Here is a 57,153-nt window from a genome sequence, read left to right as displayed (position 1 = left end):
CAGGCGGATGTGATCACGCTCGACGGCCGGCAGGGGGAGTTCGTGTTGAACGTAAAACCTGGCGGGCAATTGCAGGGGCAGGTGATGATCGAGTTCACCCCCGATCCGCTTATTTTCCCGGATTTTACCCCTGATTACGAACAAACGGCGGCGCTGCTGCAAAAATATGCCTATCTCTATCCCGGCCTGAAAGTGATTGCTGCGGACCACCGGGAAGATCATCGCCGCAATGTATTCTGTTATCCGCAGGGTATCAGCCGGCTGCTGGATACGGCGATTGCCCAGCATCCGCATGCGAGCCCGTTCTTCCGGCTCGACCTGAAGGCGGCCATACGGGATTATGCCTACCAGGTGAGCTTTTGCTATCAACCCCTGTGGTTAACCACTTCGTATGTACGTTCTTTCGCCAATCACTACGAGTTGTTCCTCGGCGGATCGCTGATAGAAGGGGTGCAGGATGGGATTATTATGGCGATTAAGGAAGCGGCCAGGATCACCAAAACAAAGATCCGTATCAGCAAAAAGAAGCTCCTGGAAAGCATGATCCTTATTGCGGCCGTACGGGGGAAGGGATTGGAATTTGTGGGGCCTGGAAAGTGGCGGTTGGAGGCAGGTACGGTAAAGAATGATATTAAGAAATTCGTCTTTGCCGAGGTGGCGAGGTATCTCGCTATTAACCCGGATGAGCGTAACCGGGTGATATTGAATTTTGCTTATGAGTTTGAATAGAAAAACCGGGTTTACCCTGCTGTAGCAGAGAACCCGGTCAGCAATATTTCATTTCGTTTTTTATTCGAGGATACCGGCAGGTATTTTGCCATCGATTTCACCGAAGGATAATCCCAGGAGTTTTGCTACTACGGGCGCTACGTCCATCACATTCATCTCTCTTACTGTTACACCTTTTTTCAGGCCGGGGCCGAAGGCCACGAATCCTGTTTGAATTTCCCTGAAGTCAGGATAATACCCATGTGCGCCGCCTTTACCGGCTTTCACCAGTTCGCCTTTAGCCGTACCGGAGATGTTCACCCCGTCGCTGGCTGCGAGTGCAAGGGCTGCATTCGGATCTGCGCCTACCTGTGCCAGTTGTTTTTGATCGATGATTTTAAACAGTGCCTGTTGGTTAGCCGGCAAAGCTTTGAGCAGGGCGATTACTTGTTGCAGGGTGGCGGCGTCGTTTTTATCTTTCAGATGCAGGAAGGCAGCGCCGCCGCTGGTGTGGAACTGCGCTTTCCAGTCGCCGGTAGAGGGGTTATTCATCAGTCCATTTTTCGCCAGCAGGATATTGGGCGAAAACACCTGTTTCACGTTTACGAAGCCATGATCGCCGGTGACGATGATGACGGTGCTATCGTATATGCCTGCCCGTTTGAGGGATTCGATGACGGTGCCCAGCGCTCTGTCGGCCCCGGCTACGGCTTTACGCACCAGCAGCCCGTCGCGGCCTTCCTCGTGTTCATAATGATCAGCGCAGGGGAGGTGCAGGGTGGTGAACGCCGGCTTATACGTCCGGATGAGGTAAGCGCCGATGCGGGCAACGTTTTCGTCCATGATCAGCTCCCCGTTTTCCATGGTGATGTCGGCAGCGGCGAGGGCGCCGGTGGCGTTGTCCTGCACTTCTTTCCAGAGGCCGGCCGGCGTACAGGCGGCCGCTGTCACCTCGCGGCGGTCTTTACTTTTCCCGGTGGGCCAGATGTCCGGCAGGTTATAATCTACCGGCGCTCCAACGGTTACCGGCCAGATAACGTTGGCGGAAGTTTTACCGGCTTTGCGCACCAGGTCGTACAGGGTAGGCGTTTTAATGGCTTCGTAGTGCCAGTACCAGCGGCCGGTAGCGCCGGCAGGCTCGAACGGGGCATTGTAGTACACGCCGTGTTTGGCCGGTGCAACGCCGGTTATAATGGAAGTATGATCCGGGTAGGTAACACTGGGGAAGATACAATTTACGCCGTCGGCAGCCACGCCGTTCTCTTTCAGGTGGCGGAGGTTGAACATGCCCCAGGAGGCGTCTGTATAAAATTCAGGGCGGAAACCGTCGATGGTGATCAGCACCACATGCGATGCCTTTTGCGCGTAAGTACTAACGCCGGCGGCCAGCAGCGCGCCCAGCAGCAACATCTTCTTCATTTTTTTGGGCGCAAAGATACCGGGTAGCGAAAAGAACATATGTTAACTTATCATTAACCTACTGTAAACATTCTCCAAAAAAAGAAAAGCCTGATTATTACTTTTGTGCTTCTATTCAAAATAAAGGCGTCAGTGAATAAAAAATACTACATCATAGATTTCGACAGCACCTTTACCCAGGTGGAGGCGCTGGACGAACTGGCCCGCATTTCATTGCAGGACCACCCGGATCGCGAACTGATTTACAGGAAGATTGAAGACCTCACGAACCAGGCCATGGAAGGGAAGTTATCGTTCAGGGAAAGCCTGGCAGGAAGGGTGAAGCTCCTGGAAGCCAACAAAACGCACCTGAAGCAGCTCGTGAAACATTTGAAAACGCTGGTCTCTCCGTCTTTCGCAAGAAATAAAAACTTTTTTAAACACCATGCGGACGATGTGCTGATCGTATCAGGCGGGTTTAAAGAATTCATCACACCGGTAGTATTGCCTTATCATATCCGTAAAGAAAATATTTACGCCAATACCTTTGTTTTTGATGAAGCAGGAAAAATCATCGGCTACGATGAAGCCAACCCGCTGTCCTTCGAAGGCGGCAAAGTGAAGCTGCTGAAGGAGTTGCAGCTGCAGGGGGAAATTCACGGGATTGGGGACGGTTATTCCGATTTCCAGCTCAAGGAGTTTGGAATGATCAAAAAGTTCTACGCGTTTACAGAGAATATTTCCCGAAAATCGGTAGTAGAGAAGGCGGACCATGTGACGCCGAGCCTCGATGAATTCCTCTACATCAACAACCTGCCCGCTGCTATTTCTTATCCAAAAAACAGGATTCATTGCGTGGTAACTGCGCAGGTGCCGGAGCAGGTGATCAAACAGCTGAAGAAGGAAGGATATACGGTGAAGCAGGTGGAGAAGGCTGATGCAGAGAACGTAGCGAAGGCGCGCATCCTCGTTGCCGGCGGAAAGGAAAAGATCGGAGAAGAGGTACTCGAAGCCGCTTCCAAACTGAAGCTGATCGCCTATATGGGCAAGGCGTCCAAAGCGTTGCCGGTGGCCGCCTGCACGCAAAAAGGAGTGATCGTGTTTGACGATTTCAAGAAGCCGGCATCCGTACTGAAACGCATCACCGGTTTTATCAATAACGGGGATTCCTTCAAGAGCCTGAATTTCCCGAATATCCAGCTGCCGGCGGTATCCAACGTGCATCGCTGCATTCATATCCATAAGAATGTGCCCGGCGTAATGGCCAGCATCAACCAGGTGTTTGCCGATCACAAGATCAACATTGTATCGCAGTACCTGATGACCAACGATCATATCGGGTATGTGATAGCGGATATACGTTCGGATTATGATAAGGTGCTGCTGAAGGCTTTGAAGAAAGTGGACAATACAATCAGCTTCAGGGTGCTGTATTAAGATAAAAAAAAATGGAGACCAACGGTCTCCATTTTTATAGTTCCACAGGGTAGAATTGGTGGGCAGGATAGGATTCGAACCTATGAAGTCGTAGACAGCGGATTTACAGTCCGCCCCATTTGGCCACTCTGGAACCTGCCCTTATGAGAGAAAAAAAAGGAACGGACCTGATGTCCATTCCTTGAAAAAGTTTTGCGGACCAGACGGGACTCGAACCCGCGACCTCCGCCGTGACAGGGCGGCATTCTAACCAACTGAACTACTGATCCTCACTACTGGCGGCCTTTTGAGCCGTTTTTGTTCCCCGTTTGGGGTTGCAAATATAGCAACAATAATTTCATTCCACCAAAATTATTTTTAAAAAAAGAAAATAATTGCATTTTTACATTCGCAACCCGTTTTAAAACCTTACCTATGAATGCCGCGCTGGTCGTGATTTTGCTGCTCCTTGCCAATGTTGTCTTTTCCTTTAAGGGATTCCGGAATAAGTATTTCTTTCACAAATATCAATTTGTTGTGGAGAAGGTATTGCTGCAACGTCAGTACTGGCGCGTGATTACAGCAGGCTTTCTGCATGTGGGCTGGGGCCACCTGGTAGTGAATATGCTGTCGTTTTATTTTTTTGCTGCGGACCTGGTGTATGTCGTTCCAGCATGGCAGCTGTTTCTCATCTACTTTGCCAGCTTAACCGGCGGTCAGCTGTTCGCTTTGTTTATCCACCGCCATCACGGGGATTACAGCGCGGTAGGGGCCAGTGGCGCCGTGGCAGGCGTGGTGTTTGCGGCCATTGCCTATACGCCTGATATGTATGTGAATATACTCGGTATCCTGTCCTTACCGGGATGGTTATACGCTATCGGGTATATTTTTATTTCCATCTACGGCATCCGTTCGCAGTCGGATAATATCGGCCATGAAGCGCACCTGGCGGGCGCTGTCACAGGGCTGCTGGTGATGATAGCCTTACATCCGGCGATATTGCAGGTCCACTACCTGTACATTGCTGCGATACTGTTGCCCTGTATCTTTTTCATCTATATTGTACTTACCAGACCTTACATCCTCCTCATCCGCAACAACTTCTTCCGGCAACATCAACCATACCGCAGTATTGATGACCAGTACCGTATTGATAAAGCCCGGCGGGAGAAGCAGGTGGATGCCATCCTGGAGAAAATTCAGCGCAAGGGAATGATCAGCCTGACCAGCGAAGAGCGCAGGACATTGGAAGAATATTCCAATAAGCTCTAGGGGTAAGCGAAAATCCGTATTTTGCAGTAGCCCAAACGTTTAGAACATGGATCAGCTGCAAGAGAAATTACGGGTTTTCGTATGGCCGTACCTGATAGTCGCCATTTCCTACTTACTTATATACACGGCCTGCCACTGGCTGTTTTTCATCAGGTTTGAATTATTTGAGGTAGACCAGGATGTGCTGGAATACTGGGCGCCTATGGGTTTGGCCTGGATTCCTATCCTTATCTTTTTCAGGGAGCGTTTGTTGAAATTACAGCTGCGAAATCCTGAGAATAAGGTATTCCTGATCCAATTGTTTCTCTGGCTGGCCATGAGCGCGCCTACCGTACTGGCCCAGTCCTATATGACCGCTGCCACCGGCAGGCTGACCAGCCTGAAAGTGATATCAGACATTACGAAAGTACCCCCTGCGAAATATTATCATCTCACCCAATCCTATATAGACAAAGTAAATGCAGGGGTGGTAAATGATGCGGAAGTTGCCGGCAGAATGAATGCAGACTTTAAGATGTACCTGTATGTAGTGCTGCCTGTTTACGACCAACCTGCGGATACTGCCAGCCACCGGACCGTGGCCTGGTATGCGCTCAAATACAGCAAGACGATCAGCAACAAATTAAGCCCGGAAGAGAAGCAGCAGGAGTTCAGGCAGTTTGCAGGCGAAAGCCAGCGGCAGTTTGATCGCCTGGATGTGCACCACTTCAGCTACCTGGAAAAGGTGCCCAACGGCCAGGATAAAGAGGCATGGCTGGCCGCCATTGATGAAAACAAAGCGTTTGCGGGCAGCGGAAAAATATTGTTGCAACCCCGCTTTGGCGATTTTGCGCAGCATACTCCTTCCATTATCTGGACGGTACTGACTTTCCTGCTTGGGTTGATAGCCTGGGTGGCCATTGTCGTGTACACGAAAATAAAACCGGATGAAAGCGCTTATGGTAATGATTGGCATCGCCCGCGCCGGGGCGGCGGCGCAACTGATCCTGCGGAAGGCCGGACAAGGCCGGTACGCCCTTCCCAGCCTTCTTTCCTGAAGCCCCATAAAGGCTATTATATTACGCCGGCACTGATGTATATCAACATCGGGGTGTACCTGGCGATGGTGGCGGCCGGACTAGGCGCGATGGCCTTCCGGGCGGATGACCTCCTGCGCTGGGGCGCCAATTACAGGCCTTTCACCGTAAACGGGGAGTGGTGGCGCTTACTTACCAGCACCTTCCTGCATGGGGGCCTGGTACACATGGCTTCCAATATGTTTGGACTTGCGTTTGCCGGGGCTTTCCTGGAACCGCTCCTCGGCGGTAAACGCCTGCTTATAGCCTACCTGGTCTCCGGGATAGTAGCCAGCGCCGCCAGTATAGCCTGGCATCCGGATACGGTGAGTGTGGGTGCTTCCGGGGCTATCTTCGGCCTGTTCGGCATGTGCGTGGTATTCCTGGCAAAGGCCTATAAAAATGAATACGCCAAACGGCAGCTCTATAATATCCTCATCCTGATCGGGTATAACCTGCTGTGGGGCCTCAGCGGAGGGATTGATAACGCGGCGCATATCGGAGGGCTCGTCAGCGGCATGCTGGTAGGCCTGGTGCTGCACCCCGGCGCAAAGAAGAGGATACTGAAAATACAGCAGGGGATACCGCCTGACCAGGAAAATCTTGATTAATTACAAAAAATTCCCATATTTGAGGTCTGAAAAGCCTTATTTTGTAATAAACCAAACCTCCTATGAAAATTAAGTTGTCCATATTTATCCTGCTGATGGCAGCCGGCAGCGCTTATGCGCAAGCTCCCGCCTGCGATTGTGCTGCTGAATTTAAGTACATCAGGCAAAAAGTGGAAACCAATTATTCCGGATTCAACGATAAAGTAAAATTATACGGCAGTAAATCGTACGACAGCCTGGTGAACAGCCTGGAGCAGCTGGCTCCGGAAGCGGTAAGGCCTACCTACTGCCTGTTTCTTGTCAAACAATATATCGATTGGTTCCATGATGGTCACCTGATCCTGGACCGGCCTGCGGATAACAGCCGTCATGCGTTGCCGGCCATTGCGCGCGCCCGCGCAGCCCGCAAGGAAGTAGAGCCTGTGCCCCTCAGCGGCTGGACCATCACCCGCCTGAAGACCTCCACCGGCCCGGAAGGCATTTTCTGGAATGAAGAAGGTACTCTGCGCATTGCCGTTACGGAATCGAAAAATAAATTCAGGGATTACGTAGCGCAGGTATTGTTATCGAACGACAACAAGTGGCGCAAAGGGGATATTGTGATGGAGCTGAAGTACGATACGGTGAACTATGTGTTTAACGGTTTCGAATATACGGACATGGGACTGCTGAAAAACATCAGTCTTGTTACCAATAGTAATTCCTTTGGTAAATGGATCCGGGAAAGCGTGGGCAAGCCTGCTGCACAGCAAGCGGAGGCCGCACCGCCAGCCACCTTCGCTAAAAAGCTTTCCGATAAAACTTATTACCTGCGCATGGCATCTTTTGAGCAGGATCAGCTGCGTGCGATCGACAGTGTTATGAAAGCGCATCAGCAGGCCCTGGCCGCGCATCCCAACCTCATCATTGACGTGCGTGGCAACGGCGGCGGCAGCGATGCGGCATTTGCGCCGGTAAGCCCTTTACTGTACACGGATTCTATTCGTATAACCGGCGCCGATGTATGGGCGACGGAAGACAATATCAACAGCTGGAAAGAACTCCTGGATGCCAACATGCCGGCAGATACGAAGGCCGCCCTGCAAAAAGTAGTAGATACGATGAGCGCCAACAAAGGCAGGATGGTAGCCATTTCCAGGGATACCTGGAAAAAAGTGCCGGTGAATGAACCTACTCCCAAAAAAGTAGTGGTACTGATGGACGGCGGTTGCGCCAGCACTACGGAAGAATTTTTGCTGCAGGCGAAGCAAAGTAAGAAAACCACGCTGATGGGCGTGCCCAGCGCCGGGATTGCGGATTACGCTAATGTGCGGGTAGCGAAATTCAGGACGCTGCCATTTGTAGTGGGATATCCTACGAGCAGGAACCGGCGGATCGATAAGGGACAGGGCGTGGATAACACGGGCGTGAAGCCGGCCGTGGTACTGAAGGATTCGAAGGACTGGGTTGCCTATGCACAGCAGTACCTGGAATCAGCCAGCATAAAATAATGCAATTTGTTTCCTGAACGCATCAATATAAAAAAATCCGCCTTAGAGCGGATTTTTTGCTTTATAGGCATCCATTGCCAGCCGGCCATGGTGATCTGCAATCCTGGTAGTTTCCGGCAGGCGGTAGAGCCGCGCCATTTCCAGCACGATGGCTGTGGCGGTATCCAGCGATACCATATGCCCTACCGATACAAATACCGGGTTGATATTATCCTGCGTGCGTAAGGCGTTGCCAATCTGCTGCTGATCGTCTTCTGACAGCAGGGGCGATATGCTGCCCCTCCTTGCGCCGGGTTCTTCAAAATGGCCATACAGCCTTGTTTTTCCACACCCGATGGCAGGAACGTTCAGGGTAACGCCCAGGTGCGAAGCCAGGCCAAAGCGGCGGGGATGCGCGGCCCCGTGGCCATCGCAGATGATGACATCCGGGTGCAGGTTCAGTTTTTCCCAGGCTGCCAGTAAAGGCGGCATCTCCCTGAAGGAGAACAGGCCCGGTATATAGGGGAAAGTGACCTCCATGACATGCGTGGCTACTGCGGCCACTTCCAGCGTATCATAGTGTAAAACGGCGATAGCGCCTGCAATCAGGTTGGAATCTTTATCGTATTCCACATCTGCGCCTGCGATGTAGCGGATTGGCTGTGGGAGCCGGTTTTCAGTGATGACTTGCTGTCTTAATTTCTCCTGCTCAGCGACGGCTTCAGGTTCAGTTAGCATGGTGGTGGTCTTTTCGCTAATATCGGCAATATTTATTTATTTTTTGTCGGAATTACCCTCTCTATTGTCGCGCTCCGCCACTCCGGAAATTGGGTAAACGCCGTAAGTTTGCATCGTAAGTACAAAACATATCAACATTCAAAAAAATTACATCGTATGAACACCGCAGAAAAAACCGTTCTTACTGTTCAAAGCACCGTTAACGCCCCTGTATCCAAAGTTTGGGAACTTTACAACACCCCTGAGCATGTAGTGAAATGGAACAACGCATCGGAGGATTGGCACACGCCCCATGCGGAAAATGATCTTCGTGTAGGCGGACAGTTTAAATACACGATGGCCGCAAAAGATGGCAGCTTCTCCTTTGATTTCGGCGGCGAGTACACTAAAGTGGATAAGGAAAAAGAAATCGGATATGTGTTGGGCGATGGCCGTAAAGTGCAGGTGACTTTTGTGCCGGCTGGCAACGGCACTACCGTTACTACGCAGTTTGAAGCGGAAGGGCAAAACCCGGTTGAGATGCAGCAGACCGGCTGGCAGGCTATCCTGGATAACTTCAAAAAATATGCGGAAGCGAATTAATCGTTTCCAAAAAGTTCCGGAAGCGCGAAGCATAGTATGCATCGCGCTTCCGGCATAATGATTTATACGTTGGTAAGGCCCAGCGCTTTAAATGTTTGCGGCCCTACGACGCCATCTGCATCCAGCCCGTTCTTTTGCTGGAATTGCTTCACCGCCGCGAGGGTGGTCGCTTCAAACACGCCGCTGGCGGCAATCGCGGGCGAGGCGCCTTTTTTATTCAGGGCCTGCTGAATCAGCAATACTACTTCGCCGCTATCTCCTTTTCGTATATACGATCCCGTTGTAATCTTCGTTTCGCTCACCGGCGGCTTTGTAGCGGCTTCCTGCAGCAATCCCAGGAGCTGAGTGTCTACTTTTCCCGTTACTGCCAGCTTATTTTTCTGCTGGAATTTTTCGATGATGCCTTTGGTTTCCTCGCCGAAGATACCGTCTACAGTGATCTGGTATTTGAGGTCGAAGAGCAGTTTTTGCAGGGTGATCACATCGCTGCCGCGATCTCCTTTTTTGAGCAAATACACGGGCGCGGGGATATCTGGTTCCTTATCCAGCGCAAAAGGTTTTACAAAGGCTCTCACGGAGCTTTTATTGCGGGTGCGCAGCATTACGTTGCCGCCATCGCTATCGTTGCCGGTAGCGGTGTTGCCTTCCCAGGCCTGGAAGCTGGTCCGTTCGGCGTTCAGCCATTTTACGAAAATGCCGGTATGATTGCAGACGCCTTTGCCTGTCCAGTCGTACAGCACGATATCGCCTTCCTGCGGGGAAGTTACGAGGCGGTTATTTTTTTTCCAGTAGTTGTAGCCGGACTGGCAGCCCTGGAAGCCTTTGGGGCTGTCGATCGGTTCCAGCGGGTGGCCGGCTTTGTCGTACACATAGCTCACGAAAATGGCGCACCAGGCGTATCCGTCCAGTCCGTACCATTTGCCGTATTTGGTGCGGTTACTGCCGGGAGGCGTTTCAGTATTGCCCTTTTCAGCGGCAGCTACTGCGATGATCTTACTTCTTGACATAAGGATATATTTGAGGTTACAATAATTTTGGGGTCATGGGGGTCGAACAACGAAGGAAAGTTCCGGCTTTTTAGGGAAATTTCAAAACAGGTTCCTTCAGCTTACGCATAAATACGCATTTTTACAGTATGAAACTCCATATTTTCGGGGCCGCCGGTACAGGTGTAACTACGCTGGGAAAGGCGATGGCCCGCTATCTTGATGTACCTTATTTCGACAGTGATCTCTACTTCTGGCAGGCGACCGTACCGCCATTTTCGGAAAAGAGAGCGCCTGCAGAACGGAATGCGATGATATCCCGCGAGTTGCATGCAGCGCCCTCGTGGGTGTTGGGAGGTTCGGTGGTTGATTGGGGAGATGGGGTATTCCCGCCGTTTGACCTCATCGTTTTTTTATGGTTGCCGGCGGAGATCCGTATGCCGAGGCTGCGGCAGCGCGAATATGAGCGCTACGGCAGCCTGCTGGATACCGATGCGGCCATGAAAGAAAGGTTCGACGCCTTCCTTGCATGGGCCGCAGATTATGATCACAATACCGGCATTGCCAACAGGACGCTGGCTGCGCATGAGGCGTGGCTGGCAAAGCAAACTGCGCCTGTATTGCAGTTAAGGGAAGACCGCAGTACGGAGGAGAGAATGGAAGCGATCATGGATTGGTGGCGCGCCCATAAAAAGTAGGCGTTACCATTCCCGCAGCACTTCAATAAATCTTTCCAGTTCTTCTTCCACGTTGTAATAATGTGGCGATACCCGCATTACCCAGTCGATTCCTTTCTCCTGGAAGTCCAGTATGGCGGACTGTTTGGGCGTGGTGTGAATATTGATGCCCCGGTCCCTGAAAAATTGTTTCGCGCCTGTTTCCGAGCGGCCCTGTACCGCAAAGGTGACGATACTGCAGGGATGCGCTCCCCTGTCCATGAGTTGAACACCCGGCACGGTTGATAGCTCTTTCCGGAGGAAATGACAAAGCGTGTCGTTACGCATGGCAATGGCCGGCAGACCGATATCGTTAGCGTATTTCAAGGCCGTAGCGCTACCGATGACGGACATGTAATTCTTCTCCCATAACTCAAATCTTTTAGCATCCAGCCTTGGCTGGTAAGTAAAAGTGGAGGTCCAGTCGGCCCCGCGCATATCCGGCATTAACGGTTCCAGGCCTGCGTGCAGCGCTTTGTCGGACACGTAGAGCAATCCTGCCCCACGCGGGCCGCGTAAAAATTTCCGCATGGTGCCACTGATAAAATCCGCTTTGATAGCGAGTGCATCAACGGGCAGCTGGCCGAGCGACTGGCAGGCATCCAGCAGGAAGAGGGTATCCAGCCGGTGCGTGATTTCCCCGATGGCTGCGGCGGGCTGCACGAGCCCGGAGCTGGTGGGCACATGCGTAACGGAAACCAGTACGGGATGGTGTTGTTTGATTTTTTGCTCCAGGTCGTCCAGGTCAATCTCCCCGGAAGCGGTGTTCCGCACCAGTTCCAGCCGGATGCCAAAACGTTTCTGCAATGACAACAGGGTGATGAAGTTAGAAGGATAATCATTTTCGGAAAGCAGCACTACATCATCCTTTTTAAAGGGGATGGCGGAAAGCGCCAGGTTGTAAGCGTCCGTGGCGTTGGTGGTGTATGCGATGTTGCCGCTCCTGGTGTTGAGCAGGGTAGCGGCCTGATCATAGAATGCCGCAATGGCCGGCGCATATTTGTCCGCCGTTTCATAGCCGCCGAAGTCGGTTTCCTGTACAAGATAATCCTGCATGGCGTGCAAGACCTGCTGCGGGATCAGGGAAGCCCCGGCGTTATTGAGATGGATGACATTGCTGCATCCCGGCGTATCTTTTCTGAGTTGTTGGAGGTCCATAAATGCATAACTTAGGTTAAGAAACCAATTTCAATTTTGATACAATATACTTATGAAAAAGTTTATCCTCATCATAATGCTTGTTGTGTGCAGCGGCATGTTGCGTGCGCAAACAATTAAATCCGGCGATTATACGACCAAATACACCATCAGCAGCGATGGTACGATCAAGAACAGCAGTTATACAATGGTGGGGCGCATTACCGGCAATGGAACGGTGCAGAATGCGCATTACCAGACTATTGGTTATATCTCAGATGGCAGGATCCAGGATGGGAGCCATTCTACGGTGGGGTATGTGAAAAACGACGGTACTGTACAGAACAGCAGTTACACCACTATTGGCTACATCAAGGATGATGGCCGGGTGCAGAACAAGTCGTACAGTACCATCGGGCATGCTTCCGGTGTGAAGAAGGAGTGGGCGGCGCTGGTATTTTTCTTTTTTGATTTTTAACGGCCGGGTGTTTCTCTTCTGAGAATTTTGGTTACCAGGCGTTCCTCTTTTGTGGTTCCTGGTTAGCAGGCGCGTTTATCCTGTGAGCGCTGTTACCGGGATTTGCCTTTACCAGGCGTCCGCGATCAATTCCTTATTAAGCATGGCGCCGGCAACGCCGCCGCTGGCAATAGCGTTGGCGACGGACCTGCCCATGGTGGTAACATCCCCGCAGGCATATACGCCGGGAACGGAAGTCCGTTGCATCATATCTGTTTGCAGGACGCCCTGCTCTGTAATTTCCAGTCCCAGCTGCTGCGGAATTTCGCTTTGCTGCAGCATGGCAGGGCGGGCGTAGAGCGCGGTGATAGCGTGTTGGCTCCCGTCGGCAAGCAGTATTTTTTGCAGCCTACCTTGCTCATGCAGCACGGCTTTAACGGCAGTCGATATGACGGGTATGCTGTGCTGTTCAAGCTTTGCCAGCTGCTCTTCCGTAAAGTGGTGCGGGCCGTTGGAAAAGACGGTCAGCTGATTGGTCCAGTTGCTGATCATTTTTACAAATTCATACCCCATTTCTCCGCTGGCGATGATGCCGGTGGGTTGGTCTTTCACTTCGTACCCGTGGCAATAGGGGCAGTGCAGTATGCTGATGCCCCAGCAGTCGGCAAAGCCGGGGATATCCGGCATTTCATCTTTCCAGCCGGTGGCCAGCACCAGTTTTTTGCTTTTGTATTGCTGGTTATTTTTTGTGGAAACGTTAAACCCGTGGGGTGCGCGTTCCGCGTTGGTGGCTATATCTGTAACGAAGGTAACGGTGGGGTAGGCCAGTACCTGCGCTTTGGCTTTCCTGTTGATATCCGCCGGTACGGCTCCATCCAGTGTAATCATATTATGCGAATGCGGGGTGAACCGGTTAGCCGGCTGGCCGCCGTCGATCACGAGAATTGTCCGCCTGGATCTGGCCAGGGCCATGGCTGCCGAGAGGCCGGCGTAGCTGCCTCCGACGATAATAGCGTCATAGATAATGTCCTGCATGGCGTAAAGATTGCTTTCCGGCAAAAATAGTTAAATGCAACAATGTTGCAAAAAATTTTATTTCCGGTGTGCATCCTGGAAAAAAAGTCCAATACATACTGATTTTTGTCCATCCCGGGAACGGTGGGGGCATATTAGTTTTGCATCATCAAATTAAAACAAACTAAAAGTATGGGTAGCAACAACAAACTGGCATTTTTAATTTTTCGTATAGGCATTGGCGTATTTTTCGCGATTTTCGGAATAATGAAGGTATTTGGTGGTCCGCAGGTATGGGAATTTTTAGGCGGTACGATGAAGTTTGTCGGCATTTCGTTCTGGCCGGTGTTCTGGGGCTTGCTGGCTACGCTGGCGGAGCTGTTGGGCGGGCTGGCGCTGATCAGCGGTTTCTTCGTACGCCCGTTGGCGATAGCTTTATTATTCACGATGATTATGGCTACTATCCTGAAAATTGCGGGTAATGCGCCTTTTGCGGAAGTATCCTATCCATTGGTGATGGTACTGGTAACGCTGTTCTTTGCGATGAATAAAGGTAAATACAGCGAAGCGTAACGATACACAGGTTGTAGGTTTTAGAGGGGAGGGGGCCGGCGGCTCTCTCCCTTCTGCGTCTTTATTTTTGTAAGGACATTTCACGGAGGTATTGCAGCAGCACCTTTTCATCGGAGTGCAGGCCGTTGTTGCTGGGTTTGTTCCGTTGGGCTTTGAGTTTTTTCAGCCAGGGTTCGAGGGAGCCGTCTTCGTATTGGGTGAGCAGCATGGGATGGATATAGTATTTCTTGCAAACGGCGCGGGTATTCCCCAGTTTGTTGGCTACACTGTCTATTATTGTCACAATGTTTTTGCGGCAGGCGGTGATGGTTTCGAAGGGCTCCAGGTCGGCCAGGAGGTTAAACGCATGCACGGTGCCTGCCCAGGTGCGGAAGTCCTTACAGGTAAACTCCTGCTCTGCGCAGCACCCTTTGATATAATCGTTCACTTCCCCGGAATCGAGGTGGTGATGGCTTCCATCTTCTCCATAATATTGAAAAAGGCTTTGCCCGGGGATGTCCTGGACTTTTTTAAGGAGCCGGGCCAGGGTGGCATCTCTTAGTTCTATTTTATGTTCCACGCCTTTTTTTCCTTTGAAGCGAAAGAAAGCCTTGCCGCCCGTGATTTTCACGTGTTTGTTCCGCAGGGTGGTGAGTCCGTGCGAGCCGTAAAGCTTTTCGTAGCCGGTATTTCCGACCCGTATCAGCGTTTCTTCCATGACCATCAGCGCGATGGCGATTACTTTTTCCTTTGGCAGGCCGGTGCGGCGGAGGTCTTCCTCTACTTTTCTGCGGATGGCGGGGAGGTTTTCCCCGAATTGCTGCAGGCGGAAGTACTTGGTTTCGTTCCTGACCTCGGCCCAGGCGTTGTGGTAGCGGTATTGTTTCCGGCCTTTTGCATCGATGCCGGTGGCCTGCAGGTGGCCGTTGGGCCAGGTGCAGATCCAGACGTTTTCCCAGGCGGGAGGCAGCACCAGTTTACGGATACGCTCCAGGGTAGCCTCATCGGTAACGGGCCGGCCCTGCGGATCGAGGTAGCGGAAACTGTTGCCGCTGCGTACGCGGGTGATACCCGGCGCATCCGACTTCACATACCGGAGCTTTACCGACCTGGCTACCGCTACCGGATCCGAGAGTTGTTCTATGGTAATCATACCGGTAGGAATACAGAAAGAATGCCACTTGAAAATCCGCCTATCAAAAAGTTGAAGAAAATTTAAAATATGAGGAAAACAATTGCTATTTTAAGGGAAGGGTAGCCCTTATCAACCGAAAGATGTTAATAGTCCCTATTGCGAATTAATAACCTTCATATCCCAAATTCAAATTTTATGAAAAGAATATCCCGTTTGTTCTTACTATGCCTCTTCTCAGGCGCTGCTGCTTTATTCATTACTTCCTGTAGCAAAGAAGGTTCTGTTGGTCCTGCCGGCCCTCCGGGTGCGAATGGGCAAAACGGCGCTCCGGGCCCTGCCGGCCCTGCTGGTCCTAAAGGCGATACCGGTACTGCCAATGTAATCTACTCCAACTGGCTGGATGTGGATTTCCTGCCGGATACAGTTACTATTAACGGTAAGCTGGATACGCTGGGATATTTTGGCGGTATTGATGCCCCGAAACTTACCAAGTCCCTGTTGGCAACAGCGGACGTAAAGGTATATGTGAACCTGAGTTCAGCTGCTGATCCGGTTATCACGCCTTTGCCTTATGTAGATGAATACGGCGTTATTATCCGGTTTATTGCATATGACCAGGGCATACAGTTTTCCTCTAACGTGGATGCCGGAACGTATGTGCAGAATGGTGTGAAGACGTTGCAGTACCGGTATGTAATTATCCCTGGTGGGGTGCATGCGCGGACGGGGGTGGATTGGAATGATTATGCGCAGGTGAAGGCGTATTTGGGGTTGAAGGATTGATGATCCGTAGAGGCCCGGCTGTGGCGAACTGCCGGGTTCTTTGATAATTATACAAAAGCCATTGCAGGATACCAGCAGATAAATGAGCGGCGGGTATCCTGCAATGGCAGTTTAAGGTAATTACTGGTATTGCGCCGGTTCTTTTTCAAAACCGGCACCGGTAGAATAGTTTAGTTCAGGTATTTGAAAGACTGTGGCGCAACAAAAGATTTGTATTTTTTCTTAGGGTCGATAGGCTTTTTGTACAGCACCGGATTACTGATTTTAATCGCAAAAGCCGAAGACCTTCCTTCAAAGTAGCTATTGTAAAATTCTTTTTTAACGCCTGAAAATTCCTTCGTTTCCGACCATATAATTTCAGGGCTGTTATGCAGGATTTCCTCTATGGTAAATTCTCCTACAATTTTGCCCACCGGCATAGTGGAATAAACAACGATATTTTTTATGTCTTTGTTGATAAATATCGATTTGCGGTATTCGAATTTTTTTTCTCCGCTGAAGATCTTTTCGACGTATTCTGGTTTAATCGATAATAATATTTTCATTGACTTCTCCTTTTTGTAAGATGTTGTTGAATTGTGGATGGGTTAACTCAAAGAAACCCCAATATTGTCCGGCATCCAGCCCGATTTCGTTTATCAGGGTTGCTCTGTTAAGGCGCTTTGTTAACGCTGCATTATAAGTCATTTTAATGATATACAATGGCTTGTAACTTTTATACATGCCTTCCAGAATCTCTTTGCTAAAGATACTATGCGCCTGGCAGTACTTCAAATATTCCTCTATATCATTGAAGTTATTTCTGGTAAGTACTTCTTCAACAGTACAAATAGATGATGCCACAGATCTATAATAGGCTGCTCCCTGTTGATCCGATGTCCGGTAAATTACCAGTAAATCTCCGGGGGTTAGGATTTTAACGGATTCTATTGCGCACAAGTACACTTTATGAATGCTATTGGTATGTGAAATGTCCTGGATCAATTCATACTTTTCGCCAAATAGTTTTGAGTCCGGAAATAATTCTGTGTGATACTCTGGTTTTATTGCCAGCAGGAATTTCCTGGCCCGTGATACAGATATTAAAGGATAGTTCAGATAGATACTATTGGTAACAGCAGTCATATCTTTCAACAATACATCTTCAGTTCCGTTGGCAGTTGACTTTTCCGCCACCTTTCTAAAGCCATATTTGCTGAGCAATGAAATGAGATGTGCATGCTTGGGAAAAATTGTTACATATATCTCGCGGATACCTGTAACCACGGCATAGTCAAAAATCTTTTTGATAAATCGTTCACCCATTTTGGTGCCATGTGGGGTGATTTTAAAAGTGCCTACTTTCAGTCGTGTTTTCTCAGGCAGTGCAGGTGTAATGTCCGTCAATGCTGCATTTTCTTTCTTTAAATAAAGAAAGCCCTGTATGCGCCCTGCTGTATCATACGATGTATAGGCCTGGGCATCTCCGGTGGATTTCATCTCAAACCACTTGCTAAATTCAATATAATCAGCTTTTAGCGAATCGAAGAACGGATCATTGAGATCAATGTTTTTGAAGTACTCGAATTTCATAGCGTGTAAACAATGAATTAAGTGAGAAAATAATTGTCCATTGTCAGTTTCATGTGAAGAAGGAGGGAGATGGGAATTAACAATTCACATTTCACGTATTGCAATATAATAAAAATGGAAATGTTTGCAAATTCATCAGTGATTCCTGGTGAACAAAATTAGCTTTGGACCTCAAGACGACTGGCCAATAGGGTTTATAAAAATTCTTCAAAGAGTATAATCTCAGAAAATAATTCAGCACTGTCCGCAAAGATAAAGGAAGGAAGTTGACCAAATAAAAAAGCCCGCGCTCAGCGCAGGCTTCTTCGCGGACCGGACGGGACTCGAACCCGCGACCTCCGCCGTGACAGGGCGGCATTCTAACCAACTGAACTACCGATCCTTTCCGTTGGGGTTGCAAATATAGAACTAAAAATTTTAAATATCCAAATTAATTTTAACCCACCCTAAAAAAACAGACCCCGGTGAAAACCGGGGTCGTTATTTAACGCTATAATTTGTTGCCTTGCACAAATTGTCTGGCTATAATACATAGTAAGTTGGTCGTTCTGCTAAAATCTCTTCCTGCTGCTCTTCCTGCGTCTGCTCGTGCAGCATCTGCCGCAGGTCGCGCTCTATCGTCCTGGCAATCGTCGTCATCGGCGTATCCGTTGGCTTGCCCTCAAAGGGGTCCTGTAAACTGATACCCATGCGCTCAATCAGCAGGAAAGAGGAGGCAATCGCTATCACCAGCGGTATTTCCATAAACCCTAATGAATCAATCAGGGCAAACGGTAACAGCAGGATGAAAAACAATACCGTAAAATGCGTGTAAAGACTATAAGTAGCCGGGAATACCGTGTTCTTGATACGCTCGCACTTACCCATCGCGTCGCAAAGCCGGTTCAGCGTCGTGTCCAGCGCTACCTGCTGGTAACTGTTGATCCACTCGTTTTCCAGCGCCGTCTTGATATCCTTACCGTGTAAAAGCAACAGCGCAGCCGGCACATTATCATACTTCATCACATAGTTCAATTCCCGCCGCGTTACCAACCGCTCCAAACCCTTTAATGGATCGGTTTTGCGCAACGACTGGCCCAGACTATGACACCAGGCTGCCTGCCGCTTTATAAAACGTTCCCTGAAATGCTCTAATTCTTCTGATGGATAAGCCGTGGCCGTTAAAGTTAAAATCTGTCTGGACAGAGAACGTGAATCATTTACTATCGCGCCCCAGATGGATCGCGCTTCCCACCAGCGGTCGTAGGCCTGGTTGCTCCTGAACGCCAGCAGCAACGACAATACCGTGCCCAATACCATCGGCACCGCTATAGGAATACTTATATTCTTAAGATTGAATTGGTAGTAGAGGATGTTGATAAACATGCTGTAAACTGCTACCACCATTATCTCGTACTTAATTTTCCCGAATACATAACCAAATGGGATGTTCTTTCTTAGCAGCATAACACACTGTTTTAATTATTCAGATGCAAGCAACAGCGATGAAATAGTCGCCTTTACCACTACTTTCCTGCTTCCCGGTAAAGTGGCCGCCAGCTTCGGTAATTTAGCCTTGCTGATCAGCTTCGCGGGATTGTAACTACGTTTGCTCGGCGCTTTATATTCCAGGTCCGTAGGTTCCACAATCACGTCAATATTGTTCGCCAGGCAGAAGTTCTTAAATGCAACACCCGTATCCCCATGGAAAAATTCCACTTTCAACTGGTTAATACTGGAAGCATATTTATTGCGGATGATCTCGCAACCATCTTTGAAATCAGCCGTGATCAGCTCTACATGCCTGCTATTACGCGTAAAGGTCACCAGGTCAAAAATCGAGTCAGGCATACGTAACGCATGCACGAAAATCACATTCACCAGCTCGTCCGGGTACTGGGATACTACGTTGTGTACATAACCAAGAGAACGTATGGAAAAGTCAGTAGGAATAAGTACATTTTTCATAGCTGTTGTATTTATGATACAAAACTATGAGCGTACCATTAGAACGCGGTAAGAGGGCGGTTAAAAGGTGGTAAGAATGTGGTAAGAAAACGGTAAGAAACGGGGCGCTTACAGCGGTAACTCAACCCTGATCTCGGTTCCGACGTTTACCTGGCTCTGCACAATGATGTCCCCCTTGTGCATACGGATGATGTTCATCGCCAGCGGTAACCCTATGCCGTAACCCTTGAATTCACCGGTGTTGGATGCCCGGAAGAAGGGGGAAAATATATAAGGAATATCCTGCTGCGGAATGCCGATACCCTGGTCCTTTACAATGATGATCACCTTCTTGTCCGTCGCCGCAAGCGCGATGGACACCGGCTTGTTATTCGAATATTTGCAGGCATTCATCACAATATTACTCAACGCCAGCTCCAGCAACTGCTCGTTACCATTGACCGTCAGCTTTTCCTCCTCCTCCGGAAACAGGCTGTAGTCAATGTTTACCTGGCTGCCGGGGATTAATTTATCAATGGTGTCCTTAACGGTGAACAGCAGTTCATCCGTACGTACGGCCTGCCACTGGGGCTTCATGCCGTCAAAGCCTGTCTGCGCCAGGTGGAGCAGGCTCTTGGTGATATGCTCGAGCCTGCCAGCTTCCGTCAGGATGCTTTGCATCGCTTTCTTATAACTCTCAGGGCTCCTGTCCTTACTGAGGGCCAGCTCCGCCTCGCCGATGATGGCCGTGAGCGGAGTACTCAGCTCATGGGATGCATTGCTGACAAAGTTATTCTGCGTTTCAAAAGCAGTTTCCAGCCGGTCCAGCATATTGTTGAACGTGGCGGCCAGCTCGTTCAGCTCGTCGCCGCTGTTGTCCATATTCAGCCGCAGGTGCAGGTTCCGGGAGCTGATGCTCTTTACCTGGTTCATAATATGGCGTATAGGCTGTAACGTGAGGCGGCTAAAAAACACGCCCACCCCAAGCAGGATAACAGAGGAAATAATAAAACAGATCAACAGGAACTTTTGCAGCCAGGCCATATACTCCTGGCTGTATTGGTTGATCGCGCTTACAATCACCACGTACAGCCCCTGTTTGGACTTATACAACACCCCTTCATAAAACCGGTTGCCCTCCCGGTGGGTGGCCAGGTGCTGCGTCAGCACGGTGTTATAAAAGGAGGCAGGCAGGTCCAGGTCCGTATTCTTTTGCACAACGCCTGTACTGTCCACCTTCAGGAAATACTCTTTTTCAGCGGGCAGCTTTTCCAGGTGCTCCTCGCGGATCTCGTTATAAATAACGGCATCGGACTCATAATACGGAAGCGTGGCTTTCGCCGCCAGGTACGCGCGTATTTCCAGGCGCTTGTAGAAATCCTCAAAGGAATGCTGGTTGGCAAAATAGTACACCAGCCCGCCCATAATCACAATGGTGGAAATCGTAAGCCCTGCAAATGCAAGCAATATTTTATGGCGTATCTTCATCCAGGTTGTTGTCCTTTAGCATGTAACCCAGTCCGGTAACGGTTTGTATCAGTTCCGGCTGGCCGTTTTTATTCAATTTTTTCCGCAGGTAGTTGATGTACACATCCACTACTTTCGTATTCATATTAAAATCAATGCCCCATACCTGTTCCAGGATTTCCATGCGGGATAACACTTTGCGCGGATTGCGCAGCAGGTATTCCAGCAAACGGTATTCGGTGGCGGTTAACTGTATGTCGCTGCCGGCCCTGGTGGCGGCTTTCGTGTCGGTATTCAGCATCAGGTTGCCCATTTGCAGCACGGGCGTATTTACCACCGGCGCGGCAACCCCGCTCTTACGCCGCAGCAGGCTGCGGATGCGGGCTTCCAGCTCCTGCAGCTTGAAAGGTTTCACGAGGTAATCGTCCGCGCCGCTGTCCAGCCCCATCACAATGTTTTCCGTTGTGCCCAGTGCCGTCAGCATTAATATCGGGGTCGCAATTTCTTCCCTGCGGATCGCCTTGCACACTTCGATGCCGTTCAGCGCGGGCAACATCACGTCCAGGATGATCAGGGAAAAAATGGGGTTGTCCAAAGCCATGCGTAACCCGCTGGCGCCGTCAGGCGCCACGCTTACCTCGTACCCGGCTTCCGTGAGGCCGCGGGTAATAACAGATACTACAGCAGGTTCGTCTTCTATGAGTAATAATTTCATCTACAACAAATATAAGGCATCGGGCATTTACAGGTATCTATTATATCTATGTTATTTATTTTTTGTATAGAGAGATCTAATGCCACTTTCAGGTCGCCTGCCCGTCCCTGGAAAATTTTTATCCTTATCATTGTATCTTGCGCAACGTATTTTTCTTTATGCCCAAGCGTCTCCTTTACCTCCTGACTTTGTTAGTGCTGCTGGTTACCATCCTGTCGCAATGCGTTGGTACCAACCCCGATCCGCGCGGCCCTGCCTACGCGGGGGATGATGCCTGTAAAAGCTGCCACCGCCCGGAGTTTGAAAAGCACCGCGGCTCCGCGCATTTTTTTGCCAGCGCCCGGGCGGACGAGCATTCCGTACTCGGGAGTTTTATCGCGCCTGCCAACCAGTTTTCCTTTCCGGGAGGGGCAACTGTTCAAATGGTAAAGGAGGGCTCGCAGCTATATCAGCAGGCTTACCGCGATGGCAGACCGATGGAGAAAGCTAATTTTGCGGTGACGATGGGCCAGGGACGTAAGGCGCAGACATATCTTTCCTACAAAGAAAAAAAATACTACCAACTGCCGATATCCTATTTCACACAGGTGCACAGTTGGGCCAACAGCCCCGGCTTTCCGGCCACCCAGCCGTATTTTGGCCGTGTGGTACCGGCGGACTGCTTTTCCTGCCACAGCTCCTACGTGAAATATGAAACCGCCTTCGAAGGCATGCGGCAGGTGGAAACCTTCGCGGAAAATGAAGTGATGTACGGCATCAACTGCGAGCGTTGCCACGGCCCCGCCAGGGAACACGCGGATTTTCACACAAACCATCCGAAGGAAAAATCAGCGCAGCATATCGCGCGTATAGGGGCCCTCACCCGGCAGCAACAGGTGGATATGTGCGCCGTATGCCACGCCGGCCTCAAAACCCCGCAACGTTCCCTGTTTGCGTTCAGGCCGGGGGATAAGCTGTCCGACTTCATCATGGCCGATTACCTGGCCACCGGCAGCGAAAGGCATTCCAACGATGTACACGGCAACCAGTACCAGCTGCTGACGGCGAGTAAATGCTACCGGGCCTCCAACCAGCTGACCTGCAATACCTGCCACAACCCCCACGAGGATAACCGCAGCAACCTGCAGACTTACAATTACCAGTGCCTCAGCTGCCATCAGCCGGCCACCGCAAAATTCTGCACCAGCAAGGAAATGGCGCCGGAATTACTGCAGCAGCAATGCGTGAACTGCCATATGCCGGTGCAGCCTTCCCGGGTGATCACGCTGCTGCCGGACGGTAAACCGCAGCCGGTGGCGGATTCCCTCAGGTCGCACCTCATAAAGGTGTATCGCCAGGCTATTTCACCTGCCGGTACGCATACTTCCCCTTGATGTTTTTGTTGAGATAAGTACCCTTGCTGAAAGCCTGCTTCATTTCCTCATACACGTGCAGGGGTACATGCAGGTAGTCATATACCTTTCCGGAAACATAGATGACGCGCAGGGTCGCCGCTTCCGGCAAATAGCTGAAATGTGCCACTACGGTAGAAGGCATATCCTCCCCGCATCAATCATCGTACCTGAATAAATGCAGGGGCCGCTCGGGACCGTCGTGTTTATCCCCGTTAATGTCGCAACAGCACCCGTTTCCATTGCCGCCTTCCCCGTAACTTTACGACAAATAACAGCACCCATGGAAAAGAATAACATCACTACCATCGACGCTTATATTTCCACCTTCCCCGCAGCTACCCAAAAGCTGCTGAAACAATTGCGGCAGACCATCAAAAAAGCCGCTCCTGAAGCCACTGAAAAAATAGCCTATGGCATTCCTACCTTCGTGTACAATGGCAACCTCGTTCACTTCGGCGGCTACGACCGCCACATCAGCTTCTTCCCCACGCCGTCGGGGATCGAAAAGTTTGAAAAGGAATTACAGCAGTATGCTACCTCCAAAGGCACCATCCAGTTCCCGCTGGACGAGCCCCTGCCCCTGGAACTGGTAGCCCGCATCACGGCCTTCCGCGTGCAGGAAAATGCATCCAAAACGGCGAAAAAGAAAGCCGCTGCCGGTAACGGTTTCTTTATCCCGAAGCTCTCCAACCCCGCGCGGCGGGCATTGGAAAGCATCGGCGTTACCACCCCTCAAAAGCTCGCGAAGTATTCGGAAAAAGAGATCCTGGCGCTGCACGGCATGGGCAAGGCTTCCCTGCCGCTGATGCGGGAGGCGCTCCAGCAGCATGGCCTGCGTTTCAAAGCATGCTGATCTTAAATACTTGTTAAAATTGAAACAAACGCAGCCATCTTTTAGAAAGCGGTATAATAACTGATGAGGCTATACGTTTTTTGAGCTAGATTTGCTACCTGAAAAAAAATTAGCGCCTAGCAACGAGAGGAATTTTTAAAAAATCGTGCCTATCCAACATGAAGAAGAACATTATTACCGCCATAGCTTTACTGTTTACTTCCTGCGCCTTTGCCCAGAACAAGCCGGTGATCGGCGTTACATTCAAGGGTAACGACAGCGCCACTTACCAGTCCGCCATACAGAACACCGTGGAAGACGCCTTCCTGCGTACCAGGCGGTTCGACCTTGTAGAGCGCGGAGAAATGGAGAATGTGAAGAACCAGGCTTCTGAAAGCGCCAGCCTGACCGCCATGCGGGAGCTGAAAGCGCAGTACCTGCTGATCGGCAATGTGGTCAGCGTCATGGAAGACCAGAAGCAGTCCAAGGTACCCGTGCTGGGCACCACCGTTACGCCGCAGGCGGAAATCATTTTCAACGTGAAGGTACTGGATGTAAATACCGGCGACCTGGTGGCATCCGGCAACTTCAATAACATCGGGAAAGGGAAGAACGCCTTTAACGATGCCCTCCTGGGTACCCGCAACCGTTTGGATAAATTCATTAAGGATAACTTCAAACTGACGGCTACCATCGCTTCCATTGAAGAGAAAAATACTTACGGCGACGCATCCAGGGTATTGCTCACTGCCGGCCATGCAGTGGACCTCCGGGAAGGGGACGAGTTTAAAGTTTATGAAAATGTGGAGGTAAACGTGGAAGGTAGAAAGATCAACCGCAAGCGTACCATCGGTAAAATCGTGGTTGCCCGCATTGAAGATGAACACTTCAGCGTTTGCTCTGTAGTGGAAGGCGCCGGCGAAATCACGAAGCTGCTCAACGGCAATGCTACCCTGCGTTGCGAGCTGACGGCGGAAGCGCCCAAAAAATTATTCTTCCAGAAATAAGTAGTTACTCAATCATCAGTTTCGGTAAAGATCACCTTCCTGAAAGAAGGTGGTCTTTTTTATTTGCGGACAATATTGTCCGTTATTGAACAAAAACCGCGGGCCTTCCCGGATGGGTAAAATCCCTGTAACCCTTTGCTGTTATGGGTTTTTGAGTTTTCTGGCATTGTGGTACTGTTTCTGCAACCCTCCGGGAAAACTACAAACATGCGTACCCTTATTACCTGCATATGTTTACTTTTTACCAGTATTATCAGCGCTGCACAGCTCCCGGAAAAATATGTGACGCCCGTGGTAACGCGGCTGGACAGCCTCTTCTGGCAAGCGTATAATACCTGTGATATAGCGCGCTTCCACGGCCTGCTGGCGGACGACGTGGAGTTTTATCATGACAAGGGCGGCAGCCTTACCGGCATTGATCCGCTGGCCGCCTCCATCAGGGAAAATCTCTGCAGCAACAGGGAGCATTTTAAGTTGAGAAGGGCAGCGATACCTGGCACGGTGAAAGTCTTTTTGCTGGAAAACAACCACGAAGTGTACGGCGCCCTGGTAACGGGTATGCATGTATTTTATATTACAGAAGACGGCAAGCCGGAATATGCGGATGGAAAATCCCGCTTCGAAATGCTTTGGCTGCTGAAGGACGGGCAATGGAAGGTAGCCAGGGTGTTTAGTTATGACCACGGCCCTGCACTGGATAACCGGGGCGAGTGAAGTTATCATGATATATGTTGTAACATATTGATTCCTATATTCTTCTGAAGGGGTTAAGAAAAATTGTAATTTTTCAGAAAAGTTGTAATTTTAGTTCGATAATTCACGGCAGGAATCCGAAAAGGCCGAACTAGAGTAGGAAAAGAACCCCAAATTTGTATGTTATGAAAAAGCTAATGTGGTTAACATTAAGCGCCCCAATGTTCTTATTATTTGCCTTCACCATGCAGGATCGTCAGGCCAGAAACATCGGTATCCAGCGTACCAGTAAAAACCTGTACACCGTTTCCAGGACGGCGGTAAAAAATGTTCCTCCTGCTGAGCAGGAAGAGATCAAACGCCTCGTAATGGAAAAGTATGGTATTAAGGATTTCACCCGCAACGAAATCACCATTGCTTCAAACGATCCGCGTACGAAAGCAATGGGTGGCATCCTGGACAACTCCATTTACAAGGACTGGGTATCCACCAAATTCATTTTCTGGAAACAGCTGAAGCAACTGCCTCAGGAAGCAATTCGTGCAAACGAAATTATGCAGAAGTATGCAGTGGCGCCAGGCAGATAATGATGGAAAAGGATGGCTGAAGCGCAAAGCTTCAGCCATTCATGGTTTTGGGAAGTGGCTGCTCTATGGCTGGATCGTACTGCACCTCCTGTATATCACCGTGGTGAACTCCGTTTCGGTGTACGACTCCTACCGGGATTTTAACAAACAACCACGCAGCGCCGCCTGGGCGCGGGGCCTGGAGGCCTGGCTCAATAAGCCTGCGTTGCAGGTGTACGGCAGGTACACCGGCGCGGAAACCGGTTACGGATTTTTTGGCATCAACGTACGTTCCAACGGTATGCTCATAGGGGAGTGCAACGGTACCGCCATTACGCCGGACTTCCATTCCTTTGAAACTTCGCTGCGCTTTTTTTCCATGGGCAACAGCCTGACGGATGATTTCATCAAACCCGGCGCTCATACGGAAATGCTGAGCAACTATAACGACCTGGTGCTGAAAAACATCGCCGTTACCTTGTTCCAGCGGCATCATTGCATGGATACCGGCATTGCCATCAGTTATAACATGCTGGATTTCCCTATGCTGAGCGCAGTGCGGCATGGCGCCACCCCGGAATATTCGCAGGTAAAACTCATTTCTGTCAACTACAGCCTGAACGTATATGAACAACTCAGCAGGCATTAACCACGCGGCCTGGTTGTTTTTCTTCCGCGTAAACGTAGCAGGCATTGCGCTGCTGCATTTCCTCGTTATTCAACCTGATTTCGCTGACCTGTACAGCTACTCCGGCTACATTTATCCGGATATCATGGACCTTTCCACGGACCAGGTGAGCTTTACCCTCGTGCGGCTGCAGGAGTGGCTGGCGCAGCATCATGCCGGTATCAGCTATGAATCCCTGCTGTGGATATGCCGTATAGCCTACCCCGTTAGCCTGGCAGGTTTGTTGCTCGGCCTGCTCACACGGCTCAATGCTATCATCGCTTTGCTGCTGCAGTTGTTACTGATCAAATCCATCCACCTGTATGAATACGGGGTGGATGGCTATACTACCTTCGCGCTTTTTTATTGCTGCCTGTTTCCAGTGGGGCGCGCCTATTCCCTGGATAACCGCTGGCGGCGGCGGGCGGGCGTGCCGGAGGCCGGCGCGTTCCTGTTTTTGCTGAAGGCGCATTTGAGCATCGCGTACTTCTTTTCAGGGTTTGATAAAGTGATAGGCCCCACCTGGCGCAATGGGGAAGCGCTGTGGAAAGCGCTGCACAGCCACAATTATTACAGCCTGTTTAGCCTCGACTTCCTTGCCAATACGCCTTTCTTCGTTGTATCCGGATGGCTGACGGTGCTGCTGGAAATGGGATATATGATAGGAATGAATAATCGCTATACCCGCAGGTATTGGCTGGCGGGCATTGTAGCCCTGCACCTGTTCATCGCGATGTTTATGGGGCTGTTCTTCTTCTCGGCCCTGCTGATTGTATTGAACCTCTCCGCGTACCTGGCGCCTTACGTACGGCAGGAAAAGCTGCAACCTGAAAACCAGGGGAATACGTGGTGGAGGAATGTATCTGCTTAACCTACCCGGTGACGCGCAGGCGCTGATGCACGAAGAAATAAAAGAGCGCCCCGCCCAGGTAGGCTGCGGCATCCAGCAGATCGGCTGTATATCTCCCGGATATGCCCGGCATAATTATTTCAAACAATAAAGTAGTGTAAACGGCTATAAAGAGCAGGTAGCCCAGCGGATACCGGTATGCCGGCTGCCGGAGGATGTACAGGCGTGTAACCGTGAGCGTGAGGTGCGCAATGGCCGGTACGGCGATGAAGTCCGTCAGCTGCCCGTTAATAACAGGCAGGTATATTCCCGCACGCCTGCAATAATGCACGGCCAGCCATATGAGGCCATAGGTGATAAAAAGCGGATCGAATAGTTGTTTCATGGCGCCAGGTTGATCATGTAATACCCCGTTACAATACTGCCAGGTTGATCGTGTAATACCCCGTTACAATACAAACATAATAGCCGCCGATAACGCCAGCGTTACCAAACCCACCATCAGCGCCGTAAGGAAAAACGCGCTGTTCTTAACGGCCCGCTTTGCCGCGCCATCACCGGCATGGACGGGGAAGGCCATTGCGCGCAGGCGCTGCCAGATGGTTTCCTGCTGTTCCTTTTCTTCCTGCTCTGAATACATAGCAAATAGTTTAGTGCAAATGTACTAAAAGTTTAGGTCAAATGTACTAATTTTATGCTTAGCCGGCTAAGCTGATAATATTATTACCTTTGCGCCATGAAATCAGGAAAACCGAACAGCTCAATCAACGGATTATTGGTAGATATCTGTAAGATCAGACGAAACAAGAGTAACGAATTATTATCAGGCGCAGGGATTCACGCAGGGCAGGATATATTACTGTACTACCTGGACCTGGAAGACGGGCAGACAGTTTCCGCCCTGGTGGAAAAAATGGGCATTCAGCAGGGGACCATCGCTGCCATGATCGACCGGATGGTGAATGCAGGCATGATCACCAAAGTGAAGGACGAAAACGACAAGCGCATTTCCAGGGTGCACCTGACCAAAAAGGGAAAGGCGGCGCATCAGCAGGTGGCCGACTCCTGGCGGAAAATGGAAAGCATTACCGCAAAAGGTCTTTCCCCGATAGAACAAGCGCAGCTTATTACGCTACTTGAAAAGGTGAAGGAGAATCTTTCCTGAGAAGCTGGCCTAAATACCTAATTTCGTGTACTATTAAATGTGGATTATCCGACTATGCAACAACATAAATGCCCCGGATGCGGCGCAACGATATTCACCAACGCCGCTGGCCCCAGCGATTACCGGGAAACGACGGTAGCTTGCCAGTATTGCGGATCGCAATTTACTGTTGGCAATCCCAATTACAGGGAGCCGCACCAGCCGCAGGTGGTCAACTATACCTACAACTCAACGAGCTATACTTATACGGATTATCCCGGTAGGAGCAGCGCCTGGAAGAGCGCCGGTAAAGGCCAGCATAAATTTGCCTCCATCGCGTTCATCATCCTCAGCTTTATTGCAGGCTTAGTGGCAGCACTGATGCTGTTGGGCGGATTCACTACAGAGGATAAGCAGCTGTATGGAATTGCGGCATTTTTTGGAGGCATGGCCGTCATTTTTTACCTCGGTGGAGCGGCCAGCAGGCGGGAACTGAAACGCAGGCAAAGAGAAGGAGTAAATTATTAACAGGGATTTATTGTATAACATACCCGCACAACAGCCCTGAGAGCGGCTGTTGTGTTTTTTAGTATCATTGTTGCCCATATCTGATCAAACCCAAAACGAATAATATGTCGCATAGATTATATCTGTACAACCTCACACAGGTCCCTGAACAGGCAGTAGCGGCTACATCTGAATTGCCATTACTGGCCGCATACGGTCAAAATGATGATGCAGCGCTGATGATGATGGAGTGGGGTTATGAACTGCCCCCGTTTTGCTATCCGCTGTTTGCCGGCGGTATCAGCATCGCCCCGCCGGTGTACAACGGCACGGAAGGCGGCTTGTACGCCCCTGCGGCGCCGGGAAAGCAGGCCTTCCTGGACTTCTATGCCTTCCTCGAAAAGCACGCCGATACGCTGATAGATAACAAGGACGCTTTTGAGAACGCGAAGAAAAAACTGCTGCGCTTCTTTGAAAATAAGGTAGTACACCCCTGGTTCCACCTGGATGCATGGGATGTGTTCAACATGGCCGACGATGGCGCGGAAGGCAACCATACTGCACAGGCGGAGGACCTGAAATTACTTATCGAACAAACGAACACCCTTATACGGAAAGCCATTGAAGCGGATAACCCGGCGCTGTTGGATGAATGGCCGCCGAATGCAGCCAGCGGCTATCGCATGGCGTTTAAGCAATTGATCAACGATGAAGTGTTTAACTACGGATGGGCGGTGATAGAATCCGCCGTAATGGGGGATTATACCGGCCTGGAAGTATTCGTCGACAATGGCCTGCACGGCCTCCGGGACGAGGAGGACAACATCGTGCTGCCGGCCGAGTTTACAGAGATATTTGAATACCCCATCGGCGAGGAACTGTGCCTGGTATTACATCAGTCGGGTAAATACGGGTATGTCAACCGGGCGGGGGAGCTGGTAATACCCTGCCAATACGATGATGCGTTCGATTTTTCATCGGGCTTCAGTCACATCGTGCTGGCCGGCAAAGCAGGCATTATTGACGAACATGGCAACGCCGTCATCCCGGCGGTGTACGATGATGTGCACGTCCTCAAATACGGCGTGTTCGCCGTTAAAAAGGGGGGCGAATGGGCGCTGATGGGCGAACAGGAAACCCTGCTGCTACCGTTTCAGATAGCCGAAGACGTTGGTATTGACGACAGTGGGCTGATTTACTTTTTCTTCAAAGCGGAAAAAGAGATCTGGTATTATTCCGATACTTTCCACTTCCTCCTGAAAGGGCTCACCGATAATATAGAAACGGCGGCGGGCTGCTACCTCATTACCCTGAAAAAGGAAATGGGGCTGCTCAGCACCGCGGGCGAACAGCTGATTCCCTTTGCGGAACAAACCATCCGGTACGATTACCTGCTGGATGCCTTCATCGTGCAAACGCCGAAAGGCAGCGGTTTATTCCACGCAGAGCAGGGGTGGCTGCTGCCGGCAGAATCGGACAATGTGTATGCGCTGCGCGCCAACCCCGGGGAAAACGGGGAGCGGCTGGCAGTGGTGCAGCAGCAGGGCAGTGCCGGCTTATTTGCCGTGGCAGCTACTTCCGGCTGGGTGGCCACGCCGCAGTACAAGGATTTCCTCTTCCTGAAAGATAATTATGTAGGTTATAAAACGAAGGAGGGCGCCTGGGGCATGATGGATTATACCGGGAAGGTCCTCACGCCTGCCAGCTACGATTCCATCAACGGGAAGGAAAACTGCCTGACCTATGGTACCGCTATCGCTTTTAAAGGCCATGATATTTTTTTAATCCAGGGAGATGGGAGCGCCCGGCCATTGTCCGCCCAGGAGATAGTGGACGAAATGTCCGTTTATCCGGAAGGCTTTTTTACCAAAGAGCAGCTGAAGGCCTTGCGCAAAGCATTACCCGCGGCGGAACAAGCCCTCGGGGAGTACGAGCTGGGCAACGCCGCGCTGGACGAAGGCCGATACGACGATGCCATCCGGCATTTTGAACTGGCCGCATCCCTGCATTGCTTCGAAGCCATCACCAACCTGGGCTATCTATATGAACACGTTGACGGCTATACGAACCTGGAAAAGGCTGCCGCCCTGTACAAAAAAGCGGCGGAGCTGGGAGAGCGCTACGCCATGAAAAACGCAGGCCTCATGTACCAGCATGGCCGCGGCGTAGAGGCGGACTATAAGCAGGCGGAATACTGGTACCGGCGCGCCATCGATCAGGGCAACGAGAACGCCGCAGTAGCCCTGGCGGACCTCTGTTACTACGCGGAATACGGTATGCAGGACCATGAGCGGGCCCTGGAACTATACCAAACGGCCCTGGACAATGGGGACGATGATGTGGCCTGCAACATCGGGAACATCTATGAAGTGAAGAAAGATTATAAGAACGCCGTGAAGTATTATAAACAGGCCGCCAAAAAAGGGGATACCTTCGCCAAGTGGCGGCTGGGCTGCTTTTATACGGATGGTACCGGTGTGAAGCGAGACCCTGAAAAGGCGATGGAGCTATACCAGGAAGCAGTGGCCGCCCTGCCGGATGTGCATGTGGATATTGCCATCCTCCACACCGCAGATCCTTACTTTGATCCAGCGGAAGTGAAGCGGCGCCTGTACCTGGCAAAGGATGCCGGCGTGGCCACAGCGGATGAATACATTGATAAATTCAAGCACCTCTGGAAATAAATATGGAAAGCTTACTGGCGCAGCTGACTAAAATCCACCAGATCGGGGAGGAAGCGCGCAATGATTTGGAGGCCAGCCTCACCCGCATGGTACTGCCAAAAAACGAATTACTGATTACAGAAGGAAGAGTATGCAGGCACCTGTATTTTATTGAAACAGGTAGCTTGCGCGGCTTCTACAACCAGGATGGGAAGGAGGTGACGCACTGGTTCGGGTTTGAGAGCGACTTTGTAACATCCTTCCACAGCTTTATCACCGGGCAGCCGGCAGTGGAAAATATCCAGCTGATGGATGGGACGGTCCTCTGGGCCATCACGAAGGAGGCGCTCACGGCGCTGATGAATAAGCATCACGATATGGAAAGGCTGGTACGAATGTCGTACGAGCGGTATTATATCCGTTTGGAGGAACGCTTTGTAAACGCGCATTTCAAAACGGCTACAGAGCGCTATGAGCAGCTGCTGGCCGAATCGCCGCATATCATTGAGAAAGTGCCTTTGGGGTATATTGCTTCCTACCTGGGGATTTCCCAGGAAACGCTGAGCAGGGTGCGCAGCCGCCTTTAACATTTACTAAACCGCTTTTTGACTAAAGTCAAAAGATTTGCCCTTACCTGCTGATAGCTTTGTACCATCAAAATTACCACTATGGAACAAAGAAATCAGCAACAACCTTCTGCCGCCTTCGTAGCCGCTGCCTGGGTATCCTTAATTGCCGGCGTAAGCGCTTACATCATCGGACTGGCAAATGTGGACATGGCGCTCAATGAAAAAGGCTATTATTTCACCGTACTTATGTTTGGTTTGTTCGCCGCTGTTTCCGTGCAAAAATCAGTGAGGGACCAGCTGGAAGGGATTCCTGTAACCAGTATCTACTACGGCCTGGCCTGGTTTTCCACCCTGCTGGCCATCGTACTGCTGACGGTTGGTTTGTGGAATGCGACGCTCACCAAAAGTGAAAAGGGATTCTATGCCATGTCGTACGTCCTCAGTTTGTTTGCTGCCATTGCAGTACAGAAAAATACCCGCGACGGTCGCCAGCAGCAGAAAGACCGTTTGAATGGCGAATAGCGCCGGCCTTCCATCCTGAAAAGTGTAGTGATCCTAAATATTGTTTGTTTGTTGAAAGTCCGGGCGCAGTCCGGACTTTTTAGTATCGCCGCTATGCGGAAATTCTACCGTAATGCTCGTCCCGGAGGCTGTTTCAATTTTGCAGCGCCCATCCAGGTCCCCGCTCAGCCCCTGGATAATATTCATCCCGAGGGAGTTTTCAAAGCCGGCGCTCACATCTGCCGGCAGGCCAACCCCATTATCGGCTATGGTTACACGCAGTGTATCCCCTCCCGTTTTCCTCATTTGTACCAGTACAGTGCCGGGTTGATTGTCCGGAAAGGCGTATTTGACGCAATTGGTCACCGCCTCGTTGATGATCAGCCCCAGGGGAACTGCCTGCGTGGCGTCCATCAGCAGCTCCTCCACCTGCACGTCAAACCGGATCTTGTGGCTCACGCCAAAGCTTTCCTTCAGGTCGTTCACCAGCTCGGCGAGATAGTCAGGCATGTAAATCATGTTCACCTGTTCGCTTAGATAGAGCTTTTTGTGAATGAGGGACATGGAGTGTACCCGCTGCTGCGTATCTCGGATTGCGCGGATGGCCGCTTTATCTTCCAGGTAGTACGATTGTATATTGAGCAGGCTGATCACAATCTGCAGGTTGTTCTTTACGCGGTGGTGCAGCTCTTTCAGCAGCCATTCTTTTTCCGCCACCAGCCTGCTGAGGCGTTGATTCTGGAGATCGATTTCATTTTTTTGCAGGGTAAGCTGCAGGTTGTTTTGCTTTTTTACCCGGTAGCTGGTGCCGAAGTTCGTGGAAGATATGCTGAAAGAAACCCAGGAAAAAGCGTGGACTAATACTATCTGATCATAAACGGAAACCATGAAATGGCTACAGATCTGCAGGATAGCCGCCTTGTGGCTGGCCTGCTTTACCACCGCTCATGCGCAAAATGCAACAACCATGGAAAGCCGGAATAAGGAAATCATCGCCACCGCCTTTGAGCAGTGGGCCAGTGGCGCCGGCGTCATCTTCGACCTGCTGGCGGACGATGTGGAATGGACCATCACGGGCAACAGCCGGATTTCGAAAGTCTATACCAGTCGCCGGCAATTCATCGATGAAGCCATCGTGCCGCTCAACCAGCGTCTCAGCAAGAAGATCGTGCCGACGGTGCGTGCGCTGTACGCCGGGGGCAATACCGTCGTCGCCCTGTGGGACGGCGCTGCCACGGCCGCGGATGGCCAGGCGTATCACAACACATATGCCTGGTTCATGGAGATGAAAGGCGGCCGCATTGTCAAAGTGATTGCTTTTTTTGATGCCATAGCGCTCAACGCAGTATGGGATCGTATTACACCGTAATGTTTAACCCCGGCCACCTGCCATTCTTCAAAGCAGTTGCCACACTGGCATTAAGGATGAATGTTCTGATTGTAATGAGTATCCCGCGCATTTCGCATGCGCAGGAAAGGCAGGTGGTTCATCAATACCAGCAATGGACGGAGTACGGCGCCCAGTGGAAGTTGACGGACAAATATTCGGTATTGTTTGATGCTGGTTCCCGCCTCATCGACAACTATCTGAAGGGCACTTTTTACTATACCCGGGTAGGCCTGGATCGTGTAATGAGTAAAAGCGTAGCTGTCCATGCTGGTTTTGCGCATGTGGGGTATTTTCTCCGGAGTCCGCGCTTGCGGCAGGTAGAACACCGGCCTTACCAGGAAATAACTGTAACGCATATACGTAATAAATGGCAGGTACAGCAGCGCCTGCGCGTGGAGGAGCGGGTATTTACGCCTGTATCGGCCCATGCAGCGGATTACAACTGGTTTAACTGGCGCTTCAGGTATATGTGTATGGTGGAGTTGCGCGCGGGTCGTTTCTTTTCTTTTGGTGGGGGGAAGAGATAATGTTTAATGCGGGACGTGGCATCGTTCACAATCACTTTGATCAAAGCCGGCTGCTGATGAGTACCAGCCTGCATACCGGAAAAAGTACGGTTTTATCCGTGATATGGTCGAACCAGTATCAGGCAACGGCAGTGCAGGATAGGTTTGTGCATGGGCAGGTGGTGTGGGTGAGGGTTTGGCAGCGGTTGGGGAGGAGCGGGATTTAATGATTTGTTAAGCAGGAGGGGAGATAGGGTTTTTTGGATTATTTTAGGGGGATAAATTGTTGTTATGCGCCCTCTTTTCGGAAATGAAACCTTTGGTGAAATTAAATTATCCTCAACTGATCTTAGAGATTTTTTTCGTTTTAGGGGCTGGCAAGAAGTGCCGGCAGCCATGGAGGATGGATTATTTTTATTAACCAATCCTACATGTCCCAATCGTCAGCTTGTATTTCCAATTGATGCATCTGCGCCTATTATGCAGATGCAGTAGAAATAGCGGTGAATAAACTTGCTTTAATTGAGCAGGTACCTTTGCAGGAAATGCTTTTGGCAATTACGACATTCAAAGATAAACTGGTAAGTTAACCTTTATTTTTATTTGAGATAAGTAGCATCTTCAAGCCCTCCACTGTCAATGCATCTATCCTCCTATGCAGCATCCTATGGCAATTAGCGCATACTAATGCAAGGTCATTTAACTTAGTCAGTGTTCGTACTTTTAATTTGCCAAGTGGCAGTTTATGATGGCATTCAATATAACCATCTCCCCAATCTCCGTATGTGTTTTTGAAATTGAAGTCGCAAACCTCGCATGTAAGTGTACCCAACTTTTTGAGTACTTCTTTTTTCTTTGCTTCAACAATTTTTTTGTCGCGCTCATAAGCTTTGTGCACTTTCAAAATCGACTGCCCTTCCCATACGCTCTTAGTTTCATAGTCGTCGTCCTCTATTAGCTTGATTTTATTTAGGAGTTCTTCATCGGAAGCCAGTGCTATGATCTCTTGTGCCTAGTCCTTTAATTCTTTTCGCCTCGACTTAAAATAATTAAATAGTTCCCCATCCAATTTCGACCCTCGCGTTAACCCTTTGCCAGGATAATTTTCATCAAAAGCCGTAAAATTGGCTAATTTCAACGCAACAGCATTTACATTTCGGAATTTATTTTCGTCAGGCTTAGCTTCAAAAAGGGGGAGGTTGTTTAATGTTTTACTTAAAGCATGAATCTTTGGATTCTTGCTATCAATACTTCCCCGGTCTGGCGAAAAGTATAGGTCTAACGCCAGGATGATCTCATCTTTATGCCATTTTGGATTTTTCATAACTGGTATAAAATTACCCCTAATTTCCACCCAGACCCCTATTTTAATCACCTTTTTTCTCTATTTTTATCCTGATAAGCCATTCACCAAAGGGAGCGTTTTCAGTGATAATGGGGGAGTATCTACAACAGGAACAGGTATTATTAAAAAATCTTGCTGCCGGCGAACAATCCGCATTTCAGTTCTTATTCCATCAACACTACAAAGCGCTCTGCTATTTCGCCAACAGCATCGTGCAGGATACCCAGGAGGCGGAAGACCTCGTGCAGGAATCTTTTTCCAAACTCTGGCATAAACGGGCCGATTTTCAATCCGCTTCCGCCATCAAAGCCTTCCTTTTTATCGCTACCAAAAACGCCTGCCTCAATTTCCTGAAAAGCAGGGAGCGGCTCACCCTCCGGGAAAAAGAATTCACCTACCTGCAAAGCCATGCCGATGCCGGCTTTGATCCACTGGTAGCGGAAACCGAAATTATTACACATTTATATAATGAGATAGAAGCCCTCCCGGGGCAATGCAAGCGCATTTTCAAAATGAGTTACCTGGAAGGAAAGAAGAACGACGAAATCGCCGACGCGCTGCAAATCTCCTACAATACCGTCCGGGCCCAAAAGCTGCGGGCGCTGAAACTGATCCGGAGCAGCCTCCTCAAAAAGAACATGCTGCCCATGCTGGGCATTTATATCGCGCTGGTTAAATATTACTATTATCACTAATCCGGTTGCCGCGGAAAAAAAATTTAAAAAAAGTCGTCCTTTCCTTTAATCGAAAATATAGTTTTCTTGTTTTTATGGTAAATGTAGCGTACGCACGGGGTTAAGAACATGGAGGATCATATTTTTTCACAACGGATTGCCTACCTCATATACGGGTACCAGCAAAATACTTTAACGGAAGCGGAACATGCCGCGCTGCAGGAATGGATACATGCCGCGCCGGAAAACCGTGCCTTATTTGAGCAGTGGACCAATGCCGGATATTTGCAGGGGAAATTGCAGCAATACCGCCATTTTGATGCGAATGCCGGTTGGGAAACTTTCCGGGACCGGCATTATCCCGCTGCCTCCAACACCCGCTACCGCCGCCTGTACTGGTGGAGCGCCGCCGCAGCCATCGCCCTGCTGATCGCCGTGGGCATTTACCTGCAGCCACGCCATAAACAAAGCCCTGCGCCGGCTGTAACATCCGTGGCCATCCTGCCGGGGACCACCAAAGCCACGCTCACGCTGGCGGATGGTTCTACCATCCCGCTGGACAGCGCCGCCAACCAGACGTTGCACCAACAGGGCAGCATCGCGCAATTACAAAACGGCAGCCTGCAATACGCCGCGCAGCAGCCTGCCGGCGAAGGGGCGTTTAATACGCTTACCACTCCACGAGGCGGCCAATTCCGATTACGGCTGCCCGATGGGACGAATGTTTGGCTAAACGCTGCCTCTGCCATCACCTACCCTATATCTTTCTCCCAAAATAATAGAGAAGTAACCATCACAGGAGAGGCCTACTTTGAGGTGGCCGCACACCCGCAGTGGCCTTTCCGGGTAAAAACGCCCGGTAATACCACCATCGATGTACTGGGTACGGATTTTAACATCAACGCCTATACGGACGAAGCCGGCATCAAAACAACGCTGGTCAGCGGCGCCGTACGCGTGCGCTCCGGCGCCAATGCCGCCCTGCTCAAACCCGGGCAACAGGCCATGGTCAACGCTGCCGACCAGATCAACGTAAGCCGCGCTGATACTACCGCCGCACTCGCCTGGAAACGATCCGCCTTCTATTTCCAGGACGCCGACATCCCTGCCGTCATGCGGCAACTGGCCAGGTGGTACGATGTGAATATTGTGTATAAAGGCGACATCCCGGCAAAACGGTTCCAGGGCGAAATACAACGCCGTCTGCCACTTGCGGACGTGCTGGACGGCTTACAAGCCACCGGACTGCATTTCAGCGTCGAAGGAAGAAATATAATTGTAGAGCCATAATAAATACAGCAAGATGTAAAAACCAACTATTGTGGTCACATCGGATAAAAAAACCGGAGGTGCTTGGACCCACCCCCGGTAAACATCCGGTGATCGTCAGACATAAGCACGCTAATACTTAATACCAATTATTCAACCAGACAAATGCAAATCTATGCAATTGAATTTTTATGGTAAAGTCCTCTCTATGCCCGGACTTCACTCAACCAAAATTGCACTTACTATGCGATTGACAGTTTTTCTGATGCTGGTGGCGACCCTGAAGGTATCTGCCTCCGCATTTGCCCAACCGGTGACCGTGTCCGTTAAAAATGCGCCGCTGGAAGAGGTTTTCAGCGCCGTGAAGCAACAAACAGGCTACCTTTTTTTCTATGACAGGGAACTGCTCCGTCATGCAAAGCCGGTGACCATCAAAGCGGAAAACGCCGCGCTGGTCACGTTCCTGACAACGGTGTTCCAGGAACGCGGACTGGATTTTACCATCCGGGATAAGACGATTTTTATCCGGAAAAAAGAACTGCCGGCCACCCCTGCCACGCCGGCGGAATTAGCCACGCCGCCCCAGGAAGAGCGGCAAACCGGCGTAGTAAAAGACGCGCAGGGCAACCCGCTGATCGGCGTGTCCGTAAAAATAAAAGGGACGCTCAACGGCGTAACCACTAACGAGAACGGCTACTTTACATTGCCCGCTAAAGCCGGGGATGTGCTGGTCCTGTCCTACATCGGGTTCGAAACGCAGACCCGCCCGGTGGACCTGAAGCAGCAACTCTATATCGTCCTGAAACCGCAGACAGCCTCCCTTGATGAAGCCGTGGTCATTGGTTACGGCACCACCAGCAAACGCAATAACACCGGTTCCGTATCCAGCATCAAAGCGAGCGACATCGCCAACCAGCCTGTACTGGATGCGCTCAGCGCCTTGCAGGGCAGGGTTTCCGGCGTATTTATCAACTCTTCCAGCGGCCTGCCAGGTTCCAACTTCAATGTAGTGCTGCGGGGCCAGAGTTCCCTCTCCGGGCCCAACAATCCGCTCTACGTGATCGACGGGGTGCCTTACTACTCCGAACCGCTCAATACCTTCACCTCTGCCAACGGGAATCAAAGTCCGCTGGCATCCATCAACCCGGCGGATATCGAACGCATTGACGTACTCAAAGATGCCGATGCTACCTCCATCTACGGTTCCCGCGGCGGTAACGGCGTAATCCTCATCACTACCAAAAAAGGAAAAGCCGGCAAAGCGCAGGCTAACTTCAACGTATATACGGGCGCAGGAAAAGTGGTGAATACCGTGGATATGCTCAGCACGCCGGACTATGTGGCCATGCGTAAAGAAGCGTTTGCGCATGATAATAAATCCTACACGAGCGAATCCGCCCCGGATATCACCGTTTGGGACCAGCAAAAAACTACCGACTGGCAAAAGTTCATCATGGGCCATACCGCCCGCATCACGGAAGCGCAGGGCTCCTTATCCGGCGGCACCGCGCAAACGCAATACCTGCTCAGCGGCACCTATCATAAGGAAACAACCGTGATGCCCGGCAGCCTCGGCTACCAGCGGGCTGCAGGCCGGTTGAACATTAACCACAGCAGTCTGAATAATAAATTCAATATCAACGCATCGGTGAATTATACATCCGGCAAGGATAATTCCTTACCTACGGACCTCTCCATTTTCTATAACCTGGCGCCCAACTACCCGCTGTACGATTCCGTTGGCAAGCTTTATTGGACGGGCAACCTGCAAAACCCGCAGGCCTACCTGCTGCGTAAATCCGTGGTGAACACCAACATGCTACTGGCTAATACCGTGCTGCGTTATACCATCCTGCCGGGCTTAAACGCCAAAGCCAGCCTGGGGTACACCCGTACGGATATGGACCAGATGCGCATTACGCCGGATGCCAGCCTGAACCCGCTCACCTCCACCGGCAGCGAATCGTACTTCGGTAACTCCGATATCAGTTCTTATATCATTGAGCCGCAGCTCGACTATACGAAAGACATTGCGAAAGGAACCCTGCAGGTCCTGGCAGGTGGCACCTTCCAGCAAACGATTACCAACGGCAAATCCGTGATCGCTACCGGCTTTTCCAGCGACGCGCTGCTGGAAGACCAGCACGCAGCAGGCCTGGTAGTACCGCGCCCGACCGTCTACGCCTTTTATCGCTATACCTCTGTTTTCGGAAGGGTGAACTACAACTGGGAAGGAAAGTATATTGTGAACGCGTCCTTCCGCCGGGACGGTTCTACCAGGTTCGGCCCCGGATACCGCTTTGGTAACTTCGGCGCAGTAGGCGCTGCCTGGGTGTTCAGCAAGGAATCGTTTGTGAATGAAGATGGCTTCCTCAGCTTCGGTAAGCTGCGCGCCAGCATCGGTAACTCCGGCAACGATCATATCAGCGATTACCAGTACCTGGATGCATGGAGTTCCACGCCTTACCCTTACGGCGGCATCCCGGGATTAACGCCTTCCCGCCTGCCCAACAGCAGCTACCGGTGGGAGGAAAATCACAAGAAGGAAGTAGGCCTGGAGCTGGGCTTCCTGGATAACCGGATCATGTTCAATACCAACTATTACTACAACATATCCGACAACCAGCTGGTGGCATACCAGCTGACGCCGCAGGTAGGCTTTGAATCCATCACCGCCAACCTGCCTGCCAGCGTGATGAACAGCGGATGGGAGTTTGAAGTGAATACTACCAACATCAAAAACAAAAACTTCAGCTGGGAAACCGGTCTGAATCTGTCCATCAACAAAAATAAACTCAAGTCGTTCCCGGGTATTGAATCCTCTACCTATAAAGACATTTATGTGGTGGGCGAGCCATTGTCGATCGTAAAAGGCTACCAGTTCCTCGGCATTGACCCGGCAACCGGCGTTCCGAAATTTTTCAGCAAAACCGGCGCGCCAACGCCGGCAGAGAACGATGACTATGTGATACTCGGAAAACGCGCGCCGGACTACTTCGGCGGGTTCTCCAATACTTTTAAATACAAGGGTTTCAGCCTCGACTTCCTCCTCACGTTCGTAAAACAGGAAGGTCCGGGACTCAACTATGGCTATGGGACTGTAGTGATTGGCGGCCCTGCCAACCAGGACCTCCGCGCGCTGGACCGCTGGCATAAACCGGGCGATATTTCCAGTGTACCCGGCGCCACCACGGCAGATGGTTCCGCTGCTTACCGCAACTACAGCCTGTCTACCGCCAACTGGGGCGATGCTTCCTTTATCAGGTTGAAGAACGCTTCCCTGCGGTACGACTTATCCCCGTTCACGAAGAAGTGGAAGCTGAGCAGCGCAAGCGTGTACGTACTCGGTCAAAACCTCTTCACCATCACCAACTACAAAGGCTTTGATCCCGAAACGCAGGGCGTGGTAATGCCGCCGCTGAAATCTTATACGATCGGTGTTCAATTTGGATTTTAACATATACTCCTGGCAGATAAAAGATATATCATGAAACGATTAAAAATATTATTAGCCATGCTGCTGCTGTTTGCTGCTACTTCCTGCAGTAAATATGTGGACACGCCATTGCCTAAAAATGAACTGGTATCCGGCCTGGTATTCAAGGATGATAAGGCGGCTACTGCCGCGGTAACCGGCGTGTACAGCAATATGTATTCGTTCAACTACCAGTTTGCCAACATCCTCATGAACTACCTGACCGCCATGCAGGCGGATGAGATGTACTATTTCAGCAGCTTTGCCAACTATGACGTATTCCGGGAAAACAGGCTGCTGCCCAGCAGTCAGTATGTGCAAAGCCTGTTTGCGGATATGTACAGCTATATTTACCAGATGAATGCCTGTATAGAAGGGCTTTCCGCTGCCAACACCCTTACGCCTGCCGTGAAAAAGCAGCTGTTGGGAGAGTCCTATTTCATGCGCGCATTCTTTTACTTCTACCTGGTGAACATGTATGGCGATGTGCCTTTGATCACAGGTACGGATTACCAGGTGAATGGGGTGAAGCCCCGTGCGCCGCGTGCGGAAGTATATGATACCATGATCAGCAACCTGAAAACAGCCGTGCAGTTGCTGGAGGATAGCTACCCTACGGCCCAGCGCATCCGGCCGAATAGAGCCGTGGCAAACGGTTTGCTGGCGAGAGTGTACCTCTACAACCAGCAGTGGGACCTGGCGGAAGCGACAGCCTCCCTGGTGATTAACAATAACGCCTATACGCTGCCGGCGGATTTGAATACTGTTTTCCTGGCGACGAGTAAAGAAGCTTTATGGCAGATACAACCGTTAAACGTCAGCGGTGGCCGCAATACCTGGGAAGGGTTCACTTCAACTCCTGCCACGGCAACGGGAACCGCGGTGTTTCGCCTGGATGCTACCTTAGTGGCGGCTTACGAGCCGGGGGACTTGCGCCTCGCCAGGTGGACGGACTTCAGAACGCCCGGTTCAGGCCCGGTGTATTACTTCCCTTATAAATACAAGATCCGCAGCGCTGCCGCCGGCATCACGGAATACTCCATGGTGATGCGCCTGGCGGAACAATACCTGATCCGCGCGGAAGCGAGGATACAACAGAATAAGCTGGATGAAGGCCGGGGCGATCTGAATGCCATCCGCAAAAGGGCCGGACTGGGAGATTTATCTGCCAGCCTGGATAAGGCCGCATTGTTGCTGGCCGTGGAAAAGGAGCGCCGGCTGGAACTCTTTGCCGAGTGGGGCCACCGCTGGTTTGACCTGAAGCGCACCAAACGCTCAGACGCTGTCCTGGGGCCATTGAAAGGCGCCAACTGGCAGTCGACCGATACGCTGTATCCGATTCCTTCCGATGCGATGCGAACAAATATTAACCTGACCCAGAACCCGGGTTATAACTAAGCCGACTATATGAAAAAAATAATCGTGCTGCTATTACTGACGCTGTTCGTCGTCAGTAATAGCAACGGGCAGCAGTCCGTGGTCATATCCCCGGCCTATCCTGAAAGAGGGCAAACGGTGACGGTGACGTTTGACCCTGCCGTGCCGGGCAACGGCATTGCTGCGGACGCAAAGGAAGTGACGCTGGTGTTTACCTATTCCAACTTTTATAATCTTCCCTGGCGCATGAAAATGCAGCAGGTAAATGGCAAATGGACCGCCTCCTTCCTCCTCGCTAATTACACCGTATTTGCCACGTTTTACCTGGAAAGCGGAGAACAGGTGAATAAACCGGCAAAGGACCGGCATTACGAAATAGCCGTGTATCAAAATAAGCGGCCGGTGGAAAACGTGTTCCTTTACAAAGCTTACAGCATGGGCGCTCAAATGGGGAAGTCCCCGTTGCTGGCTGGCCGGCAGCATGACTTGTTTAAACAGGAACTGGCCTTGTATCCCAACAACTACGAAGCAAAGCTGCGCCTGCTCGCCAATGAAATGAATGCCACTGATTCGCCCGCAAAGAAAGCCGCCCTGCGCAAACAGGCGCACCAAATAATTGCGGACCGCTTCTATGCCGATCCAACAAATAGCGGCAACCTGAATAAAGTGACCATGGGCTACCTCATCATCGGTGAAAACAGCCGGCTGGATTCTATCCGCAAAGTGGTGATGGAGCGGTATCCGGATTCAGCGCCCGGGCGGGAACTGAATGCCGCCGCTATGGCAAAAGGGAAGGACACGGCAGCGCAGATAGCCTGGTTTGAAAAGGAGCTGAAGAAGGAAACAAAGGAGAACAGCGGGACCTTTACGGCCATGCATGAATATTTATTCCGGTACTATGCCGCACAAAAGAATGCTTCCAAAGCTTTATACCACGCGCGTTTCCTGACACCGGAAAAGGAGAGCCCCTATACGGCAACTGTCTGGGAAGAAATAGGACGCACGCTGCAGCAACAGCAGCTCGCCCCGGATACGGCATATAGTTATGCGCAGCTCGCCCTGGATAGCGTGCACCGTTACCCGGTAGGAGTGATCAGGTATTTTCCTGAAACGGGCTATATCTATCCTTTTGCGGACGATAGTACCCGGCAGTCCGTGTACGAAAAAGCCGCTTGCCGCCTGCACGCTTTGCTGGGATTGATTGCTTTGCAGCAGCACCGCCCGGAAGCGGCGGAAAAGCATATGGCGCTGGCCGTACGGGAAATTGCCGATAAGGAAACCCTGGACGATGCCGCTGCCTATTACCGGCAAACGGGCAACGAACAACAGCTGGCAAGGCTGGATGCATTCCGGAAAAAAATATTGCGGGATAAAATATGGAAGCAGCAGGTCAGCAAGCCTGCGCCTGCGCTTACCTCTTTCGTGGATATGCAGGGCAAAGCAGTATCGCCGGAGGCGCTGAAAGGGAAAATTGTACTGATCGACTTCTGGGCCACCTGGTGTATCCCATGCATGCAGGAAATGCCGTACCTGCAGCAGCTCTACGATCAGCATAAGCACAATAAGGACATCGTTTTTATGATCGCCAACAGCGGCGCTAAGAATACCCTTGCCGATGCGCAGGGGTGGAGTGGTAACAAGAAGTACACTTTCCCTGTGTATTACAATACCGATCCGGAAATAGGAGAGAAGTTCCGGTTTAATATAATTCCGGCGTCGTACCTGATTGATAAAAAAGGAAACATCCGGTTTGTGAATATAGGTTTTGAAGGGCCGGAAGTACTGGCTAAGCTGCAAGGGCAGCTGGATGTTTTGTTACAGGAGCATTAGGATGTTAACTGTCGCCCCATGATGGGAAACTGTCATGGGGCTTTTATTATGTTTCTGGCTAATAAAATTGCATTCGCAATTGTTACATGGGGCTTTTATTATACGCCTGGCTGTTAAATTGCATTCACAATTATTACATGGGACTTGTGGCTGTTAAATTGCATTCCCACTCGCTATCAACCACCTACGCTACACCACAGTCACCTTTACCCCCATATCCTCCATCCGCTTCACCAGGTGATCCGCAATAGCGCTGTCTGTAATCACTTCATCAATATCCTCCATGCCGCAGATACGGCCGAACCCTCTCCGCCCGAATTTCGCAGAATCCGCCAGCACAATGGTTTTTTGAGCAGTGGCCATCATTTTCTGGTTGAGGTGCGCTTCCATGATGTTGGTAGTGGTAAGGCCAAATTCAAGGTCGATGCCGTCCACCCCGAGGAATAGTTTGCTGCAGGAAAAGTCGTCCAGAATTTTTTCCGCATAGGAGCCGGTAACGGAGGTGGAGCTGTTGCGCAGCTGGCCGCCCAGCTGTATCACTTCAATTTCCGGCCGGCGCAGCAGTTCCAGCGCTACGTTCAATGCGCCGGTGATCACCATCAGGTGGCCTTTGGGTTGGATATTTTTTGCCAAAGCCAGTACGGAAGTCCCGGAGGCAATAATGATAGCGTCATTAGGCGCAATCAGCGCCGCGGCTGCCTGGCCTATCCTGTTCTTCTCCTCCCGGCGGATGTTTTCCTTTTCGTTGACGGGTTTATCGTTCGTATAAGGGTTCTGCACTGTAGCGCCACCATGCGAGCGGAATAAGAGTGCCTTATCTTCCAGCAGCTTCAGGTCTTTTCGTATAGTCACTCCTGATACATCCAGTTCTTTACACAACTCCAGTACGTTTACATATCCCTTCTCGTGTAGTTTATTCAGAATAAACTTATGACGTTCAGCAATATTGATCATAGACATATCCTATAAAATTACGCATTTAAGTGTCTGGTCGCTTATTTATGAGTTCGTTTACAAGCGCTGATAATCTCGTTTCAAATGCTTACATATAGTTCCCTTTGAAAAGAAAAATACCCCATTATTGGATAATTTTTTCTTTTTTATGAAAGTACCCGAAATATTTTGAAATTATTTTGAACCGGATGTTAATTTATTATTAATTAATAATCAATAGCTTACAAAATAACTTTTCTTTCTTTTCCGTTCCTCACGCTTTTTTTACTTTTTTTCATTTTATTTTATATTTTGGTTTCAAATTGTTTCTTTTTAGTTTCATATTCTGAAAGCACGGTGAAAATGAAATAAAGCATAAGTAAATACAACACGCCAAGTATTCGGGAAGAGTTCGGCAGTAGCCGGTATAATTACCAAGTATCCTAACAGACGACTGAACGCCAGGCAACAAAGCAGTTTATTATCAACCAATTAATAAAAAATCACACGTATGAAATTTTTCTCGCGATTCCACGGGATTCAACCAGCAATACTCCTGCTGGGCTGTATCTGGATGCTTTGCGGTATCCCTATGCAACTACAGGCGCAGGACCGGCCGGTTTCCGGTAAAGTCACTGCCGTAAACGGCACACCGCTGATCGGTGTGAATATCCAGGTTGCCGGCACCAACCATGGAACCGTTACGGATATCAACGGCGCGTACAAACTCAGCGCGCCCGAAGGAGCTACCCTTAAATTTTCTTTCATCGGCTACCTGTCCAAAGACGTGAAAGTCGCCGGCAACACCGTTAACGTAACCCTGGAAGAAGATATCCAGAAGCTGAACGACGTAGTGGTGGTAGGGTACGGTACGCAGAAAAAAGCGACGCTCACCGGCGCTATCACCACCGTGAAAATGGCGGAAAAAGAAGGCCAGCCCCTCACCAACGCCAGTAACGCCCTCGCCGGCGTGCCGGGCGTATTCGCCAACCTTACTAACAGCCAGCCCGGGGTAGACCGCAGCACCATCCGCATCCGCGGCGTAGGTACGCTGAGCAGCAACAACCCGCTGGTACTGGTGGACGGTATCGAATACTCCATGGATGAACTCAACCCGAACGATATCGAAACCATGACGGTACTCAAAGATGCCGCCGCCTCCATCTACGGTTCCCGCGCGGCAAACGGCGTTATCATCATCACCACCAAAAAGGGAAGAGGCGCCTCCCACGTCAACTACAGCTACTACTACGGTAAACAGAAAGCGACCTACCTCCCGGATGCCATCAACGACCCGATCGTGTACATGAAGCTGAAAAATGAAGCGCTCCGCAACGAAGGCAAAGCGCAGGAATACAGCGATGCAGACATCGCTGAATACGAAGCCGGGATGAAAACTGATCCTTTCACTTATCCTGCAAACGATTGGTATAAGATCGCACTGAAAAATGGCGTCATCCAGAAACATGATGTGAGCGTGGCCGGCAGCGGGGATAAATACCAGTACCGCCTCTCCCTCGGTTATCTCGACAGGGACGGTATCCTCTTCGGGCCAGGCAACCACGAAAAGAAATACTCCGTTGGCCTCAACGCCTCCATGGAGGTATCCAAACGCCTGCGCACCGGCATTACCCTGGATGGTTATTATCGCAACTATACCACTCCTTTCTATACTGACTCCTGGTCCTACCTGGCCCGCACCCTGCCTATCCTCACCGATACGCTGGCAGATGGCCGCTATGGTAACTCCTGGCTCAGAACCGCCGGCCGCAACAACTGGGAAAATCCCCGTATGCTCGCCTACAACGGCTTGCAGACGAAAGTAGTACAGCGCTTCCTTACCACCGTTTTTGCGGAATACAAACTGCCTTTTGATATCAACTATAATATCAAATTCGGTGTGGATAAATACGACGGATTGCTCAGCGGCTTCACGCCACGTATGCAAACCTTCGATCCGAAAACATTGAAACCTACCAACTGGAATAGCCCGGCTACCGCGCCCAGAGCGGCTAAAACGGACTATAACGACCTGAACATCCATTTCTATAATACACTCGACTGGAAGAAGTCCTTCTCCAAACACAACGTTTCCGCCATGGTGGGCGCCAGCTACGACAATATGGATAGCGACTCCTGGGCCACCAGCATGTACGGCTACCTGGATGGCACGCTGGACGCCTTCAACGCCGGCACCACCTGGAATGCCACCAGCGGTAACATGACCCGCGATGTGCTGGAATCCTACTTCGGTCGTGCCAACTACGATTACAACGAGAAGTATTACCTGGAAGCTACCTTCCGTTACGATGGTTCCAGTCGCCTCGGTAAACAAAGCCGCTGGGCCTTCTTCCCGTCCGTATCCGCCGCATGGCGCATCGATAAGGAATCATTCTTCCACTCCGATTTTATTTCCTTCCTGAAACTGCGCGCATCTGCCGGTAAAATGGGTAACCAGGCGGTAGACCTCTACAGCACACAGGCTTCCGTTATCTTAGGGGAAGACTATAGTTTCGGCGGCACGCTCAACTCCGGCGCTGCTAAAACTTCCGATGCAGATTCCACCCTCAGATGGGAAATTACCAACACTTACAACGTAGGTACGGATATCAATATCTGGAATAACCGCATCGGCCTCACCATCGACGCCTACCACAAACTGACCAACGGTATCCTCCGCCCGGTGAACATTCCTTCCCAGGTGGGCAACCTCGCAGGTCCTAAGCAAAACGTAGGTTCCGTGAAAAATATAGGCCTGGAGTTTACGCTGCAATACAACGATAAATTCGGCGACCTCGACGTGAACGTTTTCGGTAACGTAGGCTTCAATAAAAACAGGGTGACGGACCTCCACGGGGAAATCATCTACGGCACCGGTACCATCACCCGCGAAGGCTACCCGATAGACGCTTACTACCTGCTGCAGGCGGAAGGCATCTTCCAGACGCAGGATGAAGTGGCTAAAAGCGCCAAACAATCCGCCAATACAAAACCTGGCTATATTAAATACAAGGATGTAAACAACGATGGCATCATCAATGGGGACGACCGTGTGATCGTCAACAGCTCTTCTTCCGTGCCTACCTCCACTTTTGGATTCGGTTTCAACCTGGGATATAAAGGCATCACCCTTTCTACTTCCTTCCAGGGCATTGCCGGCGTGAAAGCGCTGCCCACGGCCAACCTGGCCTTCCCTTTCAACAATGGCGCAAACGCTACCTGGGAGTGGACAAGAGATGCCTGGACGCCTGAAAATCCAAACGCGCGCCTGCCTATCGTTACTACCAGCACCGGCGGTATCGATAACTTCCAGCGTTCTACTTTCTGGCTCAGGAATAACTCTTACGTGAGAATGAAAAGCATTCAGCTGGGATATTCCCTGCCGCAAAGCCTGCTGTCAAGGGTGAAAATCCAGAAAGTACAGTTCTTCATCAACGGCGAAAACCTGCTGACCTTCTCCAAATACAAGGACTTTGATCCGGAGGCCATCCTGGACCAAACTACGCTGTACCGGTACCCAATGTTGAAAACCTTTAACGGTGGTATCAACATCACTTTCTAATACTTAAACCATGATAGTTATGAAGAGGATATATGTCTTACTTACCTGCGCAGGTTTCCTGGCTGCGGGTTGCAACAAAAGCCTGCTGGATACGGTGCCGCACGACCGCTATACGGAAGAAACCTTCTGGCAAACCCCGGAAGCCGCAAATGCAGGGCTCGTGGGCTGTTATTCCGTATTGCGCAACGCCGGCGTTTATGGCGGTAAAACTTCCAACAACGCCACCGCGCTTTGGGAAGAAACGCTTACGCCCAACGCCTACAACCAAACGGATGCCCTGAGTTTTAACACCATTGCGCGCGGCACGCAGATGTCGAGCACCGGTGGTATCATCACCGGCCGCTATTCCGATTGCTATGCCGGTATTGGCCGCTGCAATACCTTCCTGGCGAAAGTAGACGAGGTAACGGCGCTCGACAACGCTACCCGCAGGAGGATGAAAGGGGAAGCCTATTTCCTGCGCGGACTCTATTACTTCCTTTTGCAGAATTACTATGGCGCCGTACCGTTGATCCTCGATCCGCCTGATAAAACCACGCAGGCCAAGCTGCCCCGCACGCCGCGCGAGCAGGTGGTGGCGCAGGTGCTGACGGACCTCGACAGCGCTGCTAACATCCTCCCGTTGAAATTCACCGGCGCTGATTTGGGCCGCGCCACCAAAGGCGCTGCCATGGCGCTGAAAGCAAGGGTGCTGCTGTACGAAGCGAGTCCGTTGCTCAATCCAGCCAATGATGTAGCCAAGTGGAAAGCCGCTGCCGATGCGGCCAAAGCGGTGATGGACCTGCCTGGTACCGGTTATGGTTTGTTCAAGGATTACCGTTCCCTCTTCCTGCAGGAAAATGAAAATAACCTGGAGGTGATTTTCGATGTGCAGTACATCTTCCCGCAGCAGGGCAGTTCCTTCGACCTGATCTGCTCCCAATACAATACCAACGCGCCTTTGCTGGACCTGGCCAAAACCTATTATACCACCAAAGGGTTGCCTATCACAGATCCTGCTTCCGGCTACGATCCCGCCAATCCTTATAAGGACCGCGATCCGCGCCTGAACGCCACGTTTACATATCCGGGCGATACCTACAAAGGCGCTGTCATCAACGCTACCCGCTTCGCGATCACGGGTTACGGCATGAAGAAATTCAGTATGTACGACAAGGCCGCGCCGCCGAAAGATAAATCTGACCTGAAGGATGGCCAGTCTGATATCAACTTCATCGTGCTGCGTTTCGCCGATATCCTCATGATGTACGCGGAAGCGCAGAATGAAGTCAGCGGCCCGGATGCGACCATCTTTGCGGCGCTGAACCGTATCCGCGACCGCGTGGGTATGCCGCATTTCAACGAAGGTTTAAGCAAGGAGGCGCTCCGCCAGGAGATCCGCCATGAAAGACGCGTGGAATTTGCCGGCGAAGGATTGTATTATAGCGACATCCGCCGGTGGAAAATCGCTGAAACCGTGATGAATGCTACCATTCAGAACTATGCGGGCAAAAACCTGGAAACGCGGACTTTCGATAAGCTCCGCGATTACTGGTGGCCTATTCCGTTGGGCGAGCGCGATCTGAATCCGAATCTGGAACAGAACAGCGGTTATTAATTAGTAAAACTGGATAGTTGTTAAATGGCAAATGGAGGGTGTCCGCTGGTCGGGCGCCCTTTGTTTTTGTTACACTCCATGAGGGCTTTGGTTTATTTTTTTAGGGAGAGATTTAATGCTGCGGTTAACGGTTGTACGTTGTTGGAGCGGATGTACTGCGCATTATGCCGGTATCCGGGAGTACGCTGATAGGCCCGCCCCAATCAGAAAAATCTATCAGTAACGTGTTTGTTGACCCGGGATAGTGCCGCCTCCTGTTTACCTTCCCTGGTTTACTCCGACTAACATATAAGGAAGCGCCACCTGACCGGTGAGTGGAATTCTTCTTCCTGTTATGCCGGAGTATGCCGAAAATCCGCGAAAGAGTAGGCGCCCGTTAGCCGAAAAGGGAAATATGAGTAGGCGCCCCAAACCCCAATTGTTATGAACTACGTTTTTAAAGGAAGATTATGCGGCCTCTTATGCACAGATGATTGCAGGGAGCCGTTGGCGGGAGTCAAGGTAAGACTCTACCGCGTCGAAAACAGGGAAGCAGTGGCCGTCCTGGCTGTTGCGGATACCAATCAGACCTTCCACCAGGTTACAGCCGGGGAGGTGAAAGCAAAAAGTAATTTGTTGCTGGCCGAAACCACCGCCAATGAAAACGGCGAGTTTGTTTTTAACCTGGGTGAAAAGGACAATTACAAAGGAGAAGCATTTGATATCGATTTTACCTGCGGCACCGGCTTTGGTAAGCCTGTGCCTCCAAAGCAAATTACAGACTTCCAGTTTCACCTGAGCACCTTGCAGCCGCAATGGCGGGTAAGCAATGCCAATGACCGCGAAGCGTATGTATTCGGATGGGAATACTGTATTGCCTCCAAATGGTGGTGCCGGATACTGCAACAGCTGGATCGCTGGGTTATCTGTGGGAAAGTGGTGGATTGCAAGACCGGTAAGCCTTTAAACGGCCTGCGGGTTTTCGCCTATGATGTGGATCTGTTACAGGATGATCCCCTGGGCAGCGCTTTTACGGATGCTTCCGGTCATTTCAGGATCGTGTATTCATCGGCCGATTTTTCAAAAACGCTGCTTAACTGGCTGAATGTAGAATGGCCGGCGGGTCCGGATCTTTATTTCCGGGTAGAGTCAGGCTCCGGAGCGGTACTGCTGAAAGAACCGCGCAGCATGGGGCATACCAGTGCTCGTACCAATGCGCACAATTGCTTCTGTGTAAAGCTCTGCGTGCCGGACGGTGATATTTATACCGTTGATACGCCCTTGTTTACACGCTTTGGCGAATACAAGATCATCGGGGACATCGATGCCAACGGCCTCACAGCCATTAACCGCACCTTCGCCAGTGGTACCGGCTTTGGCTTCTTTGGCGCGGTGAAGCTGGTGGGATACGCCACTAAAAAAGTCCCGTCAGACAATACCAAACCCCTGTTCTACCGCTTTACCTATTCCTATGACGGCGCTACCTGGAACCCGGTTACCCTGGCGCAAACGCAACAGAGCAGGTTGGTAGTTGGCGTGCGCGAAATCACCTGGAATGGGGTGCAGGCATTTCAGGATATCGTAATTGATCCGAACCAGCCAGCCTCCGTACCGGATAGCATTCCGCCGGATGGCGCGCCCGGCGTAATCCCGGATCATGTGCTGCACCAGGATGCCAATGGCTGGGTAAGAGTCGATCAACACGGAATTGATAATGGTTTTATCGGGCCGTTGCTGTGGGTAAATACCAATGTGCTCGTCCCGGGCGGGAACCCGCTGGCGCCGGGCGATGCGCCGGGTAATGCCCCTGCAAGCCCTAAAAATGGAAGGCGCGTATATTTTGCATACCAGACTACGGATGATCCGTCTAACCCTGCTTCCGTTCATTTCAGGGAACAGGTTACCAAAGGGGTGATCTATGTAAATAACTGGGAGGAAGTACGGCTCCTGCAGCTCGATGAGCTGACGACCGGCGTTAGCGGTTGTACGCCTATCACTACCCATGCGCATGTCCGTTACACGGCAGATCATGAGTTGCTCGCATCCTGGGCGCTGGGCATTGCCAGTGCCGCTGTTCCGGGCGGTATTTCCATTACCGGCGGCGCAGGTAATGTGCCCCGTGGTTCCAATAATGTAATTGATTTCGCCACACCGGGAACGGTTTCCCCGGCGTTTAATACCTGGCCATCCTGCGCTTACAAACTCTCACTGGTGACGCGCAGGAAGCTGACTAATGGTGAATCTAATGACGATCATACCGGCGTGGAAATTATTTTCTGTAAATAAACCGGGGGATCATTATTTCACATCACTCAAATTATTTGAGATATAATAGTGGATGCCCTGAAGAATGTTGAATAGGATAGGCAGGAAAAACAAAAGCCCGCGCATTGCGCGGGCTTTTCCAACTTCGAGTCTCTGCGGAGAACATGGTTCAAATTTCGAGCCTTTTTGCTAGGTATTTGGGTAGAATTGTGGAGTTTATTGACAGATATTGTCGAAATAGGTCAGAATTGAAGTTTAGTTAATAAGGTAATCAGGTAGCCAATATTGCTTCTGTAGATGCTTCTGAAGTATCAAATTCTTCAAAGGCGATTCCTACTAGTTTTCGTTTAAGATTATCAAGTATTAGCTGAAGTCGTTCTTCCACAAAAAGATCAATTGCATTGATCGGCATGGTCTCATTTCTTACCCAATCCAAAATCTGTGGAGGTAGGAAATGGGAGGGCATAATTGCTTCAAATTCCGGCTTGTCATAATCCTTTAAATATTCTAGGGGATTTCTGTTGGTAATATCAAGGTTGGTAATTTGAGTGAGATAGGCGATGTTCAGAAGTGAATTATTATCAATCTTATTAAGGTGCCGATTATTTAGGACGTATTCAGAATTGGTAGGAAAAATATGATGAAGGTTGGGCTTATCTGTGGCAAAGAACAGATTATGTGCTAATACCTCCCGATCACAATGCTCCCAATCCCGCGGTTTCATGCTGGCAAATAGTGATAGCATCGCTCGGCTTAATCGGCCCCTAGAACTATAGGACGCAGACCGTAGAGTCTCTTTGTTAATCAAGAACCGGTCAAACTTATACTGTTTTTTGTACTTTTCAGTATCTAAAAACTCTATATGTTGAAAAAGGTGTGTGGTATTACTTAATAGCTCGTTACTGTGGAAGCTGTAAAACCAAAAATATTTTTTCAGAAAATCGTAATTTGGAGACAGGTTCTGATAAAAATAAGCTGTTATAGTAAAATAAAAGTAACGGAAGGGTATCAAATGAGGTGTTTTGATATGCAAATGGTTCTCAAAAAAGTCAAATGTTTTTAGAAGTGCCTTTTTTGCATCCTCCCAAACCTCGAGTATATGCTCTGTTTTTATCTCATTCAAATAGCGATCAGTGATATTTCTTACACCGCTATCCTCAACATTCCAATATATTAATACGGCAAGGGCTTGTAAATAGTCCAAATCGCTGATATGTAGAAACTGACTTGGGTTTGTATTCCGGAAATTGTCAATCAGTTCCCGCAAATAGAAGCCGGCTTCTCCATTCGTGCTGGGTTTAAAAGTTTTGGCAACTACTATGTCAAAAATATTTAGCGGCTTTCCAGCTTGATTAATTCGTTCAAATATTTGGCACACCTCTGAAACCTGTATTCCTTTCACTTCAATAAATGAAATCCGGTAATTGTCAAGGATTTCTTTTACCCGCCTAAGCTCTTTCCGAACTTGGTGATCGTATTCCTTATAATTGGGATTTGGATGTTCTACCAGTTTTCGTTCAATACTTCCAAAGTTATTTTTTACGTCAATGAGCTTAACTATTAGCCCCTCATTAAATCTGTTTTTCTTGCCTGTATTATATCGTAACTCTCCATTTCTATCGTCTATTTCATCCCAAAATAAAAATCGGCTTCGATAGCTTTCATCATCAGTATCACTGTTTATAGGTATTGTAAAGTCAACATATAGAGTCGGGTTAAACCCGTCCTGTCCCTCTATGCTACCGCCATATAAAGAAGTTAGCAATGAAGTAGTTCGCTGTTGCCCATCAAGAATATATTGGTATTCAGCTCGGGTAAAATTTTCATCAGTGATCCGATGGCCACCTACCTGCCTATGATTTTGAAGTTTAAGATCAGTTTTCCAAATCAGAATGCTTCCTAATGGATAGAATTTATAAATGCTATCCCATAGCTTTTTAACGTTTTCCCTATCCCAAACAACTTCTCGTTGGAAAGTGGGTATCTGATAATTCTTATTTAGCAGTTCATCCAAATAAGTAGTAAGTCCTTTGTTGGTAGGGAAAATTCTGTCAATGTAGTTCATTTGATTCAGAGTTAAAATTTATTGAGGTTTAATTGTCTTTTATGGTATTTGCAGGCTAAACGCCAACGATTTCAGAAAATGTTAACCTAGTTTTCAACCCATATAGGTCTTTCCGCATGGAAATAGCTAACTCATAATAACCTTCCCTCGTGGGGTTTCTAATATAGGCACTTAGTGACAGTATAACCTTATCGGATGCAAAAAGGATCATGTTATCTCTTTCGATTATTAGTTCGTCGAGCAATTGCGCTTTTGCGGTAAAATCCCGACCATGTTTTTTTAGTTCTTTCTGATGTTTATCGAAATCTAACATTGCATTGGCAAGCAGTATTAGGGCTTTGTAGCGAGTGTTTTTAAATTCATGCTGAGCTTGGCTTTTAAGTTCTTTTTTATTTAAAAGATAATTAATTCCACTTTGTAGCATTCCTCCTAAACCAACAAGACCAATTGCCGATATTATTTCTTGATATGCCATATCTAATGTAATTGCAAGTTAAAGGATGGAAATATACCTTTGAAATTGCTGAATATTTCTTTACGAGCAATATCCATTTCAATACAGGCTTTATCTGTTAATATCCAGATTGAACAGTTGTTTTTTCCACATCCACAAGGTTTAATTTGGTTATTCCTTCTTAACTCATTAAAGGTGTTTCGTAGCTGTATAACTAATTGAGTAATATTTTGTAAGCCATCTTTTATTTGAGGGTCTTTTACTTCGTGACGGGAAGGTATTCTTTTTACAAAAAAGCCATCTCTTAGCCGACGTACACCTGTATTTAGTACCTCAATGGTATCAGTAATAGCTTTCTCGAAATCAGGAATATTCGACTCGTTATTGAATCTTGTTGTAAACGCAGGTCTATCAAAGCACTCCGTTATAGACTGAAGGATAGTTTGGTCAGTATCAATATCAAATTCGTTTACAAGTTGTTTCAATGCAGAAGGCGTTTCAGGAAAAGATTCTCCATTTACAAACCTTCTTATAAGTTCAGGTGTACAATGTCGCAACTTTTCTTCAAATTCAACACCGCTCCAGATTTCTACATCTAAAACTCCTAATTTATGACTATGCTCTGTTATCTTCTTTCGCACATCACCCGATATTGTTCCTCCAGCGACAACGATATAATTGTTTGGAATATTATTCCCCTTTATAAGTTTATCTATATCGTCAGCTATTTTCTTAAAGGTCAACTTCTGATAATTGGCACATTGATAACAGAAAGTTTTCCCATCTACCATTCCCCATATATCTCTTCCCCCATCACTCCCAGTTTGTCCAAGCCAATGAATTTTATCCCATCGTCTTTGTCTAGATACAAATGCAAAAACTAAACGCTCAAACTGAATACCACTATAATCTTCAAAATGTATTGGATTAACAGTTTTATTTATCGGAATTGTGTAATTATATTTATTACTAGCATCAATATTCCCCAAGTAATTAATGACATCTTCCATTGTTATCCCTTGATTTCTTGAATTGGGTTCAAGTATCAATGAATCGGCAAGAGCTTTTCCTCCTTTAGCAATCCTTTTACCAATCCTAAATTCTGTAAGATCTTTTCCTTCTTTAATATGGGTAAATAATCTTTCAATTAATTCAGCAACCTGCGTAGTGGATGAACAGAACTTTTTTAGAGGAATAAGAATTAACTTCAAATCGTCCTCAATTCTATCTGTTCTTGTAATGTAGACTTCCCCGAACTTCGGCCATAAGAATTAGAGTTATGAATTGATTCATTAACTTTAATCTTGACCATGAAAAGAAAAAATTTCAC

General features: G+C 49.8%; 55 protein-coding genes and 3 tRNA genes (1 of these 58 only partly in view). 33 read left to right on the top strand and 25 right to left on the bottom strand.

The features are described from left to right. On the top strand, positions 1–729 hold the 3' portion of the coding sequence (locus BOC67_RS03580) for a hypothetical protein (protein WP_291907341.1). It extends 270 nt beyond the left edge of the window; 729 of the gene's 999 nt are visible here — the last part of the coding sequence; its start codon lies beyond the left edge, outside the window; its stop codon occupies positions 727–729. A gap of 60 nt (positions 730–789) precedes the next feature. On the opposite strand, the gene BOC67_RS03575 is transcribed toward BOC67_RS03580, so the two are convergent. Then, complete coding sequence (locus tag BOC67_RS03575) at positions 790–2,127, bottom strand: alkaline phosphatase family protein (RefSeq protein WP_291907339.1); 1,338 nt, start codon at positions 2,125–2,127, stop codon at positions 790–792. Between the two features lie 132 nt (positions 2,128–2,259). Between BOC67_RS03575 and BOC67_RS03570 the strand changes: the two genes are divergently transcribed. Further along, positions 2,260–3,543: an HAD-IB family phosphatase gene (locus BOC67_RS03570; protein WP_291907337.1), complete on the top strand. Its 1,284-nt coding sequence runs from the start codon at positions 2,260–2,262 to the stop codon at positions 3,541–3,543. A gap of 56 nt (positions 3,544–3,599) precedes the next feature. On the opposite strand, the gene BOC67_RS03565 is transcribed toward BOC67_RS03570, so the two are convergent. Beyond that, a tRNA-Tyr gene (locus BOC67_RS03565) sits at positions 3,600–3,684 on the bottom strand. Positions 3,685–3,738: 54 nt separating this feature from the next. Then, a tRNA-Asp gene (locus BOC67_RS03560) sits at positions 3,739–3,812 on the bottom strand. Positions 3,813–3,957: 145 nt separating this feature from the next. Between BOC67_RS03560 and BOC67_RS03555 the strand changes: the two genes are divergently transcribed. The 3 genes from BOC67_RS03555 to BOC67_RS03545 all read left to right on the top strand — a co-directional run bounded on the left by BOC67_RS03555 (position 3,958) and on the right by BOC67_RS03545 (position 7,950). Further along, entirely contained in the window at positions 3,958–4,794 is an 837-nt protein-coding gene (locus BOC67_RS03555; RefSeq protein WP_291907334.1) for a rhomboid family intramembrane serine protease, read from the top strand. A gap of 46 nt (positions 4,795–4,840) precedes the next feature. After that, on the top strand, positions 4,841–6,460 hold the full coding sequence (locus BOC67_RS03550; RefSeq protein WP_291907332.1) for a rhomboid family intramembrane serine protease: 1,620 nt from the start codon (positions 4,841–4,843) through the stop codon (positions 6,458–6,460). 62 nt (positions 6,461–6,522) lie between these two features. Next, positions 6,523–7,950, top strand: a complete 1,428-nt coding sequence (locus BOC67_RS03545; RefSeq protein WP_291907330.1) for a S41 family peptidase — start codon at positions 6,523–6,525, stop codon at positions 7,948–7,950. A gap of 42 nt (positions 7,951–7,992) precedes the next feature. Here the strand turns inward: BOC67_RS03545 and nfi are convergent, their stop codons facing one another. Further along, positions 7,993–8,667: a deoxyribonuclease V gene (gene nfi / locus BOC67_RS03540; protein ID WP_291907329.1), complete on the bottom strand. Its 675-nt coding sequence runs from the start codon at positions 8,665–8,667 to the stop codon at positions 7,993–7,995. 156 nt (positions 8,668–8,823) lie between these two features. On the opposite strand from nfi, the gene BOC67_RS03535 reads away from it, so the two are divergent. Then, positions 8,824–9,249, top strand: coding sequence for an SRPBCC family protein (locus tag BOC67_RS03535; RefSeq protein ID WP_291907327.1), 426 nt, complete (start codon positions 8,824–8,826; stop codon positions 9,247–9,249). Positions 9,250–9,311: 62 nt separating this feature from the next. Here BOC67_RS03535 and BOC67_RS03530 read toward each other — a convergent pair whose 3' ends face one another. Then, positions 9,312–10,256 carry a peptidoglycan-binding protein gene (locus BOC67_RS03530; RefSeq protein WP_291907326.1) on the bottom strand — a complete coding sequence of 315 codons (945 nt, stop codon included), beginning with the start codon at positions 10,254–10,256 and terminating at the stop codon, positions 9,312–9,314. 128 nt (positions 10,257–10,384) lie between these two features. Here BOC67_RS03530 and BOC67_RS03525 point away from each other — a divergent pair, with 128 nt between their 5' ends. After that, positions 10,385–10,933, top strand: coding sequence for a hypothetical protein (locus tag BOC67_RS03525; protein WP_291907324.1), 549 nt, complete (start codon positions 10,385–10,387; stop codon positions 10,931–10,933). Between the two features lie 3 nt (positions 10,934–10,936). On the opposite strand, the gene BOC67_RS03520 is transcribed toward BOC67_RS03525, so the two are convergent. Next, complete coding sequence (locus BOC67_RS03520; RefSeq protein WP_291907322.1) at positions 10,937–12,109, bottom strand: aminotransferase class V-fold PLP-dependent enzyme; 1,173 nt, start codon at positions 12,107–12,109, stop codon at positions 10,937–10,939. Between the two features lie 52 nt (positions 12,110–12,161). On the opposite strand from BOC67_RS03520, the gene BOC67_RS03515 reads away from it, so the two are divergent. Then, the gene (locus tag BOC67_RS03515) at positions 12,162–12,566 is read left to right on the top strand and encodes a 5-fold beta-flower protein (protein WP_291907321.1); all 405 of its coding nucleotides are present in this window, start codon (positions 12,162–12,164) and stop codon (positions 12,564–12,566) included. A 108-nt stretch (positions 12,567–12,674) separates the two neighbouring features. Here BOC67_RS03515 and BOC67_RS03510 read toward each other — a convergent pair whose 3' ends face one another. Then, on the bottom strand, positions 12,675–13,580 hold the full coding sequence (locus tag BOC67_RS03510; RefSeq protein ID WP_291907318.1) for an NAD(P)/FAD-dependent oxidoreductase: 906 nt from the start codon (positions 13,578–13,580) through the stop codon (positions 12,675–12,677). A 171-nt stretch (positions 13,581–13,751) separates the two neighbouring features. Here BOC67_RS03510 and BOC67_RS03505 point away from each other — a divergent pair, with 171 nt between their 5' ends. Continuing rightward, positions 13,752–14,132 (top strand): DoxX family membrane protein, encoded by a 381-nt coding sequence (locus tag BOC67_RS03505; protein WP_291907315.1) that lies wholly within the window; start codon positions 13,752–13,754, stop codon positions 14,130–14,132. Between the two features lie 61 nt (positions 14,133–14,193). On the opposite strand, the gene BOC67_RS03500 is transcribed toward BOC67_RS03505, so the two are convergent. Next, positions 14,194–15,264, bottom strand: a complete 1,071-nt coding sequence (locus BOC67_RS03500) for a DNA topoisomerase IB (RefSeq protein ID WP_291907312.1) — start codon at positions 15,262–15,264, stop codon at positions 14,194–14,196. A gap of 177 nt (positions 15,265–15,441) precedes the next feature. Here BOC67_RS03500 and BOC67_RS03495 point away from each other — a divergent pair, with 177 nt between their 5' ends. Then, positions 15,442–16,029, top strand: a complete 588-nt coding sequence (locus tag BOC67_RS03495) for a hypothetical protein (RefSeq protein WP_291907309.1) — start codon at positions 15,442–15,444, stop codon at positions 16,027–16,029. Between the two features lie 170 nt (positions 16,030–16,199). On the opposite strand, the gene BOC67_RS03490 is transcribed toward BOC67_RS03495, so the two are convergent. From BOC67_RS03490 to BOC67_RS03460, 7 genes are all read right to left on the bottom strand, one after another. After that, positions 16,200–16,574 (bottom strand): ASCH domain-containing protein, encoded by a 375-nt coding sequence (locus BOC67_RS03490; RefSeq protein ID WP_291907307.1) that lies wholly within the window; start codon positions 16,572–16,574, stop codon positions 16,200–16,202. After that, positions 16,552–17,601: a hypothetical protein gene (locus BOC67_RS03485; protein ID WP_291907304.1), complete on the bottom strand. Its 1,050-nt coding sequence runs from the start codon at positions 17,599–17,601 to the stop codon at positions 16,552–16,554. Before BOC67_RS03485 ends, BOC67_RS03490 begins: the two co-directional genes overlap by 23 nt. A gap of 308 nt (positions 17,602–17,909) precedes the next feature. Continuing rightward, a tRNA-Asp gene (locus BOC67_RS03480) sits at positions 17,910–17,983 on the bottom strand. A gap of 140 nt (positions 17,984–18,123) precedes the next feature. After that, a complete protein-coding gene (locus tag BOC67_RS03475) occupies positions 18,124–19,047 on the bottom strand; it encodes a bestrophin family protein (protein WP_291907301.1) in 924 nt (307 codons plus the stop codon). A gap of 15 nt (positions 19,048–19,062) precedes the next feature. After that, positions 19,063–19,548, bottom strand: coding sequence for a hypothetical protein (locus tag BOC67_RS03470; RefSeq protein WP_291907299.1), 486 nt, complete (start codon positions 19,546–19,548; stop codon positions 19,063–19,065). Positions 19,549–19,656: 108 nt separating this feature from the next. Beyond that, the gene (locus BOC67_RS03465; protein WP_291907298.1) at positions 19,657–21,015 is read right to left on the bottom strand and encodes a HAMP domain-containing sensor histidine kinase; all 1,359 of its coding nucleotides are present in this window, start codon (positions 21,013–21,015) and stop codon (positions 19,657–19,659) included. Next, positions 20,999–21,709: a response regulator transcription factor gene (locus tag BOC67_RS03460; RefSeq protein WP_291907296.1), complete on the bottom strand. Its 711-nt coding sequence runs from the start codon at positions 21,707–21,709 to the stop codon at positions 20,999–21,001. The genes BOC67_RS03465 and BOC67_RS03460 overlap by 17 nt, the downstream gene beginning before the upstream one ends. A 158-nt stretch (positions 21,710–21,867) precedes the next feature. On the opposite strand from BOC67_RS03460, the gene BOC67_RS03455 reads away from it, so the two are divergent. After that, complete coding sequence (locus BOC67_RS03455) at positions 21,868–23,082, top strand: multiheme c-type cytochrome (protein ID WP_291907293.1); 1,215 nt, start codon at positions 21,868–21,870, stop codon at positions 23,080–23,082. On the opposite strand, the gene BOC67_RS03450 is transcribed toward BOC67_RS03455, so the two are convergent. Beyond that, complete coding sequence (locus BOC67_RS03450) at positions 23,048–23,245, bottom strand: KTSC domain-containing protein (protein WP_291907291.1); 198 nt, start codon at positions 23,243–23,245, stop codon at positions 23,048–23,050. The genes BOC67_RS03455 and BOC67_RS03450 overlap by 35 nt on opposite strands. 138 nt (positions 23,246–23,383) lie before the next feature. On the opposite strand from BOC67_RS03450, the gene BOC67_RS03445 reads away from it, so the two are divergent. The 6 genes from BOC67_RS03445 to BOC67_RS03420 all read left to right on the top strand — a co-directional run bounded on the left by BOC67_RS03445 (position 23,384) and on the right by BOC67_RS03420 (position 27,739). Continuing rightward, the gene (locus BOC67_RS03445) at positions 23,384–23,956 is read left to right on the top strand and encodes a DUF1801 domain-containing protein (protein ID WP_291907289.1); all 573 of its coding nucleotides are present in this window, start codon (positions 23,384–23,386) and stop codon (positions 23,954–23,956) included. A gap of 158 nt (positions 23,957–24,114) precedes the next feature. Further along, on the top strand, positions 24,115–24,942 hold the full coding sequence (locus BOC67_RS03440; RefSeq protein WP_291907287.1) for a CsgG/HfaB family protein: 828 nt from the start codon (positions 24,115–24,117) through the stop codon (positions 24,940–24,942). Between the two features lie 207 nt (positions 24,943–25,149). After that, positions 25,150–25,656, top strand: coding sequence for a nuclear transport factor 2 family protein (locus tag BOC67_RS03435; RefSeq protein WP_291907285.1), 507 nt, complete (start codon positions 25,150–25,152; stop codon positions 25,654–25,656). Positions 25,657–25,820: 164 nt separating this feature from the next. Further along, on the top strand, positions 25,821–26,222 hold the full coding sequence (locus tag BOC67_RS03430; protein WP_291907283.1) for a hypothetical protein: 402 nt from the start codon (positions 25,821–25,823) through the stop codon (positions 26,220–26,222). Next, on the top strand, positions 26,200–26,850 hold the full coding sequence (locus tag BOC67_RS03425; protein ID WP_291907281.1) for a hypothetical protein: 651 nt from the start codon (positions 26,200–26,202) through the stop codon (positions 26,848–26,850). Before BOC67_RS03430 ends, BOC67_RS03425 begins: the two co-directional genes overlap by 23 nt. Next, positions 26,828–27,739 carry a hypothetical protein gene (locus tag BOC67_RS03420; protein WP_291907279.1) on the top strand — a complete coding sequence of 304 codons (912 nt, stop codon included), beginning with the start codon at positions 26,828–26,830 and terminating at the stop codon, positions 27,737–27,739. Before BOC67_RS03425 ends, BOC67_RS03420 begins: the two co-directional genes overlap by 23 nt. 1 nt (position 27,740) lies before the next feature. Here the strand turns inward: BOC67_RS03420 and BOC67_RS03415 are convergent, their stop codons facing one another. After that, entirely contained in the window at positions 27,741–28,103 is a 363-nt protein-coding gene (locus BOC67_RS03415) for a hypothetical protein (RefSeq protein ID WP_291907276.1), read from the bottom strand. A 63-nt stretch (positions 28,104–28,166) separates the two neighbouring features. Continuing rightward, positions 28,167–28,358: a hypothetical protein gene (locus BOC67_RS03410; RefSeq protein ID WP_291907274.1), complete on the bottom strand. Its 192-nt coding sequence runs from the start codon at positions 28,356–28,358 to the stop codon at positions 28,167–28,169. Positions 28,359–28,454: 96 nt separating this feature from the next. On the opposite strand from BOC67_RS03410, the gene BOC67_RS03405 reads away from it, so the two are divergent. The 5 genes from BOC67_RS03405 to yiaA all read left to right on the top strand — a co-directional run bounded on the left by BOC67_RS03405 (position 28,455) and on the right by yiaA (position 33,123). Continuing rightward, positions 28,455–28,883: a MarR family winged helix-turn-helix transcriptional regulator gene (locus BOC67_RS03405; RefSeq protein ID WP_291907272.1), complete on the top strand. Its 429-nt coding sequence runs from the start codon at positions 28,455–28,457 to the stop codon at positions 28,881–28,883. Positions 28,884–28,937: 54 nt separating this feature from the next. Beyond that, a complete protein-coding gene (locus tag BOC67_RS03400) occupies positions 28,938–29,390 on the top strand; it encodes a hypothetical protein (RefSeq protein ID WP_291907269.1) in 453 nt (150 codons plus the stop codon). A 104-nt stretch (positions 29,391–29,494) separates the two neighbouring features. Then, on the top strand, positions 29,495–32,053 hold the full coding sequence (locus tag BOC67_RS03395) for an SEL1-like repeat protein (protein WP_291907266.1): 2,559 nt from the start codon (positions 29,495–29,497) through the stop codon (positions 32,051–32,053). 2 nt (positions 32,054–32,055) lie between these two features. Continuing rightward, entirely contained in the window at positions 32,056–32,619 is a 564-nt protein-coding gene (locus BOC67_RS03390; protein ID WP_291907264.1) for a Crp/Fnr family transcriptional regulator, read from the top strand. An 81-nt stretch (positions 32,620–32,700) separates the two neighbouring features. Beyond that, positions 32,701–33,123, top strand: coding sequence for an inner membrane protein YiaA (yiaA, locus tag BOC67_RS03385; RefSeq protein WP_291907263.1), 423 nt, complete (start codon positions 32,701–32,703; stop codon positions 33,121–33,123). A 33-nt stretch (positions 33,124–33,156) separates the two neighbouring features. Here yiaA and BOC67_RS03380 read toward each other — a convergent pair whose 3' ends face one another. Beyond that, on the bottom strand, positions 33,157–33,990 hold the full coding sequence (locus BOC67_RS03380) for a sensor histidine kinase (protein ID WP_291907261.1): 834 nt from the start codon (positions 33,988–33,990) through the stop codon (positions 33,157–33,159). On the opposite strand from BOC67_RS03380, the gene BOC67_RS03375 reads away from it, so the two are divergent. From BOC67_RS03375 to BOC67_RS03365, 3 genes are all read left to right on the top strand, one after another. Beyond that, positions 33,989–34,471: a nuclear transport factor 2 family protein gene (locus BOC67_RS03375; RefSeq protein ID WP_291907259.1), complete on the top strand. Its 483-nt coding sequence runs from the start codon at positions 33,989–33,991 to the stop codon at positions 34,469–34,471. The genes BOC67_RS03380 and BOC67_RS03375 overlap by 2 nt on opposite strands. Further along, positions 34,450–35,019 (top strand): DUF2490 domain-containing protein, encoded by a 570-nt coding sequence (locus tag BOC67_RS03370; protein WP_291907257.1) that lies wholly within the window; start codon positions 34,450–34,452, stop codon positions 35,017–35,019. Before BOC67_RS03375 ends, BOC67_RS03370 begins: the two co-directional genes overlap by 22 nt. A gap of 270 nt (positions 35,020–35,289) precedes the next feature. Next, positions 35,290–35,493, top strand: coding sequence for a hypothetical protein (locus tag BOC67_RS03365; protein WP_291907256.1), 204 nt, complete (start codon positions 35,290–35,292; stop codon positions 35,491–35,493). A gap of 91 nt (positions 35,494–35,584) precedes the next feature. On the opposite strand, the gene BOC67_RS25370 is transcribed toward BOC67_RS03365, so the two are convergent. Together BOC67_RS25370 and BOC67_RS03360 are read right to left on the bottom strand one after the other, a co-directional pair. After that, positions 35,585–35,896 (bottom strand): HNH endonuclease, encoded by a 312-nt coding sequence (locus BOC67_RS25370; RefSeq protein ID WP_367115524.1) that lies wholly within the window; start codon positions 35,894–35,896, stop codon positions 35,585–35,587. 114 nt (positions 35,897–36,010) lie between these two features. Then, a complete protein-coding gene (locus BOC67_RS03360) occupies positions 36,011–36,322 on the bottom strand; it encodes a restriction endonuclease (RefSeq protein ID WP_291907254.1) in 312 nt (103 codons plus the stop codon). A gap of 110 nt (positions 36,323–36,432) precedes the next feature. Here BOC67_RS03360 and BOC67_RS03355 point away from each other — a divergent pair, with 110 nt between their 5' ends. The 5 genes from BOC67_RS03355 (at position 36,433) to BOC67_RS03335 (ending at position 44,968) form a co-directional block, all read left to right on the top strand. Then, positions 36,433–37,038, top strand: coding sequence for an RNA polymerase sigma-70 factor (locus tag BOC67_RS03355; protein ID WP_291907252.1), 606 nt, complete (start codon positions 36,433–36,435; stop codon positions 37,036–37,038). Positions 37,039–37,146: 108 nt separating this feature from the next. Next, complete coding sequence (locus tag BOC67_RS03350; RefSeq protein ID WP_291907251.1) at positions 37,147–38,307, top strand: FecR family protein; 1,161 nt, start codon at positions 37,147–37,149, stop codon at positions 38,305–38,307. A 223-nt stretch (positions 38,308–38,530) separates the two neighbouring features. Then, entirely contained in the window at positions 38,531–41,743 is a 3,213-nt protein-coding gene (locus tag BOC67_RS03345; protein WP_291907249.1) for a TonB-dependent receptor, read from the top strand. A gap of 30 nt (positions 41,744–41,773) precedes the next feature. Then, positions 41,774–43,159 (top strand): RagB/SusD family nutrient uptake outer membrane protein, encoded by a 1,386-nt coding sequence (locus tag BOC67_RS03340; RefSeq protein WP_291907247.1) that lies wholly within the window; start codon positions 41,774–41,776, stop codon positions 43,157–43,159. Positions 43,160–43,168: 9 nt separating this feature from the next. Continuing rightward, positions 43,169–44,968 (top strand): TlpA disulfide reductase family protein, encoded by a 1,800-nt coding sequence (locus BOC67_RS03335; RefSeq protein ID WP_291907245.1) that lies wholly within the window; start codon positions 43,169–43,171, stop codon positions 44,966–44,968. Between the two features lie 189 nt (positions 44,969–45,157). On the opposite strand, the gene BOC67_RS03330 is transcribed toward BOC67_RS03335, so the two are convergent. Continuing rightward, positions 45,158–45,928 (bottom strand): DeoR/GlpR family DNA-binding transcription regulator, encoded by a 771-nt coding sequence (locus BOC67_RS03330; RefSeq protein ID WP_367115518.1) that lies wholly within the window; start codon positions 45,926–45,928, stop codon positions 45,158–45,160. A 484-nt stretch (positions 45,929–46,412) separates the two neighbouring features. Between BOC67_RS03330 and BOC67_RS03325 the strand changes: the two genes are divergently transcribed. The 3 genes from BOC67_RS03325 (at position 46,413) to BOC67_RS03315 (ending at position 53,325) form a co-directional block, all read left to right on the top strand. Further along, on the top strand, positions 46,413–49,463 hold the full coding sequence (locus tag BOC67_RS03325; RefSeq protein WP_291907244.1) for a TonB-dependent receptor: 3,051 nt from the start codon (positions 46,413–46,415) through the stop codon (positions 49,461–49,463). Positions 49,464–49,482: 19 nt separating this feature from the next. Beyond that, entirely contained in the window at positions 49,483–51,060 is a 1,578-nt protein-coding gene (locus BOC67_RS03320; protein WP_291907242.1) for a RagB/SusD family nutrient uptake outer membrane protein, read from the top strand. 423 nt (positions 51,061–51,483) lie between these two features. Continuing rightward, positions 51,484–53,325 carry a hypothetical protein gene (locus BOC67_RS03315; protein ID WP_291907241.1) on the top strand — a complete coding sequence of 614 codons (1,842 nt, stop codon included), beginning with the start codon at positions 51,484–51,486 and terminating at the stop codon, positions 53,323–53,325. 250 nt (positions 53,326–53,575) lie between these two features. On the opposite strand, the gene BOC67_RS03310 is transcribed toward BOC67_RS03315, so the two are convergent. Genes BOC67_RS03310 through BOC67_RS03300 form a run of 3 tightly spaced genes read right to left on the bottom strand, consistent with a single transcriptional unit; the run spans position 53,576 to position 57,034 of the window. Further along, positions 53,576–55,369, bottom strand: coding sequence for a DUF262 domain-containing protein (locus BOC67_RS03310; RefSeq protein ID WP_291907238.1), 1,794 nt, complete (start codon positions 55,367–55,369; stop codon positions 53,576–53,578). A gap of 55 nt (positions 55,370–55,424) precedes the next feature. Continuing rightward, positions 55,425–55,844, bottom strand: coding sequence for a hypothetical protein (locus tag BOC67_RS03305; protein ID WP_291907236.1), 420 nt, complete (start codon positions 55,842–55,844; stop codon positions 55,425–55,427). 2 nt (positions 55,845–55,846) lie between these two features. Further along, the gene (locus BOC67_RS03300) at positions 55,847–57,034 is read right to left on the bottom strand and encodes a hypothetical protein (protein ID WP_291907235.1); all 1,188 of its coding nucleotides are present in this window, start codon (positions 57,032–57,034) and stop codon (positions 55,847–55,849) included. Between the last annotated feature and the right edge of the window lie 119 nt (positions 57,035–57,153).

Origin of the sequence: Chitinophaga sp. CB10 (assembly GCA_001870995.2) — a bacterium.
GTDB lineage: Bacteria > Bacteroidota > Bacteroidia > Chitinophagales > Chitinophagaceae > Chitinophaga.
The sequence above is the reverse complement of the archived record's forward strand: the minus strand, read 5'-3'. Positions and strand labels throughout refer to the sequence as shown.

Coding starts and splice junctions, on each gene's coding strand:
- BOC67_RS03395 (WP_291907266.1), top strand. CDS start 29,495: ATGTCGCATAGATTATATCTGTACAACCTCACACAGGTCCCTGAACAG.
- BOC67_RS03505 (WP_291907315.1), top strand. CDS start 13,752: ATGGGTAGCAACAACAAACTGGCATTTTTAATTTTTCGTATAGGCATT.
- BOC67_RS03360 (WP_291907254.1), bottom strand. CDS start 36,322: ATGAAAAATCCAAAATGGCATAAAGATGAGATCATCCTGGCGTTAGAC.
- BOC67_RS03375 (WP_291907259.1), top strand. CDS start 33,989: ATGAAATGGCTACAGATCTGCAGGATAGCCGCCTTGTGGCTGGCCTGC.
- BOC67_RS03435 (WP_291907285.1), top strand. CDS start 25,150: ATGCGTACCCTTATTACCTGCATATGTTTACTTTTTACCAGTATTATC.
- BOC67_RS03575 (WP_291907339.1), bottom strand. CDS start 2,127: ATGAAGAAGATGTTGCTGCTGGGCGCGCTGCTGGCCGCCGGCGTTAGT.
- BOC67_RS03330 (WP_367115518.1), bottom strand. CDS start 45,928: ATGTCTATGATCAATATTGCTGAACGTCATAAGTTTATTCTGAATAAA.
- BOC67_RS03350 (WP_291907251.1), top strand. CDS start 37,147: ATGGAGGATCATATTTTTTCACAACGGATTGCCTACCTCATATACGGG.
- BOC67_RS03400 (WP_291907269.1), top strand. CDS start 28,938: ATGCAACAACATAAATGCCCCGGATGCGGCGCAACGATATTCACCAAC.
- BOC67_RS03555 (WP_291907334.1), top strand. CDS start 3,958: ATGAATGCCGCGCTGGTCGTGATTTTGCTGCTCCTTGCCAATGTTGTC.
- BOC67_RS03340 (WP_291907247.1), top strand. CDS start 41,774: ATGAAACGATTAAAAATATTATTAGCCATGCTGCTGCTGTTTGCTGCT.
- nfi (WP_291907329.1), bottom strand. CDS start 8,667: ATGCTAACTGAACCTGAAGCCGTCGCTGAGCAGGAGAAATTAAGACAG.
- BOC67_RS03510 (WP_291907318.1), bottom strand. CDS start 13,580: ATGCAGGACATTATCTATGACGCTATTATCGTCGGAGGCAGCTACGCC.
- BOC67_RS03415 (WP_291907276.1), bottom strand. CDS start 28,103: ATGAAACAACTATTCGATCCGCTTTTTATCACCTATGGCCTCATATGG.
- BOC67_RS03305 (WP_291907236.1), bottom strand. CDS start 55,844: ATGGCATATCAAGAAATAATATCGGCAATTGGTCTTGTTGGTTTAGGA.
- BOC67_RS03520 (WP_291907322.1), bottom strand. CDS start 12,109: ATGGACCTCCAACAACTCAGAAAAGATACGCCGGGATGCAGCAATGTC.
- BOC67_RS03380 (WP_291907261.1), bottom strand. CDS start 33,990: ATGGTTTCCGTTTATGATCAGATAGTATTAGTCCACGCTTTTTCCTGG.
- BOC67_RS03525 (WP_291907324.1), top strand. CDS start 10,385: ATGAAACTCCATATTTTCGGGGCCGCCGGTACAGGTGTAACTACGCTG.
- BOC67_RS03420 (WP_291907279.1), top strand. CDS start 26,828: ATGAACAACTCAGCAGGCATTAACCACGCGGCCTGGTTGTTTTTCTTC.
- BOC67_RS03335 (WP_291907245.1), top strand. CDS start 43,169: ATGAAAAAAATAATCGTGCTGCTATTACTGACGCTGTTCGTCGTCAGT.
- BOC67_RS03310 (WP_291907238.1), bottom strand. CDS start 55,369: ATGAACTACATTGACAGAATTTTCCCTACCAACAAAGGACTTACTACT.
- BOC67_RS03325 (WP_291907244.1), top strand. CDS start 46,413: ATGAAATTTTTCTCGCGATTCCACGGGATTCAACCAGCAATACTCCTG.
- BOC67_RS03490 (WP_291907307.1), bottom strand. CDS start 16,574: ATGAAAATATTATTATCGATTAAACCAGAATACGTCGAAAAGATCTTC.
- BOC67_RS03515 (WP_291907321.1), top strand. CDS start 12,162: ATGAAAAAGTTTATCCTCATCATAATGCTTGTTGTGTGCAGCGGCATG.
- BOC67_RS03315 (WP_291907241.1), top strand. CDS start 51,484: ATGAACTACGTTTTTAAAGGAAGATTATGCGGCCTCTTATGCACAGAT.
- BOC67_RS03355 (WP_291907252.1), top strand. CDS start 36,433: ATGGGGGAGTATCTACAACAGGAACAGGTATTATTAAAAAATCTTGCT.
- BOC67_RS03450 (WP_291907291.1), bottom strand. CDS start 23,245: ATGCCTTCTACCGTAGTGGCACATTTCAGCTATTTGCCGGAAGCGGCG.
- BOC67_RS03470 (WP_291907299.1), bottom strand. CDS start 19,548: ATGAAAAATGTACTTATTCCTACTGACTTTTCCATACGTTCTCTTGGT.
- BOC67_RS03460 (WP_291907296.1), bottom strand. CDS start 21,709: ATGAAATTATTACTCATAGAAGACGAACCTGCTGTAGTATCTGTTATT.
- BOC67_RS03545 (WP_291907330.1), top strand. CDS start 6,523: ATGAAAATTAAGTTGTCCATATTTATCCTGCTGATGGCAGCCGGCAGC.
- BOC67_RS03345 (WP_291907249.1), top strand. CDS start 38,531: ATGCGATTGACAGTTTTTCTGATGCTGGTGGCGACCCTGAAGGTATCT.
- BOC67_RS03445 (WP_291907289.1), top strand. CDS start 23,384: ATGGAAAAGAATAACATCACTACCATCGACGCTTATATTTCCACCTTC.
- BOC67_RS03390 (WP_291907264.1), top strand. CDS start 32,056: ATGGAAAGCTTACTGGCGCAGCTGACTAAAATCCACCAGATCGGGGAG.
- BOC67_RS03500 (WP_291907312.1), bottom strand. CDS start 15,264: ATGATTACCATAGAACAACTCTCGGATCCGGTAGCGGTAGCCAGGTCG.
- BOC67_RS03475 (WP_291907301.1), bottom strand. CDS start 19,047: ATGCTGCTAAGAAAGAACATCCCATTTGGTTATGTATTCGGGAAAATT.
- yiaA (WP_291907263.1), top strand. CDS start 32,701: ATGGAACAAAGAAATCAGCAACAACCTTCTGCCGCCTTCGTAGCCGCT.
- BOC67_RS03495 (WP_291907309.1), top strand. CDS start 15,442: ATGAAAAGAATATCCCGTTTGTTCTTACTATGCCTCTTCTCAGGCGCT.
- BOC67_RS03530 (WP_291907326.1), bottom strand. CDS start 10,256: ATGTCAAGAAGTAAGATCATCGCAGTAGCTGCCGCTGAAAAGGGCAAT.
- BOC67_RS03535 (WP_291907327.1), top strand. CDS start 8,824: ATGAACACCGCAGAAAAAACCGTTCTTACTGTTCAAAGCACCGTTAAC.
- BOC67_RS03465 (WP_291907298.1), bottom strand. CDS start 21,015: ATGAAGATACGCCATAAAATATTGCTTGCATTTGCAGGGCTTACGATT.
- BOC67_RS03455 (WP_291907293.1), top strand. CDS start 21,868: ATGCCCAAGCGTCTCCTTTACCTCCTGACTTTGTTAGTGCTGCTGGTT.
- BOC67_RS03365 (WP_291907256.1), top strand. CDS start 35,290: ATGCGCCCTCTTTTCGGAAATGAAACCTTTGGTGAAATTAAATTATCC.
- BOC67_RS03370 (WP_291907257.1), top strand. CDS start 34,450: ATGGGATCGTATTACACCGTAATGTTTAACCCCGGCCACCTGCCATTC.
- BOC67_RS03430 (WP_291907283.1), top strand. CDS start 25,821: ATGAAAAAGCTAATGTGGTTAACATTAAGCGCCCCAATGTTCTTATTA.
- BOC67_RS03425 (WP_291907281.1), top strand. CDS start 26,200: ATGCAGTGGCGCCAGGCAGATAATGATGGAAAAGGATGGCTGAAGCGC.
- BOC67_RS03440 (WP_291907287.1), top strand. CDS start 24,115: ATGAAGAAGAACATTATTACCGCCATAGCTTTACTGTTTACTTCCTGC.
- BOC67_RS03320 (WP_291907242.1), top strand. CDS start 49,483: ATGAAGAGGATATATGTCTTACTTACCTGCGCAGGTTTCCTGGCTGCG.
- BOC67_RS03405 (WP_291907272.1), top strand. CDS start 28,455: ATGAAATCAGGAAAACCGAACAGCTCAATCAACGGATTATTGGTAGAT.
- BOC67_RS03410 (WP_291907274.1), bottom strand. CDS start 28,358: ATGTATTCAGAGCAGGAAGAAAAGGAACAGCAGGAAACCATCTGGCAG.
- BOC67_RS03550 (WP_291907332.1), top strand. CDS start 4,841: ATGGATCAGCTGCAAGAGAAATTACGGGTTTTCGTATGGCCGTACCTG.
- BOC67_RS03485 (WP_291907304.1), bottom strand. CDS start 17,601: ATGAAATTCGAGTACTTCAAAAACATTGATCTCAATGATCCGTTCTTC.